The sequence below is a fragment of the Streptomyces daliensis genome, assembly GCF_054782395.1.
On record NZ_BAAGSO010000034.1, the window covers coordinates 34774 to 87374 of the forward strand.

The 52601-nt window shown below is 72.9% G+C and carries 45 protein-coding genes and 3 pseudogenes; 28 read left to right on the top strand and 20 right to left on the bottom strand.

Annotated elements, in window-relative coordinates:
* Positions 1 to 18: 18 nt before the first annotated feature.
* The 6 genes from ACYVOO_RS08200 (at position 19) to ACYVOO_RS08225 (ending at position 8416) form a co-directional block, all read left to right on the top strand.
* Positions 19 to 1245, top strand: a complete 1227-nt coding sequence (locus ACYVOO_RS08200; RefSeq protein ID WP_461014966.1) for an isochorismate synthase — start codon at positions 19 to 21, stop codon at positions 1243 to 1245.
* Positions 1242 to 3005, top strand: a complete 1764-nt coding sequence (locus tag ACYVOO_RS08205) for a (2,3-dihydroxybenzoyl)adenylate synthase (protein ID WP_461014967.1) — start codon at positions 1242 to 1244, stop codon at positions 3003 to 3005. Before ACYVOO_RS08200 ends, ACYVOO_RS08205 begins: the two co-directional genes overlap by 4 nt.
* 84 nt (positions 3006 to 3089) lie before the next feature.
* Positions 3090 to 3758, top strand: a complete 669-nt coding sequence (locus ACYVOO_RS08210) for an isochorismatase family protein (RefSeq protein ID WP_461014968.1) — start codon at positions 3090 to 3092, stop codon at positions 3756 to 3758.
* A gap of 7 nt (positions 3759 to 3765) precedes the next feature.
* On the top strand, positions 3766 to 3999 hold the full coding sequence (locus ACYVOO_RS08215) for a phosphopantetheine-binding protein (RefSeq protein WP_461014969.1): 234 nt from the start codon (positions 3766 to 3768) through the stop codon (positions 3997 to 3999).
* Positions 3996 to 8201, top strand: coding sequence for an amino acid adenylation domain-containing protein (locus ACYVOO_RS08220; protein WP_461014970.1), 4206 nt, complete (start codon positions 3996 to 3998; stop codon positions 8199 to 8201). The genes ACYVOO_RS08215 and ACYVOO_RS08220 overlap by 4 nt, the downstream gene beginning before the upstream one ends.
* Positions 8198 to 8416 (top strand): MbtH family NRPS accessory protein, encoded by a 219-nt coding sequence (locus ACYVOO_RS08225; protein WP_461014971.1) that lies wholly within the window; start codon positions 8198 to 8200, stop codon positions 8414 to 8416. The genes ACYVOO_RS08220 and ACYVOO_RS08225 overlap by 4 nt, the downstream gene beginning before the upstream one ends.
* A 72-nt stretch (positions 8417 to 8488) precedes the next feature.
* Here ACYVOO_RS08225 and fes read toward each other — a convergent pair whose 3' ends face one another.
* Together fes and ACYVOO_RS08235 are read right to left on the bottom strand one after the other, a co-directional pair.
* Complete coding sequence (fes, locus tag ACYVOO_RS08230) at positions 8489 to 9898, bottom strand: enterochelin esterase (RefSeq protein ID WP_461014972.1); 1410 nt, start codon at positions 9896 to 9898, stop codon at positions 8489 to 8491.
* 121 nt (positions 9899 to 10019) lie between these two features.
* Positions 10020 to 10269: pseudogene (locus ACYVOO_RS08235) on the bottom strand (acyltransferase family protein); the annotation flags it as partial.
* Here ACYVOO_RS08235 and ACYVOO_RS08240 point away from each other — a divergent pair.
* Positions 10246 to 10593: a hypothetical protein gene (locus ACYVOO_RS08240; RefSeq protein ID WP_461015007.1), complete on the top strand. Its 348-nt coding sequence runs from the start codon at positions 10246 to 10248 to the stop codon at positions 10591 to 10593. The pseudogene ACYVOO_RS08235 and the gene ACYVOO_RS08240 sit on opposite strands and share 24 nt — an antisense overlap.
* A gap of 282 nt (positions 10594 to 10875) precedes the next feature.
* On the opposite strand, the gene ACYVOO_RS08245 is transcribed toward ACYVOO_RS08240, so the two are convergent.
* A complete protein-coding gene (locus ACYVOO_RS08245) occupies positions 10876 to 11871 on the bottom strand; it encodes an intradiol ring-cleavage dioxygenase (protein ID WP_461014973.1) in 996 nt (331 codons plus the stop codon).
* 257 nt (positions 11872 to 12128) lie between these two features.
* On the opposite strand from ACYVOO_RS08245, the gene ACYVOO_RS08250 reads away from it, so the two are divergent.
* The 5 genes and pseudogenes from ACYVOO_RS08250 (at position 12129) to ACYVOO_RS08270 (ending at position 16443) form a co-directional block, all read left to right on the top strand.
* A complete protein-coding gene (locus tag ACYVOO_RS08250) occupies positions 12129 to 13724 on the top strand; it encodes a sensor histidine kinase (protein ID WP_461014974.1) in 1596 nt (531 codons plus the stop codon).
* 55 nt (positions 13725 to 13779) lie between these two features.
* Positions 13780 to 14163 (top strand): annotated as a pseudogene (locus tag ACYVOO_RS08255) (glycosyltransferase); the annotation flags it as partial.
* Between the two features lie 132 nt (positions 14164 to 14295).
* Positions 14296 to 14694 carry a hypothetical protein gene (locus tag ACYVOO_RS08260; protein ID WP_461014975.1) on the top strand — a complete coding sequence of 133 codons (399 nt, stop codon included), beginning with the start codon at positions 14296 to 14298 and terminating at the stop codon, positions 14692 to 14694.
* Positions 14695 to 14828: 134 nt separating this feature from the next.
* On the top strand, positions 14829 to 15359 hold the full coding sequence (locus ACYVOO_RS08265) for a TerD family protein (protein ID WP_461014976.1): 531 nt from the start codon (positions 14829 to 14831) through the stop codon (positions 15357 to 15359).
* 190 nt (positions 15360 to 15549) lie between these two features.
* A complete protein-coding gene (locus ACYVOO_RS08270; protein ID WP_461014977.1) occupies positions 15550 to 16443 on the top strand; it encodes a phosphotransferase enzyme family protein in 894 nt (297 codons plus the stop codon).
* Here ACYVOO_RS08270 and ACYVOO_RS08275 read toward each other — a convergent pair.
* Together ACYVOO_RS08275 and ACYVOO_RS08280 are read right to left on the bottom strand one after the other, a co-directional pair.
* Entirely contained in the window at positions 16403 to 16741 is a 339-nt protein-coding gene (locus ACYVOO_RS08275) for a nuclear transport factor 2 family protein (RefSeq protein ID WP_461014978.1), read from the bottom strand. The two genes, ACYVOO_RS08270 and ACYVOO_RS08275, sit on opposite strands and share 41 nt — an antisense overlap.
* A gap of 128 nt (positions 16742 to 16869) precedes the next feature.
* Positions 16870 to 17100: a hypothetical protein gene (locus tag ACYVOO_RS08280; RefSeq protein ID WP_461014979.1), complete on the bottom strand. Its 231-nt coding sequence runs from the start codon at positions 17098 to 17100 to the stop codon at positions 16870 to 16872.
* Between the two features lie 278 nt (positions 17101 to 17378).
* Between ACYVOO_RS08280 and ACYVOO_RS08285 the strand changes: the two genes are divergently transcribed.
* From ACYVOO_RS08285 to ACYVOO_RS08295, 3 genes are read left to right on the top strand one after another with little or no spacing between them, the layout of a single operon-like run.
* On the top strand, positions 17379 to 18422 hold the full coding sequence (locus ACYVOO_RS08285) for an FAD binding domain-containing protein (RefSeq protein WP_461014980.1): 1044 nt from the start codon (positions 17379 to 17381) through the stop codon (positions 18420 to 18422).
* The gene (locus tag ACYVOO_RS08290; protein ID WP_461014981.1) at positions 18419 to 19048 is read left to right on the top strand and encodes a (2Fe-2S)-binding protein; all 630 of its coding nucleotides are present in this window, start codon (positions 18419 to 18421) and stop codon (positions 19046 to 19048) included. Before ACYVOO_RS08285 ends, ACYVOO_RS08290 begins: the two co-directional genes overlap by 4 nt.
* Positions 19045 to 21462 carry a xanthine dehydrogenase family protein molybdopterin-binding subunit gene (locus ACYVOO_RS08295; protein WP_461014982.1) on the top strand — a complete coding sequence of 806 codons (2418 nt, stop codon included), beginning with the start codon at positions 19045 to 19047 and terminating at the stop codon, positions 21460 to 21462. The genes ACYVOO_RS08290 and ACYVOO_RS08295 overlap by 4 nt, the downstream gene beginning before the upstream one ends.
* Positions 21463 to 21497: 35 nt before the next feature.
* On the opposite strand, the gene ACYVOO_RS08300 is transcribed toward ACYVOO_RS08295, so the two are convergent.
* Both ACYVOO_RS08300 and ACYVOO_RS08305 read right to left on the bottom strand, forming a co-directional pair.
* Positions 21498 to 22403 (bottom strand): NmrA family NAD(P)-binding protein, encoded by a 906-nt coding sequence (locus ACYVOO_RS08300; protein WP_461014983.1) that lies wholly within the window; start codon positions 22401 to 22403, stop codon positions 21498 to 21500.
* The gene (locus tag ACYVOO_RS08305; protein WP_461014984.1) at positions 22400 to 22849 is read right to left on the bottom strand and encodes a nuclear transport factor 2 family protein; all 450 of its coding nucleotides are present in this window, start codon (positions 22847 to 22849) and stop codon (positions 22400 to 22402) included. The genes ACYVOO_RS08300 and ACYVOO_RS08305 overlap by 4 nt, the downstream gene beginning before the upstream one ends.
* 164 nt (positions 22850 to 23013) lie before the next feature.
* On the opposite strand from ACYVOO_RS08305, the gene ACYVOO_RS08310 reads away from it, so the two are divergent.
* Positions 23014 to 23622 carry a TetR/AcrR family transcriptional regulator gene (locus tag ACYVOO_RS08310; protein ID WP_461014985.1) on the top strand — a complete coding sequence of 203 codons (609 nt, stop codon included), beginning with the start codon at positions 23014 to 23016 and terminating at the stop codon, positions 23620 to 23622.
* Positions 23623 to 23696: 74 nt separating this feature from the next.
* Here ACYVOO_RS08310 and ACYVOO_RS08315 read toward each other — a convergent pair whose 3' ends face one another.
* Both ACYVOO_RS08315 and ACYVOO_RS08320 read right to left on the bottom strand, forming a co-directional pair.
* Positions 23697 to 24497 carry an ArsR/SmtB family transcription factor gene (locus tag ACYVOO_RS08315; RefSeq protein WP_461014986.1) on the bottom strand — a complete coding sequence of 267 codons (801 nt, stop codon included), beginning with the start codon at positions 24495 to 24497 and terminating at the stop codon, positions 23697 to 23699.
* Positions 24498 to 24592: 95 nt separating this feature from the next.
* A complete protein-coding gene (locus tag ACYVOO_RS08320; protein WP_461014987.1) occupies positions 24593 to 27157 on the bottom strand; it encodes a beta-glucosidase family protein in 2565 nt (854 codons plus the stop codon).
* A 163-nt stretch (positions 27158 to 27320) separates the two neighbouring features.
* Here ACYVOO_RS08320 and ACYVOO_RS08325 point away from each other — a divergent pair, with 163 nt between their 5' ends.
* Positions 27321 to 27926 carry a TetR/AcrR family transcriptional regulator gene (locus tag ACYVOO_RS08325; RefSeq protein ID WP_461014988.1) on the top strand — a complete coding sequence of 202 codons (606 nt, stop codon included), beginning with the start codon at positions 27321 to 27323 and terminating at the stop codon, positions 27924 to 27926.
* Positions 27927 to 27995: 69 nt separating this feature from the next.
* Here the strand turns inward: ACYVOO_RS08325 and ACYVOO_RS08330 are convergent, their stop codons facing one another.
* From ACYVOO_RS08330 to ACYVOO_RS08340, 3 genes are all read right to left on the bottom strand, one after another.
* Complete coding sequence (locus tag ACYVOO_RS08330; RefSeq protein ID WP_453345780.1) at positions 27996 to 28430, bottom strand: STAS domain-containing protein; 435 nt, start codon at positions 28428 to 28430, stop codon at positions 27996 to 27998.
* Positions 28431 to 28688: 258 nt separating this feature from the next.
* On the bottom strand, positions 28689 to 29855 hold the full coding sequence (locus ACYVOO_RS08335) for an NAD(P)/FAD-dependent oxidoreductase (protein ID WP_461014989.1): 1167 nt from the start codon (positions 29853 to 29855) through the stop codon (positions 28689 to 28691).
* Positions 29852 to 30187, bottom strand: a complete 336-nt coding sequence (locus ACYVOO_RS08340) for a bifunctional 3-phenylpropionate/cinnamic acid dioxygenase ferredoxin subunit (RefSeq protein WP_461014990.1) — start codon at positions 30185 to 30187, stop codon at positions 29852 to 29854. Before ACYVOO_RS08340 ends, ACYVOO_RS08335 begins: the two co-directional genes overlap by 4 nt.
* Before the next feature lie 152 nt (positions 30188 to 30339).
* Between ACYVOO_RS08340 and ACYVOO_RS08345 the strand changes: the two genes are divergently transcribed.
* The 5 genes from ACYVOO_RS08345 to ACYVOO_RS08365 all read left to right on the top strand — a co-directional run bounded on the left by ACYVOO_RS08345 (position 30340) and on the right by ACYVOO_RS08365 (position 37546).
* Positions 30340 to 31143, top strand: a complete 804-nt coding sequence (locus tag ACYVOO_RS08345; protein WP_453345783.1) for an IclR family transcriptional regulator — start codon at positions 30340 to 30342, stop codon at positions 31141 to 31143.
* Between the two features lie 181 nt (positions 31144 to 31324).
* Positions 31325 to 32410 (top strand): S-(hydroxymethyl)mycothiol dehydrogenase, encoded by a 1086-nt coding sequence (locus tag ACYVOO_RS08350; RefSeq protein ID WP_461014991.1) that lies wholly within the window; start codon positions 31325 to 31327, stop codon positions 32408 to 32410.
* 244 nt (positions 32411 to 32654) lie between these two features.
* On the top strand, positions 32655 to 35138 hold the full coding sequence (locus ACYVOO_RS08355; protein WP_461014992.1) for a GcvT family protein: 2484 nt from the start codon (positions 32655 to 32657) through the stop codon (positions 35136 to 35138).
* A gap of 43 nt (positions 35139 to 35181) precedes the next feature.
* Positions 35182 to 36342 (top strand): N-methyl-L-tryptophan oxidase, encoded by a 1161-nt coding sequence (solA, locus tag ACYVOO_RS08360; protein ID WP_461014993.1) that lies wholly within the window; start codon positions 35182 to 35184, stop codon positions 36340 to 36342.
* A 16-nt stretch (positions 36343 to 36358) separates the two neighbouring features.
* Complete coding sequence (locus tag ACYVOO_RS08365; protein ID WP_461014994.1) at positions 36359 to 37546, top strand: aromatic ring-hydroxylating oxygenase subunit alpha; 1188 nt, start codon at positions 36359 to 36361, stop codon at positions 37544 to 37546.
* A gap of 16 nt (positions 37547 to 37562) precedes the next feature.
* Here the strand turns inward: ACYVOO_RS08365 and ACYVOO_RS08370 are convergent, their stop codons facing one another.
* Both ACYVOO_RS08370 and ACYVOO_RS08375 read right to left on the bottom strand, forming a co-directional pair.
* Complete coding sequence (locus ACYVOO_RS08370) at positions 37563 to 38534, bottom strand: acyl-ACP desaturase (RefSeq protein WP_453345788.1); 972 nt, start codon at positions 38532 to 38534, stop codon at positions 37563 to 37565.
* A gap of 189 nt (positions 38535 to 38723) precedes the next feature.
* The gene (locus ACYVOO_RS08375; protein ID WP_453345789.1) at positions 38724 to 39746 is read right to left on the bottom strand and encodes a rod shape-determining protein; all 1023 of its coding nucleotides are present in this window, start codon (positions 39744 to 39746) and stop codon (positions 38724 to 38726) included.
* Positions 39747 to 40004: 258 nt separating this feature from the next.
* On the opposite strand from ACYVOO_RS08375, the gene ACYVOO_RS08380 reads away from it, so the two are divergent.
* Complete coding sequence (locus tag ACYVOO_RS08380; RefSeq protein ID WP_461014995.1) at positions 40005 to 40388, top strand: PPOX class F420-dependent oxidoreductase; 384 nt, start codon at positions 40005 to 40007, stop codon at positions 40386 to 40388.
* Positions 40389 to 40634: 246 nt separating this feature from the next.
* Positions 40635 to 41672: a baeRF2 domain-containing protein gene (locus ACYVOO_RS08385; RefSeq protein WP_461014996.1), complete on the top strand. Its 1038-nt coding sequence runs from the start codon at positions 40635 to 40637 to the stop codon at positions 41670 to 41672.
* Between the two features lie 126 nt (positions 41673 to 41798).
* On the opposite strand, the gene ACYVOO_RS08390 is transcribed toward ACYVOO_RS08385, so the two are convergent.
* The 6 genes from ACYVOO_RS08390 to ACYVOO_RS08415 all read right to left on the bottom strand — a co-directional run bounded on the left by ACYVOO_RS08390 (position 41799) and on the right by ACYVOO_RS08415 (position 48535).
* The gene (locus tag ACYVOO_RS08390) at positions 41799 to 42386 is read right to left on the bottom strand and encodes a DsbA family protein (protein WP_461014997.1); all 588 of its coding nucleotides are present in this window, start codon (positions 42384 to 42386) and stop codon (positions 41799 to 41801) included.
* 97 nt (positions 42387 to 42483) lie between these two features.
* A complete protein-coding gene (locus tag ACYVOO_RS08395) occupies positions 42484 to 43797 on the bottom strand; it encodes a hypothetical protein (protein ID WP_461014998.1) in 1314 nt (437 codons plus the stop codon).
* Between the two features lie 8 nt (positions 43798 to 43805).
* Positions 43806 to 44774 (bottom strand): NAD-dependent epimerase/dehydratase family protein, encoded by a 969-nt coding sequence (locus tag ACYVOO_RS08400; protein ID WP_461014999.1) that lies wholly within the window; start codon positions 44772 to 44774, stop codon positions 43806 to 43808.
* Positions 44771 to 45907: a GNAT family N-acetyltransferase gene (locus ACYVOO_RS08405; RefSeq protein WP_453345796.1), complete on the bottom strand. Its 1137-nt coding sequence runs from the start codon at positions 45905 to 45907 to the stop codon at positions 44771 to 44773. The genes ACYVOO_RS08400 and ACYVOO_RS08405 overlap by 4 nt, the downstream gene beginning before the upstream one ends.
* Positions 45904 to 47220 (bottom strand): aminotransferase class I/II-fold pyridoxal phosphate-dependent enzyme, encoded by a 1317-nt coding sequence (locus ACYVOO_RS08410; protein WP_461015000.1) that lies wholly within the window; start codon positions 47218 to 47220, stop codon positions 45904 to 45906. The genes ACYVOO_RS08405 and ACYVOO_RS08410 overlap by 4 nt, the downstream gene beginning before the upstream one ends.
* A 25-nt stretch (positions 47221 to 47245) precedes the next feature.
* Positions 47246 to 48535, bottom strand: a complete 1290-nt coding sequence (locus ACYVOO_RS08415) for a cytochrome P450 (RefSeq protein WP_461015001.1) — start codon at positions 48533 to 48535, stop codon at positions 47246 to 47248.
* Positions 48536 to 49073: 538 nt separating this feature from the next.
* On the opposite strand from ACYVOO_RS08415, the gene ACYVOO_RS08420 reads away from it, so the two are divergent.
* From ACYVOO_RS08420 to ACYVOO_RS08435, 4 genes and pseudogenes are all read left to right on the top strand, one after another.
* Complete coding sequence (locus ACYVOO_RS08420; protein WP_461015002.1) at positions 49074 to 49769, top strand: type 1 glutamine amidotransferase domain-containing protein; 696 nt, start codon at positions 49074 to 49076, stop codon at positions 49767 to 49769.
* A 4-nt stretch (positions 49770 to 49773) separates the two neighbouring features.
* Positions 49774 to 49911: pseudogene (locus tag ACYVOO_RS08425) on the top strand (TetR/AcrR family transcriptional regulator); the annotation flags it as partial.
* Between the two features lie 319 nt (positions 49912 to 50230).
* Entirely contained in the window at positions 50231 to 51790 is a 1560-nt protein-coding gene (locus ACYVOO_RS08430) for an aldehyde dehydrogenase family protein (protein WP_461015006.1), read from the top strand.
* Positions 51791 to 51853: 63 nt separating this feature from the next.
* Positions 51854 to 52246, top strand: a complete 393-nt coding sequence (locus tag ACYVOO_RS08435; protein WP_461015003.1) for a RidA family protein — start codon at positions 51854 to 51856, stop codon at positions 52244 to 52246.
* The last annotated feature ends 355 nt before the right edge of the window (positions 52247 to 52601 follow it).

A 52601-nucleotide genomic window follows, 5' to 3' on the forward strand; every position in this document is an offset into this window, starting at 1 on the left:
GACCGAACGGAGCACCACGTGACCACCGCCCACGCCCTTCCCCCCTCCTCCCGCTCCTCCTCCGCATCGACGGACGCCGCGCGGAGCGTCGGCTCCGCCACGGACCTGCTGGCCGCGTACGAACCAGGCGACGACACACGGTTCTTCGCGAGCCCCACCCGCACCCTGCTCGCGAGAGGCACCGCCGCTCGCGTGCCGCACGACGGCCGTCCGCTGCACGAGCGGGTCGCGGCCACACTGCGCGAGCGGCGGCACGCCGGACAGGCGTCGCCCCTCGTCGTCGGGGCCGTGCCCTTCGACACCGGGGCGCCCGCCAGGCTCGCCGTGCCCGAGACCGTGCGCGGCGCGCCCGCGCTGCGCGAGGACCCGCTGACGGTGCTGCCCGCACCCGTCCCCGCGCCCGCCGACTGGGAGATACGCCGGGTGCCGGAGGCCAGGGTCTACCGCGACGCGGTGACCGCCGCCGTGCAGCGGATGCGCGCGGGCGGACTGAGCAAGGCCGTCCTGGCCCGCACCCTCGAACTCACCTCGTCGCAGCCGCTGGAGCTGCCCGCGATCCTTCAGCGCCTGGCCCGCCGCGACCCGGAGGGCTATACGTTCGCTGTCCCGGCCGGACCGGGCCGCACCCTGCTCGGCGCCAGCCCCGAACTGCTGGTCTCCCGGCGCGGGACGCAACTGACCGCCAACCCCCTCGCGGGCTCCGTGCCGCGCAGCGACAACCTCGCCGAGGACGTACGCCGCGCGGCCGGACTGCTGGAGTCGGCGAAGGACCTGCACGAGCACGCGCTCGTCGTCGACGCCGTACGCGTCGCGCTCCAGCCGCACTGCCGCGTCCTCGACGTGCCCGAACGGCCCACCCTCGTACGGACGGCCGCGATGTGGCACCTGTCCACCACCGTCACGGGCGAGCTGGCGGAGCCCGGCACCTCGGCACTGGAACTCGCCATGGCGCTCCACCCGACGCCCGCCGTGTGCGGCGCGCCGACGGACGCCGCACGTGCGCTGATCCGCGAGCTGGAGCCCTTCGACCGGGGGCTGTTCACCGGCGTCGTCGGCTGGGGCGACGCGGAAGGCGACGGCGAGTGGGCGGTCACCATCCGCTGCGCCGAGGCCGGGCCGGAGGAGCGGCGGCTGCGGCTGTACGCGGGCGCCGGTGTCGTCGCCGCTTCCTCACCGTGGGCCGAGGCGGACGAGACGGGCGCGAAGTTCGGCACGTTCCTGGAGGCGGCGGGGGCCGAGCTGTGAGCATCACCCAGGACCGCACCGGAGGACCCGGCGCGGAGCCGTACCCCGATCACCCCTTCTGGCCCGACGAGTTCGTCGCGCGCTACCGCGCCGCCGGATGGTGGCGAGGCGAGACCTTCGGCGGGATGCTGCGCGAGCGCGCCGCCGCGCACCCCGAGAGACCCGCGCTCGTGGACCCCTCACCCGCCGCCGGGGCCGGCACGGGCGAGGCGCGTCGCCGGGTGTGGACGTACGGCGAACTCGACGAGCGCGCCGACCGCATGGCCGCCGGACTCTTGGCGCGGGGCGTCGGCAAGGGCGACCGGGTCGTGGTCCAACTGCCCAACATCGCCGAGTTCTTCGAGGTGGTGTTCGCGCTCTTCCGGATCGGCGCCGTCCCGGTCTACGCGCTGCCCGCGCACCGTGAACTGGAGATCACCTACTTCTGCGAGTTCACCGAGGCCGTCGCCTACGTCGTCCCCGCGACGCACGCCGGCTTCGACTACCGCGCGCTGGCCGACGTCGTACGCGAGCGGGTGCCCACGCTGCGCCATGTGTTCGTGGCCGACGGGGACCCCGGACGGCACGAGCCGCTCGGCGCCCTCTCCATCGACCCGCCGGGGGCGGGGCCGGGGCCGGGGCGGCTCGTCGTGCCGGACCCGCCCGCGCCGCACGAGCTGGCCTTCCTCCAGTTGTCCGGCGGCACCACGGGCGTGCCCAAACTCATCCCGCGCACGCACGACGACTACATCTACTCGCTGCGCGGCTCCAACGAGCTGTGCGACGTCACCGAGGACACCGTCTTCCTCTGTGTGCTGCCCGCGGCGCACAACTTCCCCATGTCCTCGCCTGGCCACCTCGGTGTGCTCTACGCGGGAGGCCGCGTCGTCCTCGCCCCCGGGACCAGCCCCGATGTGGCGTTCCCGCTGATCGAGCGCGAGGGTGTCACCCTCACCGCGCTCGTGCCGCCGCTCGCGCATGTGTGGCTGGACACGGCTGAGGCTGAGGGCAACGGGCCGCTGCGCGGCCTGGAGCTGCTGCTCGTCGGCGGCGCGAAGTTCAGCGAGACCACGGCACGCAGGGTGCGGCCCGTGCTGGGCTGCGCGCTCCAGCAGGTCTTCGGCATGGCCGAGGGGCTCGTCAACTACACGCGCCTGGACGACGACGAGGAGACCGTCGTCACCACCCAGGGGCGTCCCATCTCGCCCGACGACGAGATCCGCGTCGTGGACGACGAGGACAACGACGTGCCCGTGGGGGATAGCGGCCACCTGCTCACGCGCGGCCCGTACACCATCCGCGGCTACTGGCGCGCGCCCGCGCACAACGCCGACGCCTTCACGGCCGACGGCTTCTACCGCACGGGCGACATCGTCAGGCTCACCCCCACGGGGCATCTGATCGTCGAGGGCCGCGCGAAGGACCAGATCAACAGGGGCGGCGAGAAGGTCGCGGCCGACGAGGTGGAGAACGTCCTCCTCGGCCACCCCGCCGTGCACGACGTCGCCCTCGTCGCACTGCCCGACCCGTATCTGGGCGAGCGCACATGTGCCTACGTCGTCCTGCGCGAGGGCGCGGAGCGGCCCGGGCCCGTCGAGCTGAAGCGGTATGTGCGCGAACAGGGTCTTGCCGAGTTCAAGGTGCCCGACCGGGTGCGGTTCACCGACGCCTTCCCGCGCACCGGGGTCGGCAAGACGTCCAAGAGGGACCTGCGCGCCGCCGTCGCCGCGCTGCTGACCACCGGCACCCAGGAGCCACCCGAGGACGGCCCGGCCTCCTGACCCCCGGCCGTCCCCGGCGCACCCCGCGCACTCCGCCGCCCCGCACCCCGCCACCCCCGACACACACCGGAAGGCAGCACCCCCATGGCCCTGCCCGCCATCACCCCGTACCCCATGCCCGACAAGGGCGCACTGCCGCGCAACAAGGCCGACTGGAGCCCCCACCCCGACCGGGCCGTGCTGCTCGTGCACGACCTCCAGAACTACTTCCTCGGCGCCTTCCCGCCCGGCACATCGCCGCGCACCGAACTGCTCGACAACACCGCGCACGTGCTCGGCCGCTGCCGCGAACTGGGCGTCCCCGTCGTCTACTCGGCGCAGGTCGGCGGCCAGACCCCCGAGGAACGCGGACTCCAGCAGGACTTCTGGGGCCCCGGACTGCCCGACGACGAACGCTCCGCGCAGATCCCCGCGCCGGTGGCACCGCGGCAGCGCGACACCGTGCTCACCAAGTGGAAGTACAGCGCCTTCGCCCGTACCGACCTCGCCGAGCGCATGGCCGAGGCGGGCCGCGACCAGCTCATCGTCGTCGGCGTGTACGCGCACATCGGCGTGCTGCTCACGGCCGCCGACGCGTGGATGCGGGACATCCAGGCGTTCCTCGTCGCCGACGCCGTCGCCGACTTCTCCGAGGAGGACCACCACATGGCGCTGCGCTACGCCGCAGCCAAGTGCGCCGTCGTCACCACGGCACACACCGTGCTGGCGGGGCCCTTCACCGGTCAGACGCCCCGCACGGCAGAGGGGAAGTGAGCACGGCATGCCGCACCTCACCACCGACCGTATCCGCGCCGACGTCGCCGACGTGCTCGGCGAGGATCCCGAGGACATCCCCGTCGACGAGAACCTCGTCGACTACGGCCTCGACTCCATCCGCGTCATGACCCTCCTCAAGCGCTGGCGCGAGGACCACGGCACCCAGGTGACCTTCGTGGAACTCGCCGACCAGCCCGCCATCGAGCGCTGGGCCGAGCTGATGGGGGCCGACCGATGAGCGCGGCCGCCACGGCCCACGCGCGGGCGGCACACGCGGAGCCGGAGCCCGCACCCTCCGGGCCGCCCCCGTCCGGCCCGGCGGACCCGGACCCCGGTGCGCCCCGTGCCGGACTGCCGCTCACCGCCGCGCAGTCGGGCATGTGGTACGCGCAGGCCCTGGACCCCGCCAGCCCGGCGCAGAACACCGCCGAGTACCTGGAGATACGCGGCACCCTCGATCCCGTCCTCTTCGCGGAGGCACTGCACCGCACCACGGGCGAGGCCGACGCGCTGCGCGTCCGCATCACCACCGACGCGGATGGTGTGCCACGGCAACTGCCCCTGGAGATCGAACCCCCGGGCCACGGCTTCCCGCTGTACGCCACCGACCTGCGCGAGCACACCGACCCCGACGCCGTCGCACACACCTGGATGCGCGACGACCTCACCGAGCCCTTCGACCTGGCGACGGGCCCGCTCTTCAAGCACGCACTCTTCCAGGTCGGCGACGCACGCTGGCTGTGGTACCAGCGGGTGCACCACGTGGTCATGGACGGCTTCGGCTACTCGCTGCTCGTCCAGCGCGTCGCCGACCTCTACACCGCGCTCGCCGACGGCAGGACCCCGGCGGAGAGCCCCTTCGGCCGCCTCGCCGACCTCGTCGCCGAGGACGCCGCCTACCGCTCCTCCGCCGCGCTCGCCGTCGACCGCGCCCACTGGAGCGGCCAGTTCGCCGACAGGCCCGAGGTGCCCACCCTCGCCGGGAGCGGCGCCCTCGCGGGCCGCACCTTCCACCGCCGCACGGAACACCTCGGCCCCGAGGCCACCGAGCGCCTGCGCGCGCTGGCCACCTCAGTCCGTGCCACCTGGCCCGACGTGCTGCTCGCCGCGCAGGCGCTGTACGTGTCACGGGCCACGGGCAGCGAGGACGTGGTGCTCGGCCTGCCGATGATGGGCCGCATGGGCTCGGTGGCGCTGCGCGTGCCCGGCATGGTCATGAACGTGCTGCCGCTGCGGCTCACGGTCACACCCGGTGCCACCTTCGCCGAGCTGACCCGCGCCACCGTGCTCGCCGTCCGCGCGGCACGCGGGCACCAGCGTTACCGGTACGAGGACATCCGGCGCGACCTCGGCCTCCTCGGCGAGGGCCGCGCCCTCACCGGGCCGCTGGTCAACGTCATGCCCTTCGACTACGGCGTCACCTTCGCGGGCGCCGAGTGCACCGCGCACAACCTCTCAGCGGGGCCCGTGGACGACCTCACCGTCAACATCTACGACCGCACCGACGGCGCAGGACTCCGCTTCGACCACGACGGCAACCCAGGGCTGTACGGCGAGGACGACCTCGCCCGCCACCAGGACCGCTATCTGCGGCTGCTGGAGCGGCTGGCCGAGGCCGACCCGCACGCGCCGCTCGCCACCCACGGCATCTGCACCCCCGACGAACGCGCCCGCGTGCTCGGCGCGTTCAACGACACCGCGCGGGACCTGCCCGTCACCACCCTCGTCGGACCCATCGAGGACCAGGCCGCACGCACACCGCACGCCACCGCGCTCGTCAGCGGCGGCCAGGCGCTCAGCTACGAACAGCTCGACGCACGCGCCAACCAGCTCGCCCACCGGCTGACCGCGCTCGGCGCGGGCCCCGGCGGCCGGGTCGGCGTCGCACTGCCGCGCTCGCCCGAGCTGGTCGTCGCGCTGCTCGCCGTCCTCAAGGCGGGCGCCGCCTATCTGCCGCTCGACCCGGACTACCCGGCGGCACGGCTCGCGTACATGCTCGACGACGCGGCCCCCGCCTGCGTCCTCACCGACTCGGCCACGGCCCCCACCCTTCCCGCCGAAGGCCCGACGCGGCTCGTCCTCGACGACCCGCACACCGTCGCGCAACTCGCCGACGAACCGCGTACCAGCGCCGGGCCGGGGCCCGAGCCGCGCGATCCCGCGTACGTCATCTACACCTCGGGCTCGACGGGCCGACCCAAGGGCGTCGTCGTCCCGCACTCGGCCATCGACAACCGGCTGCGCTGGATGCAGGGCGAGTACGGGCTGCGCCCCGACGACCGCGTCCTCCAGAAGACCCCGTCGGGCTTCGACGTGTCGGTGTGGGAGTTCTTCTGGCCGCTGCGCGAGGGCGCCACACTCGTCGTCGCCGCGCCCGGCGAGCACAAGGACCCGGCGGCGCTGGCCCGCACCATCCGCGAGTGCGGCGTCACCACCCTCCACTTCGTGCCGTCCATGCTGAGCGTCTTCCTCGCCGAACCGGACGCCGTGCGCTGCGGCGCGGTGCTCCGACGCGTCTTCTGTAGCGGCGAGGCACTGCCCCGCGAGACGGCCGAGGAAGCGGTACGGGTGCTGCCGGGGGTGCCGCTGCACAACCTGTACGGGCCGACCGAGGCGGCCGTGGACGTCACGTACCACGAGTGCAGGCCAGGGGGCGCGGGCCCCGTGCCCATCGGCAGGCCCGTGTGGAACACCCGCACCTATGTGCTCGACGCGGCACTCCAGCCGTGCCCGCCCGGTGTGCCCGGCGAGCTGTACCTCGCCGGGGCCCAGCTCGCCGACGGCTACCTCGGACGCCCCGCGCTCACCGCCTCCCGCTTCACCGCCGACCCCTACGCGCCGAAGGGCCCCGACGGGTCCGAGGCGCCCGGACGCATGTACCGGACGGGGGACCTGGCGCGCTGGAGCGAGCGCGGCGAGATCGAGTACCTGGGACGCACCGACCACCAGGTCAAACTGCGCGGCCAGCGCCTGGAGCCCGGCGAGATCGAGGCGGCGCTGACCGCCGACGAGGGGGTGCGCGCCGCCGCCGTCCTCGTCCGCGAGGACCGGCCTGGCGACCAGCGGCTGGTCGGCTACGTCACGCCGGCGGAGAGCGGGGAGGGAGGTGTCTGCGACACCGAGGCGCTGCGGGCGCGGCTCGCCGCGCAGTTGCCCGACTACATGGTGCCCGGCGCGCTGGTCGTGCTGGACGCGCTGCCGCTGAGCCCCAACGGCAAGCTGGACCGCTCGGCACTGCCCGCACCCGAACTGCCCGCGACCGAGGGCTACCGGCCGCCGCGCAGCCACCAGGAGGAGACCCTCACCCGGCTGTTCGCGCAGGTGCTGGACGTGGAACGGGTCGGTGTCGACGACGGGTTCTTCGACCTGGGCGGCAACTCGCTGCTCGCGGCCCGCCTTGCCGCGCGCATCCGCGAGACGCTCGGCGACGAGTCCGCAGAGCGTGTCACCATCGGCACCCTCTTCCAGGCCCCCACCCCGGCCGCGCTCGCGCGCCGCCTCCGGCGACGGGACGAGGCGGAGGGCGAAGTGGAGGACCCCCCGGACGACGACGCGCTGGGGGTACTGCTGCCGCTGCGCGCGGGAGGCGGGCGTCGGCCCCTGTTCGTCTTCCACCCCGCAGGCGGCATCAGTTGGTGCTACTCGGGCCTCCTGGCCCCGCTGGGCCCCGACCTCCCCGTACACGGCCTCCAGGCACGCGGCCTGCACGGGCACAAGGGCCCGGCGGAGCACGCGGAGGGGAACGGGGAGGGCACACATCTGCCCGGCTCCATGGAGGAGATGGCCGCCGACTACGTCGAGGAACTGCGCCGGGTGCAGCCGCACGGCCCGTACCGGCTGCTGGGCTGGTCCGTCGGCGGCGTCGTCGCGCACACCGTCGCGGTGCTGCTCCAGGAGGCCGGCGAACGGGTCGAGCTGCTGGCCCTGATGGACGCCTACCCCTCCGACCAGTGGCGGCAGCTCAAGGCCCCCACCGAGGCCGACGCGCTGCGCGCGCTGCTGCGCATGGCGGGGTTCGACACCGACGCGGCCACCGAGGACGGCGCCCTGCTCTCCCGCGACGACGTCCTCGCCGTGCTGCGCCGCGAGGGCAGCGCGCTGGCCGCGCTGCCGGAGCAGACGCTCACCGCGGTGGTCGGCATCGTCACGAACAACGCCCGCCTGATGCGCCGTCACCAACACCGGCGCTACGAGGGAGACCTGCTCTTCTTCACGGCAGCGGCGCCGCGCGAGGAGGACTGGCTGACGAGGGAGGCGTGGCGCCCGTACGTCAGCGGCGAGGTCACCAACCACGACCTGGACTGTCTGCACCCCCAACTCACCCTGCCCCGGCACCTTTCGCACATCGGCACGGTGCTCGCCGCGTGCCTGGCCGAGCTGGACGGGGCGCCCGTACCGCGCGAGAACGCGGCCCGAGAAGAGAAGGAGTCCGTGAAGTGACCGCTGCCTACACCGCGTTCGCCGCGTCCTCGGCGCCCGCACCGTTCGAGGCGCCCGAGGGCGACCCGGACAGGGAGAGCCACCTCGTCCTGCGCGCGCCTCGGGGAGAGCGTGCGCTGTGGCCCGTGTTCGCACCCGTACCGGGCGGCTGGGGGACGGAGTTCGGCCCGGCAGCGCACGCCGCCTGCGTGACGCACATCGAGACGTCCGGCTGACAGGCGCCCCTCCGCCCTCCGCACGCGTCCGTACGTCTCAGGTGCGAGCCCTACGGCCCACGGACCACGGCCTCACGCGCCGCCCAGCAGCTCCACCAGGCCTGCCGCCATCTCGTCGCGCCAGCACAGGTAGTCGTGCCCGCCGTTGAACTCGTGGTACGTGGCGTGCCAGCCCTTCTCGGCCAGCGTGTCCCGCAGCCGCCGGTTGGCGGGCAGCAGCACCCACTCCTGCTCGCCCGCCGACAGCCGCAGCCGCACGGGCGGAACGGGGGAAGGCGTCTCGGCCACCATCCGCGTCACCCGCTCTGTTTCCTCGGCGTCCGCGCCGTTCGGCCACCAGAAGGAGCCCGACTGCGCCAGCGCGGCACCGAAGCGGTGCGGGGCACGCAGCACCCCGTAGACGGACATCAGCCCGCCCAGGCTCTGGCCCGCCAGCACGGTACGCGCCGGATCCGCGGTGACGGGCCAGCGGCCGGCGGCCCAGGGCAGCAGTTCCCCTTCGAGGAACTCCAGGAAGGTGTCGTTGCCCGCCAGTTCGTCGGCGCGCTGGTCCTGGCCCAGCGCGTGCGGGAGCACCGCGAGGACGGGCGGGATGCGGCCCTCGGCGATGAGGTTGTCGAGCAGCGCGGAGAAGTCCAGGCGGGGTTCCCACATCTCGCCGTCGAAGAGCACGACGACGGGCAGCTCGCGGGGTGCGCCCCCCTGATCGCCGCCCTGCGCGGGGCCTTGCGGCGGCTCGTACACCCACACCTCGCGCTCGTTGCCGAGGACGCCGCTGCGCACCCGGTGCACACCTACGTGCCCGCGCGCCACATCGGCCCTCCGCTCCCACGCGCGGGGCGAGGGCGCGTGCGGCAGGCGTACCACCGACAGCGGCTCGCCGCCCCAACGCCGGGGGAAGGCGGCCGGGTTGTGGGGGTCGCGGCGCGGGACACCGTCGACACGTATCTCGTAGGTAGCACGCCAGTCGCGACGCATCCGTACGCTCCAGTGCCACACGTCGGTGCCGGGCACCCGGTGCATGGTGTTGCGCTCCATGGCCGCCGGGTCGGCGACCTTGTTCGGCAGGACGGCCACCTCGCCGGTCTCCTCGTCGCCGCGCCAGAGGAAGGTGACGGCGGCGTGGTCCGGGTCGCCGGAGGGGGCGGGCTCGATCAGCGGGGTGCCCTCGTGTGCGACGTACCGCCACAGCCGCGCCGCGGCCTCCTCAGCCCCGGTTCCGGCCTGGGCAGCCTCCGCCAGTTCGGCCTCCAGGGCGCGGACGCGCGGACTGCCGGTCAGTTCGACGGGCGCGGGGCGGGCCAGCCGGGGCGGGCGCGCCGTGCTGGACCTGGTCGTGGTCGCGGTGGTCGCGGTGGTCGCGGCGGTCGCGGTGGTCGTGGTGGGGCCGGGCTGCGGCGGGGACTGCTGCGCCATGGGCGTGGCCTCCAGGGGCGTGCGGACGTACGCGCGGACGTGACGTACGAGGTGGTCGGCGGGCACGACGGAGAGCGGCGGCGCTCCCGAAGTAAGGCTTACCTTACCCAGAGCCGCGCCGCCGCCCGCCCGCCACCCGCCTCCGTGTCCCGCCACCCGCTGACGGGGCCGCCGACGTGCCGCGTCAGGGCAGCAGCCACACGGTCGCGAAGACCACGGCGGGCAGCGGCGAGCACAGCAGCACCGGCACGGGTGCGGCGCGGAGCAGCCGCAGCAGTACGGGGGACAGCAGCACGAACCACAGGTAGGTGCGCAGGTACCACAGCACATCCGTGCCCTGCTCGCCCCAGGCGTTGCCCGGCGGGCCCCAGTGGCAGCACCCACAGCAGCGCGTCGGCGCCGGGCCTCCAGCCGTGCAGCACCATCGCCGTGACGAGGCCCTGACGGACGACGCCTCCGTCGCCTGCCGCGACGCGGCACCCGCACGGCTCCAGAAGCGGCGCGATCTGGACGTCAGCTGCACACTGCCCGCGATGCCCTCCGGCCTGGAGAAGACCGGGGTGGCGATCCTCGGCGACGCGCGGGAACACCGCGTCGAGCTGTCGGCCGTGAACATCATGGCCATGAACTACGGCATCACGGCACCTCGTACACCGGCGACATGGGCGGCTATGCGAAGCGGGCGGCCGAAGCCGCACACGACCAGCTCGCCGACACGCTCGGCCTCGGCGAGAAGGCGGCCTGGAAGACCCTCGCCGTGACCGCGATGGCGGGCGTCAACGACGTCGAGGGCGAGACGTTCACCCTCGCGGACGGGCCGAGCTGCGGACGTTCGCCGACGAGCGGGACCTCGGCGGGCTGTCCCTGTGGGCGTCCTTCCGTGATCAGGAGTGCGAGGGCGACGCCACCCCGGCGAAGGCGCAGGACACGTGCAGTGGTGTCGAACAGCGCTCCGGCGCCTTCGCCGCCGCGCCGTCGGGCTGACCCGGCTTACGCGGACGAGATGGGTGACGTGGTGGGCGGGGGTGGCGGGACGGGGAGCGTCAGGAGGAGGACGAGGGGCTGCCGGTGGGCTGGGGTCCGCCCGCGTCCGAGCCGTCGTGCGTCGCGTCGGGGTCGACGGCGACGGTGAGCGAGGCGGCCACCCCGTCGGCGATGCGGCCCCGCTTGTAGCGCAGTTTCAGCAGCCCGCCCTGCGCGCCACCGCCCGGGTAGATGAAGTCCTCGTCGAGGGTGGTCCTGGTGGTGGTGTTGGTGCGGTACGGGTCGGCCTCGGCCGAGGCCAGTACCGCCTTCTCCTCGAAGTAGAGCTGCCCCGTGTGGCACTGGTGGCCGCCCTCGTACCCGTCCTCCGTCAGCTTTCCGTCCACGTGCACCTTGGTGTGGATGTGCACGGCACGTCCCTGGTACCAGCCGGGGAAGACCGTTCTGAACTCGACGACGCCGTGCCGGTCCGTCATCTGCGAGCCGCGCAGGAAGGTCGTGTCGTCGGTCGGCTCCTGGTGTCCGCCGCCACCGCCGCCACCGCCGCCGGGTCCGCCCGTCGGTGTCCCGGTGGGTGTTCCCGTCGGTGTGCCGGAGGGCGGGGGCTCCGAGCCGCCGCCACCACCGCCCGAGCCCATGTCGGTGTAGCCGGAGTAGACGCCGACGGCATCGCAGTGCCAGATGTCGACGGCCGCGTTCCTGAGAGGCTTGCAACTGGTCCCGTCGATCACCTTCAGCCGCAGCGTCATGGGGATGCCGGGACGGTCCTCGGTGATGTCCCGGCGGAAGAGGTCGTAGTCGAGGTAGTACGGGCCCTCGATGGACTCGGCCGTCAGGCGGTAGCACTCCTCGGCCGTGCCGTCGGCGCCGTCCGCCGCCGCCGTCGCGGTGGCTGTGGCGTCACCCGCGAGGGCGTTGGCGGCGCCCAGGGCACCGATGCCCACGGCCACGGCACCCGCGCCGCCGAGGGTGAGGGCACGGCGCCGGGACAGGTCGCGGTCGCCGCGCGGGGAGGGGTCCCGGTCGCTCTGCTGGGAGATGGCTTCATCGCTCATGCGCCGAGATGCTAGGGACGCGGCGGCGGAAGGTCGCTGTGAAGGAGCTGTGGGTTCCTGTGAATCACGGCATCTGAGGGGCGTGGGGGCTGGCCACCGAGCCGTTCCGACAGTTTTCGGGTTGAATGAGCCGGTATGAGCGAACGTCGCGCAGGGGGACACGGCATGGGAGCGGCGCCGGGGCCCGTACGGTGGCTCCCACCTTGTTCACGGCCGGTTCACAGGGCGTTCTCAGAGGAACCGCACAGCCTGTTCTCATGAGCGAGACATCGGCACACCCGCCTTCCGGCACGGACACACCTGCACCGGAGCGCGAGGGCGGGGGCGAGGGTGCCCGGGGGCACCGACGCGGGGGCCGACGGGGACGGCTGAGGTCGCCGCGCCGCCCGCGTTCGCTGCGGACGCGGCTGGTGGTCTCGTCGGTGGCGCTGATCGCGGTTGCGGCTGCGGTGATCGGTGCGGTGACGACGATCGCGCTGCGCTCCTACCTCTACGACCAGCTCGACGGGCAGCTCCGCGAGGTCGCCCGGAGGGCGGCGGGCCCGCCGGGCGGGCGCGGCCTCCCCTCGGGCAACAGCGACGGTCCGTTCGTCGCCGGAGGCGGCCAGCCCGTGGGCACGGTCGGCGCGGTCGTCACCGGCGGCGAGGTCACCGACGCGGTGGTCAGCGAGCAGCGCGGCGCCGACTCGGAGCGCGAGCCGCGCGTCGTCGCCGAGGATCTGACGTCGGCGCAGGCGTCGGCGCTGGGCCGGGTGCCGGCCGACGGCGGGGCCCACAGCGTGGACCTGCCGGGGCTCGGCGAGTACCGCACACAGTCCGTGAAGACCGACGGCGGCACCTACCTCGTGGGCATTCCCACGGAGGCGGCCGAGGCCACCATCCGGACGCTCATCCTGGTGGAGGTGTGTGTGGCGGGTGCGGGGTTGGTGGCTGCGGGGATTGCGGGGACGGTGTTGGTGGGGGTGGCGTTGCGGCCGTTGCGGCGGATGGTGCAGACGGCGTCGCGGGTGTCGGAGTTGCCGTTGGCTCGGGGTGAGGTGCGGTTGCGGGAGCGGGTGCCGGAGGGGGATACGGATCCGGGTACGGAGGTGGGGCAGGTGGGTGCGGCGTTGAACCGGATGCTGGGGCATGTGGGGTCGGCGTTGGTGGCGCGGCAGGAGAGTGAGATGCGGGTGCGGCGGTTTGTGGCGGACGCGTCGCATGAGTTGCGGACGCCGTTGGCGTCGATTCGGGGGTATGCGGAGTTGACGCGGCGGGGTGGGGAGCGGGTGGGTCCGGATACGGGGCATGCGTTGTCGCGTATTGAGGCGGAGTCGGCGCGGATGTCGGGTCTGGTGGAGGACTTGTTGTTGTTGGCGCGGTTGGATGCGGGGGTTGGGGGGCGTGGGGTGTCGTGTGAGGTGGTGGATGTGTCGCGTGGGGTGGTGGATGCGGTGAGTGATGCGCGGGTTGCGGGTGGGGGGCATGTGTGGCGGTTGGATGTGCCGCCGGAGCCGGTGTGGGTGGTGGGTGAGGCGGGGCGGTTGCAGCAGGTGTGGGTGAATCTGCTGGCGAATGCGCGGACGCATACGCCGGTGGGGACGGTGGTGTGGGCGCGGGTGCGTCGGGTGGGGGGTGAGGTGGTGGTGGAGGTGGAGGACGGGGGGCCGGGGATTGCGGTGGAGGTGTTGCCGCGGGTGTTCGAGCGGTTCGCGCGGGGTGATGTGTCGCGTTCGCGGGCGCATGGGTCGACGGGGTTGGGGCTGGCGATCGTGCGGGCTGTGGTGGGTGCGCACGGGGGGCGGGTGGAGGTCGAGAGCGTCCCGGGCCGCACCGTGTTCAGGGTCCTGCTGCCTGCGGCTCCGCATTCATAGGCGCGGTACAGCATCATGACAAGGGCCTGACAGGGCGCTTCGCGAGTGTCGGAGCATGCACACGAACATCGACACAGACATCGCGAACGCGACGAGCGAACAGACCTCCGGGAGCCCCGCTCCCGCCGACGGCCCCGGCCGCTCGGACCGCCACCGTGCCCCCTCGCGGGACACACTGCCGGTCCGCCGCCATCTGCCGGCGCCCACCGGCGAGGACGGCCGTCATCTCGGCGTCGTCCTGGATGTCGTCGTCCCCGTCTACAACGAGGAGGCGGGGTTGGAGGGGTGTGTGCGGCGGCTGCACGCGTTCTTGTCGGGGAACTTTCCGTACGGGTTCCGGATCACGGTGGCGGACAACGCGAGTGTGGACGGGACGCCGGTGGTGGCGCGGTTCGCCGAGGTGGAGTCGGTGCGGCTGGAGGAGAAGGGGCCAGGACGACGACGCGGCCGGTGACCGTACCGGCACCATCGCGTACCAGCGGACCACCCACGAGCCGACCATGACGCCGCGCCCCGCCCCCGGTGCCGAACCGGTGACGTCCGAGGCCAGGACGCATACGGGGAGCATCCGATGACGACCACTCACCACACGGGCCACGTGGAGCACACGGGCGGCACGAGCCGCGACGGTGCGGCGACCGGCACGGCCCACGCGCCCGGCACCGGCACCGTCACGGGCATGAGCACGGGTGCCCGCACAGACACGGGTACGAGTCCTGGAGGCGGCGGCGCCCCCGGCGGTGCGCCGGGCGGTGGCCAGGGTGGCGGCAAGGGCGGCTCCGGCGGCCAGGGCGGTAAGGGCCAGCCCCCGCAGCAGGGCGGCACGTCGCAGGGCACGCCCGGCAAGGCCGGTAAGGGTGGCACGTCCGGCGGCTCAGGAGGCTCCAGCGGCAGTTCGGGGACGTCGAGTCCTGGGTCGCGGATCACTTCACCAAGGTCACGGTCGGAAGCAGCACGTTCTACGACCTGACCCGGCCGACGTCCACGGACTGACCCCGTCGGCCCGCACGGCGGACGGGCGGAGGAATCTCAACGAGCCGCCCAGACGATACAGTTGGGCGCGGACGCAGCTCGCATAAGCCCAGTTCGGAGGAAGGGAATTCTGTGAGTAGTCTCAACAAGGGGCTCAGGAAAGTCGAAGTGACACTCAAGTGGGATCCCAGCCCCTCTGGTGCGCCGGTCAACGATCTCGACATCGTCGCCGCGACGTATACCGCTGACGATCCGCACGGAAAGCCCGCCTATCTCGTCCATTTCGACAGCCGTTCACCCGACGGCACCATCACCCTCAACCGGGACAGCAGGACGGGCCAGGGATTCGGCGCGGACGAGGCCATGACCCTCGAACTCGACCGGCTGGCTTCCTCGTATGTGCGGGTTGTCGTGGGTGTGGCCATACAGCAGGGCGGCGGGCGCAAGACGTTCGCCGAGGTGCCGAACAGCAGCGCGAAGATCTGCGAGGGCGTCAACGAGCTGGTCCAGGAGGACTTCTCGCGCGTCGGCGAATCCACGGCGGCCACCATCGCCGAGTTCGTCCGGGGCGAGTCGGGCGAGTGGGAAATCCGCCCGGTGCTCCGTGGTTTCGACACGGACCCCGCCGCCTTCGCCGACCTCATGGGACGCGAATACTCCTGAACGGCGTTCCCTTTCCGGCCCAGTGACCGTTCTGGCCCGGTGACCGTTCCGGGCCGGGGGAATTCCCCGGCGAATTCACCTCGTACGGACACGACGTACCCCCGGCAGCCCCTTCTGGCTGCCGGGGGAGTCATGACGGCAGCGCCCGGCACCACCCGGCAGCGCACAAACGGAGAGGGGCCAGGCGACGGTGCAGGCGTCAGAGGTCCGGCGTGCGGTGGCCGCGGCCACGGCGATCGCCTCGTCGTGCGGTCTCGCGGCCGACGACGCGAGCGTTCTCCACGACTCGAACAAGCTCACCCTGCGTCTGCTGCCCTGCGACGTCCTGGCCCGGGTGGCACCTGTGGCGCATCAGGTCGCACAGTTCGAGATCGACCTCGCTCAGCGGCTCGCCGCGTCCGGGTGCCCCGTCGCCGCTCTTGAGCCCCGGGTGGAGCCACGCGTCTACGAGCGTGACGGCTTCGCGGTCACGCTGTGGACCTACTACGAACCCGCCGCAGTAGCCGCACCAGAGATCCCGTCGGCCGACTACGCCCACGCGCTCGCGCAACTGCACCTCGGTATGCGCGGGCTCGACGTCCCCGACGTCCCGACGCCGCACTTCACGGAGCGGGCCGAGCGGGCCCAGCGCCTCGTGGCCAACCGCGACCGCACCCCGGCGCTCCCCGACGCGGACCGGGAACTGCTCGCCGACACGCTGCGGAGCCTGAGCCGATCGCTCGGCGAACGTGGCGGCGGCCCGGAACAGCTTCTGCACGGCGAGCCGCACCCGGGCAACCTGCTCGCCACAGAGAACGGGCCGCTGTTCATCGACCTTGAGACGTGCTGCCGCGGCCCCATCGAATTCGACCTCGCCCATGCGCCCGAAGACGTCAGCGCGCACTATCCGGGTATCGATCAGGACGTGCTGCGCGACTGCCGGATCCTCGTACTGGCGATGATCACCACCTGGCGCTGGGACCGGGACGACCAGTTCCCCAACGGACGTCGGCTGGGCACGGAGTGGCTCACCCAGATCCGGGCCGCACTCGATCGAGACCGGCTCACACCTTGCCGCCGAAGAAGACCTGCACCTCCCGGATGAGCCCGTCCCGCACGGTGATCGCCTCGACATTGCGGTACCGGTCACCCGTCGTGAGCTGGTACTCGTAGTAGACGAAGACGAGTTCCTGGTCGGCGGGCGTGACGTGCAGCAACCGCTGCTCCCTGAACCGGTCGGCGGTGGGAAAGCACCGCTCGAAGAACGCCGCCTTGTCGATGTGATCGTCCTGAGGACTGGTGAACGTGAAGTCGTCGCCGTAAAGGGGGAGGGCCCCCGTGAGATCCTGCGACCGGTAACAGCGAAACGCCGCCTCAACGACGCTTGTCGGGTCCTCGTTCATTCGGTCTCCGTGGGTCGGATGACGTGTCCTGCCCGGCCAGAGTAAAGCGCGAGTCCCGGTACGCCAGGTACGCCAGCGGGCGAGACCGGGCCGGAGAGCCCGTCGGGCGTTCGTGTTCGCGGCACCGGCTAGCGGCGCGTGCTCTCGCCGCCGCGGAGCCGTACGGGAGCGGGCTGGACGGCGTTCTGCTGGTGGCCGAGTGCCGAGTACGGGCGGTGCCTCGGGGAGGCGTTGGCCTGGTCGAGGGCCGAGGCGGTCGTCACGGCCGGGCCCAGCACGACCGCGACCGTCACACAGGCCGCCGTCCACGGGGTGCGCACCAGCCGAAGCCAGCGAGAGGATGTCTGTCCGTCCCTCATGCCGCGTCTCCTGTCTGTGTCTGTGTCTGTGTCTGTTGACAGGCAGTGTGCGGCGCCCCGTTGTGCCCCGGCCCGGTGGACGCTGTGCGTCCGCTGTGACGTACGGGTGTGGCGTGGCGCGGGACTCTTGCCTCCGTCGCCGACAGCGCCGACTCTGGTCGTGGCACCCGGCCCGCGAAACGTGCCGCCCGTGACACGCGGCGTGCCACGGCGGGACCGTACGGGGCGGGGCATGGCGCGGACCTGTCGGACCTGTCGGAGCAGCCGGAAGAGGGCGCATGAAACCTCCCGCGTTCGAGTACGTGGAGCCGCGCACTGTCGAGGAGACGGTGGAGACTCTGGCCGAAGCAGGGGAAGGGGCGTCGCTGCTGGCCGGAGGCCAGAGCCTGCTGCCGCTGCTCAACCGGCGCCGGGTGCGCCCGGCCGTCGTCGTGGACATCAACCGGGTGCGGGACATGAGCGCCGTGGAGATCCGCGCGGACCGCGTACGGATCGGCGCGATGGGCCGGCTGCGTGAGCTGGAGCGCCACGAAGCGCTGCGCGGCGCGCTGCCCGTACTGCCCGCGACGGTGCGACTCGTCGCACACCCGCAGATCCGCAGCCGCAGCACGGTCGGCGGCTCGCTGAGCCACGCCGACCCGGCGGCCGAGCTGCCCGCGCTGGCCGTGGCGCTCGGGGCGCGGATGGTCCTGCGGTCGGCCGAGGGCGAGCGCACGGTGTCCGCCGACGACTTCTTCCGTTCCGACGCGACCGACGCGACCGACGCGACCGACGCGACCGACGTGGCCGGTGCGACGAACACACCCGGCGCGCCCGCTCCCCGTACAGCCCGGCGCCCTGGCGAGGTGCTCACCGCGGTCGAGTTCCCACGGCGCGACGGTTTCCGGTTCTGCTTCGTGGAGATCCCCCGGCACGGCCAGGGCGGGTTCCCGCTGGTCGGGGTCTGCCTCGGACTCGACCTCGCCCGTACGAACGGCGCCCGCGCGACGACGGTGACCGCCGCACGCCTGGCGGGCGCCGGTGTGGCGGACCGGCCCGTGCGGCTGGCCCGCGCTGAGGAGGCGCTGCGGGGCCGGCCCCTGGACGCACTCGTCGCCGGACTCACCGGCGGGGAGCCCGACGACGCGCTCGACGGCGTGCTCGACGCGGCGGCGTCCGAGGCCGCACCGCCCAGCGATCTGCACGGCAGCGCCGCGTTCCGTACCGCGCTGCTGCGCACGGCGGTGCGACGCGCCCTCGCCCGCCTGGCGGCCGAAGCACGCACGGAACCGGAGACGGCGGAAGCGGCACGCGCCGACGTAGAGGGAAGGGGCGGGGCATGAGCGGGACCACGACACGCGAGGTGACCGTGACCGTGAACGGCGCGGTGCGCTCGGGCCGTACGGAGGCGCGGACCCTGCTGAGCGACTTCCTGCGCCACGGCCTGGGGCTCACGGGCACACACGTCGGCTGCGAGGAGGGCGTGTGCGGAGCCTGCACGGTCCTGCTCGACGGGACACCCGTGCGGTCCTGTCTGATGCTGGCGGTCCAGGCGGACGGGCACCGCCTGGAGACGGTCGAGGGGCTGGCGCGAAACGGTGAACTCTCGCCGCTGCAAGAGGCGTTGATGGTGGAGCACGGACTCCAGTGCGGCTTCTGCACCCCGGGCATCCTGATGAGCCTCACCGCCGCCGAGCGGGAGGGACTGGGCACGGAGGCCACCGTCGACGAGGTGCTGGCGGGACACCGCTGCCGCTGCACCGGCTACGCGGGCATCCGCGCCGCGATCGAACGCCGCGGCCGGGAGACGAACCCCGCGCGACACCTCCCGGACACCCCGGGCGAGCCCGCGTATGCCGCGGACACCCCTCGTGAGGCCACGCACCCCGAGGTCACACTGCCCTCCGACATGGCGTTCCCCTCGGGCTCCACGGGCTCCTCGGACAAGGGCGGGGAGGCCACCCGATGACCGGCGACGGCACGGCACCCACCCCAGCCACCTCCACCCCACCCACCTCTGCCGAACCCACGGCACCCACCCCCGGCGAGGGCCTGATCGGACGCCCGCTGCCCCGCGTCCACGACCCGCGCATGCTGCGCGGCCAGGGGCGCTACGTGGACGACATCGACGACGCCTCAGCCCTGCACGCGGCCCTCGTCCGCAGCACCGTCGCACACGGCCGCGTCACCCGCTTCGACGCCTCGGCCGCACTCCGCGACGCCGGGGCCCACCTGGCGCTCGGGCCCGAGGAGATCGCGCGGCACACCGAACCCCTGCCCACCGTCTGGAACATCCCCGGCCAGCGCCTCAAGCACATCGAGCTGGCGGCGCCCACGGTCCGCTACGTCGGCCAGCCCATCGGCATCGTCGTGGCGGACAGCAGGGCGGCGGCCGAGGACGCGGCCGAACGTGTCGAGGTCACCGTCGAGCCGCTGCCCGCCGTGGTGGGTGTGGACGCCGCGCTCGCCGACGGCGCGCCGCTGCTCTACCCGGAGGACGGCAGCAACATCGCGGGCGAGGTGCGCTTCGGCGACCCGGCCTCCGACGTCGAGGAGATCATGGCGGGCGCCCCGCACGTCGTCGAGCGCGAACTCGGCGTCCAGCGGGTCAGCTTCTGCTCCATGGAACCGCGCGGCATCCTCGCCGAATGGCTCGACGCCACCGAGCAGTTGACGGTGTGGAGCAGCACCCAGGTGCCGCACGCCCTCCGCTACGGGCTGGCCACCGCGCTGCGGCTGCGCGTCGACCAGATCCGCGCGCTCGTGCCCGACGTGGGCGGCGCGTTCGGCGGCAAGGCGGCGGTGTACGTGGACGAGGTGCTGGTGTGCCTGGCCGCCAGGCTCCTCGGCCGCCGCGTCAAGTGGACCGAGGACCGCGCCGAAGCGCTCACCGCCAGCTACCAGGGCCGTGGCCAGCGCGCTCACGCGCGGCTCGCGCTCGACGCCGACGGCCGCTTCCTCGCGGTGGAGGCCCACGTCAAGGGCGACCTCGGCGCCTTCCCGACGCAGGGCGGCTCGGGCCCGTTCCAGGTCGCGGGACAGTCGATCGAGGGGCCCTACCGCTTCGACCGTGCGGGGGCGACCGTCACCGCCGTGCACACCAACGCGGTGCCCACCGGCGCCTACCGCGGCTACGGCATGCAGGAGGCGGCCTGGATCAGGGAACGTCTCATCGAGGAGGCGGCACGCGAACTCGGCGTGGAGGCAGGCCACTTGAGGCGGCTCAACCTCGTGCGCGCCGACGAGATGCCGTACACCACCCGCACGCTGATGACCTATGACAACGGCGACTACCCGGCAGCCCTGCGCCGCGCCGCCGAACTGGCCGAGGGGTTCAGGCGCGAGCGTACGGGGCGGGTGCGGCGGGGCGTGGCCGTCACACCGTGCGTGGAGATCACCGGCTTCGCGCCGACCGCGCTGCTGGAGCTGGCGGGCGCGGAGATGAGCGGCTGGGAGGGCGGCCGGATCCGCGTCAACGAGGACGGCACCGTCACGGTGTTCGCCGGGGCGATCTCGATGGGGCAGGGCATCGAGACGACGCTGGCCCAGATCGTCGCGGAGCAACTGGGCCTGCCGCTCCAGCAGATCGCGGTGCGCCTCGGGGACACCGACACCACCCCGCACTCCGAACTGTCCTCGCAGGCCAGCCGCTCCGTCGCGCTCTCCGGCGGTGCACTGATGCTGGCCGGTGCGCGGATGCGGGAGCGGATGCGGGGGCTGGCGGCCCGGTATCTGGGCACCGCGACGGAGGACGTCAGGCTCGAAGGGCAGGTCTTCCGGGCCGGGAAGACGGGGGAGACGGCGACGTGGCGCGAGGTCGCTCACCGCGGCTGGCTCGGCTGGGGCCGCGCGGAACACGACCGCATCCAGTTGGAGGAGACCGTCGACTTCGACCCGCCCGCGATCACCTTCGCCTACTCGGCGCACGCGGCCGAGGTCGCCGTCGACCTGGACACCGGCACGGTGACGGTCGAGAAGTACCACACCGTCAACGACAGCGGTGTCCTGGTCAACCCGCTCATCGCCAAGGGCCAGGTCGTCGGTGCCGTCGCGCAGGGGCTGGGGCTCGCGCTGATGGAGGAGTCGGCGTACGACCCGGTGACCGCGCAGCCGCTCACCACCTCGCTGTGGGACTACGAGCTGCCGGGGCCTGGCGACGTGCCCGACGTGGGCGTCGAGCACACCGTCACACCCAGCACCCTCATCCCCGGCGGCTTCAAGGGGCTGGGGGAGGGCGGCACGCTGCCGCCGCCCGTCACGGTGGCCAACGCCGTGGCGGACGCGGTGCCCGAGATCGCCCACGCCCTCACCGAGACACCGCTGACCCCCGCGCGGGTCTGGGAGCTCCTCGCCGCCGAGGGCCTGGACCGCGCACGGGGGTGAACCACGGGGCGCCGCCGGGCGCGGCACGCGCGCCGCTAACCGCGCGCCAAGTCGCCCGCGTGCGCCGCCGCGTGCTCGGCGAAGGAGCGCGGCGGCCTGCCGGTGACGCGTTCCACCGTGGGGCTGACCCGGTCCTCGGAGCCTCCGGCGACCGACCGGTCCATCCCCGCGAGGAGCGCCGCGAAGGCGGGCGGCATCCCGGTCGCCGCCAGCCTGTCGCGCATGGCCTCGTACGGGACGGGACGGTGCGCGATCCGCCTGCCGGTGACGCGGGAGACGACGGCGGCGACGTCCGCGTAACTCAGCGCCTCGGGCCCCGTGATGAGGTGCGCGGTGTTGTGCGCCCGCGCGTCGCTCAGCGCCCGTACGCCGACCTCCGCGATGTCCCGCACGTCGACGAACCCGACCCGCCCCTCGCCCGTCGCGGTCACGATCTCGTCCGCCGCGCGGATGCTGTGGGCGTGCGGGTGGTCGCCGGTGAAGTTGTCCATGAACCACGAGGGACGGAGCACGGCCCACTCGGGGAACGTGTCGCGGACGGCGCGGTGCACGGTGCTCAGCCCGTCGCCGGTCTCCGTGATGGCGGAGGAACTGAGCAGCACGGCCCGGCGCACACCGCTCTCCCGCGCCCGCCGCAGGAACGGCAGCATCACGGCCGCCGGGTCCGGGTCGGCGAGGGGCGCGACGAGATAGAGCAGGCGTGTCCCGTCGAGCGCGGGGCCGTGTGTCGCGGGGTCGGCCCAGTCGAAGCGCACGGGCCGTACGGGATGGTCCGTCGAGCGGTCCACAGGTGCGTCCACGGGCGCGTCTACGGGTTGGCCCGGCGACGGCCGTCTGCTGCCCGCGCGCACGGGGTGCCCCAGTGCGGCGAGCCCGGCGGCGACGCGGCTGCCGGTCTTGCCGGTGCCCCCGGTCACGAGAACGGGGTCAGACGCGGTCATCGGGCACCGCCTCCGAAGGGCGCGTTGCCGCCGTCCGTGACCTCCTGGACGACGAGCGGGTTCCAGTAGTCGCGGTAGTGGGTGAACAGGCCGTCCCTGACGGTGAGGACGACGATGTACGTCATGTCGTACGGCTCACCCGTCGCGACCACCCGCCCCACCCCGCGCCACTCGGCCACGGCCACCTCGGGGTCCCCGGTCGTGTGGATCTCCACCCAGGGGATGTCCGCGAGGTCGATGTGGTCCGGGTAGTCGGCCATATAGGCGCGGACGGCTTCCTTGCCGTCCAGCCGCCGGGGCGCGCCGGGCGGCGCGAAGGGGAACTCGACGACACCGTCCTCGGCCCAGAGTCCGAGCCAGCCGGAGATGTCCTTGGCGAGCAGCAACTCCAGGCTTCGCCGGAAGACCTGCTCGGGGGTGGTGGGGGCAGCGGTGGACGCGGGCATGGCTGTGCCTTTCGGGGGAGGGACGGGGCATGGATGCGGACCGCCGGTCCGCTTCACCGAATATACGGACTGCCGGTCCGTTTCGCCAGCCCACCCCTGCGCTGGGCCTGGGTCTCGCCTAGAATGCGGACCAGTAGTCCGTTTGCGCGCCCCAGGAGGAACCCTTGCCCCCCGTACCCCCCGAGCCCCCCGTACGCAAAGAGCGCGCCGACGCCGTGCGGAACCGTGAGGCGGTGCTCGCCGCGGCGGCCCGGCTGTTCGAGGAGCGGGGCGATCCAGGGCGGGTCTCCATGGACGACATCGCCGCCGAGGCGGGCGTCGGCAAGGGCACGCTCTTCCGCCGGTTCGGTGACCGCGTCGGACTGGTCAAGGCGCTGGTCGAGCAGCGTACGGAGGCACTCAGGGGCGCCGTGGCGGAGGGGCCGCCCCCGCTCGGGCCCGGCGCCCCGGCCGAGGAGCGCGTGCTCGCGCTGCTCGACGCGCTGCTGCGGCTCAAGCTGGAGAGCCGCCCGCTGATGCTGGCCCTGGAGAACGCGGGCAGCGGCAGCCCGTACCGGAACGAGGGCTACGCGCTGTGGCACGGCCAGCTCGCCGCGCTGCTGGCCGAGGTGCGCGGCGAACGGGACGCCGAGTTCCTGGCCCACGCCCTCCTGGCCGCCGTACGGAGCGACCTCATCGAGCACGTCAGCGCGGGCGGCGCCGCGCCGGAGCGGATGCGCGACGGGGTCGCGGCGCTCGCCCGCGCCGTGCTGGCGTCGGGGGAGGCGCCGTGACCCCGGCCGGGGCACCCTGACGGCACTCTGACGGGGTGCCGTGACGGGGCGCGCGGCCCCCGGTCAGCCCCCGGTCAGCCGTCCTGCGCGGGCAGCGGTTCGCCCGTCTCCAGCAGCGTCTTGAGGCTGGACAGGATCTCCGGCCACCCCTCGCTCACGCCTTCCAGCATCTCGCTGCCGGGCTCGAAGTCGTCGTGGACCACGGTGAGCCGGACCGACTCGCCCAGCGGCTCGATCTCGAAGGAGACCTTCGAGATCTTCTCCTTGCGCAGCTCGGCCAGCTTCTGCTCGCTCCAGCCGAACATCTCGGCCATCTCGGGCTGGTAGTTGTGCCAGGTGTACGCCAGCTTCCGGTACGGCTCGGACTCCAGGACCACCTGGCCCCAGTCGTGGGACTCGCCGTCGGGGCTCATCTTCCACTTCACCGGTGAGCCGACCTTCCAGTCGGACTCGGGGCCCGTCCCCTCGTAGTACTGACGGATGAACGCCGGGTCGGTGAGCGCCTGCCAGAGCCGCTCGGGGGTGGTTCTGATGACGGTCACGTAGACGAACTCGGGCTTGCTCATGGGTTCCTTCTCCAGCACGTGCTTGAGGTCGGCGAGGGTGCGCAGCCGTTCGCGGCTGTACCGGCCGATCCAGCGGTCGGCGATGTCGTTGATGGGTACCGGGTTGAGGTAGTGCAGCTTCTCCCGGCCGTGGCGTACGACGGTGACCAGACACGCCGTCTCCAGTACGGCGAGGTGCTTGCTCACCGCCTGCCGGGTCATCTCCAGACCCTCGCCCAGCTCGCGCAGGCTCTGCCCGTCACGCTCATGGAGCCTGTCGAGGAGCTGCCTGCGGTGCGCGTCGGCGAGCGCCTTGAATACCTCGTCCATGGTGCCTCCCCGCTCCACAATAGGCAACCTTTTGGTTGCGCGTCCAGCGGAAGGTGCCTCCCCGACGGCTCCACGGCTCCACGGCCCGCCCCGGCTCAGACCTCCCCCGTCACCTCCACCGCCGTGCGCAGCCGCACGTCCTCGACGCTGTGCGCCGCCTCCGCCGTGTACGGGCCGGGCACCAGCCGCCAGCCACCCGCCGACTCGTCCCAGACCTCGGCGGCGCGGCGGGGGAGCGGCACCACGGCCTCGGCGCTCTCGCCCGGCGCGGCCTCCACGGAGGCGAAGCCCGCGAGCCAGCGCGCGGGCCGGTCCGCGCCGCCGTCCTGCCGCTCCGGTGCCAGATAGAGCTGGACGACCTCGCGGCCGTGGCGGTCCCCGGTGTTGCGCAGCCGCACCGTGAGGGTGCCGAGGCGGTCGTCGGCCTGGCCGTCGGCGGGGGTGAAGCGGGCGCTCTCGTACGTCCACTTCGTGTAGCCCGCACCGTGCCCGAACGGGTAGGCGGGCGCGCGGCCGTCGCGCTGCCAGGCGCGGTAGCCGATGAAGACGCCCTCGGCGTACGGGAGTTCACCGTCCTCCGGGACGGTCCCGCTGACGGGCGCGTCCTCAAGTGCCGCGGGCCAGGTGGTGGGGAGGCGCCCGCCGGGCTCGTGGGCGCCCAGCAGCACGTCGGCGAGCGCGGCGCCCGCCTGCTGCCCCGGGAACCAGGTGAGCAGCAGCGCCGCCGTCTCGTCGCGCCAGGGAAGCTGGACGGGCGAACCGGAGTTGACCAGCACCACCGTGCGGGGGTTGGCGGCGGCGACGGCGCGGACGAGGTCGTCCTGCCGGCCCGGAAGGGCGAGGGTGGTGCGGTCGAAGCCCTCGGACTCGACGCGCTCGGTGGTGCCGACCACCACGAGCGCGGTGTCCGCCTCGCGGGCCGCGGCCACGGCCTCCGCGATCAGCTGGTCCGGGTCGCGCCGCGGCCCCAGGTGGGCCAGCGCGAACACGATGGCGCGCAGCGGACCCGTGGCCTCCTTGTCGACGGTGTGGCGCAGGGAGACCTCCACGGGCCGCCCCTCCGTCAGCGTGACGTGGCCGTGCTCGACGGGCGCGTCGAAGATCGCGCCGAACGGGTCGTCAGAGGAGCGTCGGCCGTCGAAGAGCACCGTGCCGTCGACGGTCAGCGTGAAGCCGCCCGTGCCCCGGGTGCCGAAGGAGTGTTCGCCGCTCTCGCGAGGGGTGAAGGTGCCGGTGATCTCGACGGAGTGCAGCGCCTCGTACGTCACGCCAGGAGGCAGGTCGTTCCCGAGCCACTGGACCATGCCGTTCGGCACGGACGCGCTGCCCAGGACCTCCCCCGCCTCGTCGTGGCAGACGGCACGCAGCGTGAAACCGGCGTCGGCGACGGCCAGTTCGTCGCTCGGGTCGGCGCCGACGGCGTAGGTGAGCGCGCCCTCGGGCAGCGCCTCGCGCAGGCCCTCCAGCGGGGAGACGACGTGCTCGGGGAAGACCGTGGCCGAGCCCCCGCCCAGCACGCGCGGCTCGCGGGCCAGGGCGCCGACGAGGGCGATACGGGGTGTGCGCGCGGGGTCCAGCGGGAGCGTGGGGCGTCCGCCGCGCTCCTCGTTGCGCACCAGGACGAAGGAGCGGCGGGCGATCTCGCGGGCCAGCGCGGGCCCGTCGATCCCGGCGGGCGGCGCGGTGACCACGGGCGGGGCGCCGTCGAGGAGGCCGACACGCGCCGCGAGCCGCAGAACGTTGCGCACGGCCGCGTCCACGTGCGCCACCTCGACCTCCCCCGCGCGCACGGCGGCGGCCAGTGCCTCCCCGTACACCGTGCGCGGCCCTGGCATGGCCACGTCCAGGCCGCCCTCGATCGCGCCCTTGGTCGAGCGCGCCGCCATCCAGTCCGAGACGTTGTACCCGTCGAAGCCCCACTCCCCGCGCAGCACACCGTTCACCAGGGGGCCGTGCTCGGTCATGGTGGTGCCGTTGACCGAGTTGTAGGCCGTCATGATCCCCCAGGGGCGCGCCCCCTTGACGATCATCTCGAAGGGCCGCAGATACAGCTCGCGCAGCGCACGGGCGCCGACCACGTTGTCGACGGTGAAGCGGTCGGTCTCCGCGTCGTTGGCGACGAAGTGCTTGACCGTCGTCCCCACGCCGCCTTCCTGCACGCCCTGTACGTAGCCGGTGCCGACGGCGCCGGTGAGGTACGGGTCCTCGCTGTACGCCTCGAAGTGCCGTCCGCCCAGCGGGGAGCGGTGCAGGTTGACCGTCGGGGCCAGCAGCACGTGCACGCCTTTGCGGCGGGCCTCCTGCGCGAGCAGATGCCCCGCGCGGCGCGCCAGTCCGGGGTCCCAGGCCGCCGCGAGGGCTGTCGGCGAGGGCAGCGCCACGGACGGGTCGTCCGCCGTCCAGCGCACACCCCGCACCCCGACGGGCCCGTCCGACATCACCAGCGACGGCAGCCCGATCGCGGGCACGGCGGGCAGCGACCACATGTCCTGGCCCGAGAGCAGCCGCGCCTTCGTGTCCAGGTCGAGCTTGTCCAGCGCGGCCTCGACGACGGCCTCGCGCGCCCACTCGCCCTCGGGCGCGGAACCGCCGTCCCGCGGTGCCGGGCCGCCCTCCGGTGTCCGTCCGCTTCCGCTGCTCCGGGGAACCCCGCCGCCCATGTCCGTACCTCCTCGTCGACTGTCCGCTGCCGCTCCCATGGTGGACCCTGTATCTGTAGAGCAGTAGGTTTTGTTATGTTTTCGTGATGTCGCGGCGTGGCGTACGGTCCTGCCGACGGGGAACCGAGCGGGCCGGGCGGCCACGGAAGGAGCGGGCGGGCAGATGACCAGGGCGAGGAGCCAGGAGCGCAGGGCGGAGATCGTCGGTGCGGCCCTGGAGGTGATCGCCGAGCGGGGCTACCGGGGCGCGTCGCTCGGGGCCGTCGCCGAGCGGGTGGGACTCACCCAGCAGGGGCTGCTGCACTACTTCCCCACCAAGGAGGAGCTTCTCGTGGCCGTGCTGGAGGAGCGCGACCGCTGGGACACCGGCGGCAGCCGCACCGCCGGGGCGCGGCGGCTCGATCTCCTGGGCTCGCTGGTGGAGTACAACGCGATGCGCCCCGCCATCGTGCGGACCTTCTCGGCGCTGCTCGGCGAGAGCGTCACCGAGGACCACCCCGCGCGCGACTTCTTCACCCGCCGCTACACCCAGGTGCGGGGCGACATGGCGGCGCTGCTGCGGGCCGAACTCGGCGGGACACTGCCCGGCGGACTCACCCCGGCCCAGGCCGCGCCCCTGCTGGTGGCCGTCATGGACGGGTTGCAGTACCAGTGGCTGCTGGACCCGGAGGCAGTGGACATGCCTGCCGTCTTCCGCGCCTTCCTCGCGCTGCTGGGGTACGGCGCCCCGGTGGACGACGGGGGCGGCGCGACGCGTTCCTCCCGCTGACGTTCCTCCTGCTGACGTTCTTCTCGCTGACGGGCAACCGGACGCCCGGCGCGGGGTTCTGACACATCGTCAACTACCGCTGTCCTGCTCGCCGGACGGCGCGGCGGTGGCGTCCGCCGTCGGCGGCCACACGGGGCGCGAGGACTCGGGGACGGTCTCCAGCGCGTGCCGCACCGTCAGGAAGGAGGGGAACAGATCGGTGCTGCCGGTCTGCGCCAGCAGCGCGGTCAGCCGCCGCCCCACATGGACGAGGAGCAGCGCACCGGGCCGCCGGTGCAGCAACCACCGCAGCGCGAGCAGGCAGTTGAGCCCACGCGAGTCGCAGAAGACCAGTGCCGTCACATCCAGGACGAGATAGCGGTAGCCCGCGTCCACGGCATCACCGAGAGCGGCCATGAACGACAGCTCCGAGGCGTAGTCGAGATCCCCGCTGACCCGCAGGACAGCACAACTGTCACTGTGCGCGAGGGTGGTGATGACCAAGTGGCCCGTGCCCGGGGGCATGACATCTCCGTCCGGCCCGAACGTGGATTCCGTCCTGTCCCCGGCGACGGCACATGTCGCAGACGGGAACAGATAACCGCGTTCCCCTTTCCCGCGCGGGTGAATCCACCGTGCGACAAGGAGGGACGTGCGGATACGGAAGTGTGTGATGAGCCGGGACGGAGGATGTCCGAGGTCCGTACCTTGCGGGTGCTCAAGGGTGTTCAGCGGGCGCTTACGGGGGTCCATGGGCGCACCTCACGGGGCGCCGGTGCGGGCTCAGAGTGCCACCGGCTGCGACGCGCGGGACATTTCGCGGCGCATACGGGCGAAGGGCCGGGGGCGGTTGAAGGCGAGGACGGCGGTGGTACGGCCCTCGTTCTCGTAGACGGCGAGGAAGCTGCGGTCGTCGGACGAGCCCTCCGCGACCCTGACCGTGTCCCCCTCCCCCCGGCGCCCCGCGAACTGGACGCGCACGCCGTACTGGTCGGACCAGAAGTACGGCAGCGCGCGGTGCTCCGCCACGGTCTCCCCGGCGAGGAGGTTGCGGACGGCGGTCGCGGGCTGCTGGGTGGCGCTCGTCCAGTGCTCGGAGCGGTGGTCGCCGCAGCGGGCCACGTCCCCGACGGCCACGACCCCCGGCATCCCGGTGGCACCGCCCGCGTCGCACACCACACCGTCCCGCAGCGCGAGCCCCGAACCCTCCAGCCAGCCGGTGTTCGGCCGGACGCCGATGCCCGCGACGACCACGTCGGCGGGGCGCACGCGGCCGTCCTGGAGCTCCACGCCGCCCACGCGCCCGTCGGCGCCCCCGCGCAGCGCGGCGACCCCCGTGCCGCACAGCAGGGTGACGCCATGGTCCTTGTGCAGCGTCGCGCAGGCGCGGGCCATCTCCTCGCCGAGCTGCGGCACGAGGGGGAGCGGGGCCGCCTCGATGACGGTGACCTCGTGGCCCATCGTGGCGCAGGACGAGGCGACCTCGGCGCCGATGAAGCCGCCGCCGATCACCACCACACGGGCCCGGCCCCGGCGCAGGTCCGCGCGCAGCGCCTGCGCGTCGTCGACGGTGCGCAGAGTGTGCACGCCCGGCATGTCGCCGCCGGGCATCCGGCGCGCCGCGGCGCCCGTCGCGATCACCAGGCCCTCCGTCGACAGGCTGCGGCCGTCCTCAAGACGGACGGCCCGCTCCCACGGATCGAGCCCCGAGGCGCGCGCCCCGAGCAGCCACTCGGCCTCCAGATCCGTCTCGTCGCCGTCATCGGTCAGCGTCAACTGTTCCCGGGTGACGGCTCCGGTGAGGAACTGCTTGGAGAGTGGAGGGCGGTCGTAGGGCCTGTGGCGTTCCTCGCCGACGATCACCAGCCTTCCGTCGAAGCCCTGGGCGCGCAGTTCCCGCGCGGCGTAGAGACCGGCGAGCGACGCTCCGACAACCGTGATGGTCTTCATGCCGCGCTTCCTTCCTGGGGGCTGATCGCCTCAGCCGCTTCGTGGACGTAGACCGTGCCGTTCTCGACGGTCACGGGGTGCGTGCGGACGGCCTTGCGGGCCGGGAGACAGGTCGGGGTGCCCGTACGGAGGTCGAATGAAGCCTCATGGAGCGGGCATTCGATCAGACAGCCCTCCAGCCATCCCTCGGAGAGGGAGGCGTCCTGGTGGGTGCAGGTGTCATCGATGGCGTACAGCCGCCCCTCGGAATGGAAGACGGCTATCGGCGGCTGGGTGGCGACACGGATGGACTCGCCCTCGGGCAGGTCTTCGAGGCGACAGACGGGAATCACTGGGTCCCCCTCGTACTCTTCGGTATCATCGCGTTTCGTATCGTGCACTGCGAAGCGCGATGCGCAACAGAATCCAAGCCGTGGGCGCACACGTCAAGGGATTCCTGGCAAAGTGCGTGCCAACCGGCGCTACAGGCGGTGGAGTTGAGCAGATGACGGACAAGTCGGAGGACAGGAACGAGGAGAAGTCGACGAAGGGATCCACCGGAGGAGTGCAGTCCGTTGACCGGGCGGTGAGCGTGCTGGAGATCCTCGCGCAGCACGGCGAGGCCGGGGTCACAGAGATCGCCGAAGAGCTGAACGTCCACAAGTCGACCGCCTTCCGGCTCCTCGGAGTGCTGGAGAACCGGGGGCTGGTCGCCCAGGAGCAGGAGCGCGGAAAGTACTACCTCGGTGCGGGGGTGCTGCGCCTGGCGGGCGCCGCCGCCGCACGTCTCGACATCTCCCAGGAGGGCGCCCCGGTCTGCCGGGACCTCGCGGGTGAGGTGGGCGAGACGGCGAACATCGCGGTGCTCGACGACGACGCCGCGGTCAACATCATGCAGGCGCGCGGCTCCTCGTCGGTCACCGCGCAGAACTGGCTCGGGCGGCGCACCCCGCTGCACGCCACCTCCAGCGGCAAGACCCTGCTGGCGCACCAGCCCAAGTCGGTGCGGGAGAGCGTGCTGTCGCGGAAGCTGCCCCGCATCACCGAGCGCACGGTGACCGTCGCGGGCGAACTGCGCTCGCAGCTCGAAGCGGTGAAGGAGAACGGGTTCGCCGTCGCCATCGACGAGCTGGAGATCGGGCTGCACGCGGTCGCAGCGCCGGTGCGCGCGCACGACGGGGACGTGATCGGCGCGATCAGCGTCTCGGGGCCCTCGTACAGACTGGCCGACGAGAATCTCCAGGAGGTGGTCAAGTGCACCATGGCTGCCGCCCAGGAGCTCTCGCGCCGCATGGGTTACCGGTACTGACGAGCACTGACGAAGCGTCACCAACGGATGAACGGGGCCGGGTCACCGGCCCCGTTCCGCTGTGTGCAGGCCATTTACTGACGCTCACCGACGGGGGGTTGACGCTGCCCTCCCGCCGTTCCCAAGATGTCGCTCATAGCGCAACTGGTCGTGCAGTACGCAACAGCTTGAGGGAGCGGTCATGCCGCACGAGGTACGTGCTGTCGTCGCGAGGAAGCGGGGCGCGCCGGTTGAGGTGCAGCCCGTCAACGTGCCCGACCCCGGCCGGGGAGAGGCGCTGATTTCCGTCCAGGCATGCGGTGTTTGCCATACTGACCTGCACTATCGCGAAGGAGCGATCAACGACGAGTTTCCCTTCCTGCTCGGACACGAGGCGGCGGGCGTCGTCGAGGAGGTCGGTGACGGAGTCACCGACCTGCTGCCAGGCGACTATGTGGTGATCGCCTGGCGTGCGCCATGCGGATCCTGCCGTTCCTGCCGCCGCGGACGCCCGTGGTACTGCTTCGCATCCCGTAACGCGGCGCAGCCCATGACGCTGCTGGACGGCACCCCGCTGAGCCCGGCCCTGGGCATCGGCGCCTTCGCCGAGAAGACGCTCGTGGCGGCGGCGCAGGCCGTCAAGGTCGATCCCGCCGCGCGCCCGGAGGTGGCCGGACTGGTCGGCTGCGGGGTGATGGCCGGATACGGCGCCGCCGTCAACACGGGCGGGGTCACCAGCGGCGACACCGTCGCCGTCATCGGCTGCGGCGGGGTCGGCAACGCCGCCGTCGCCGGAGCCTCGCTGGCCGGGGCGCGCCGGGTGATCGCCGTGGACATCGACTCGGCCAAGCTCGACGGCGCCACCCGGTTCGGCGCCACCCACGTCGTCAACTCCCGCTGGGCCGACCCCGTCGAGACCGTGCGGCAGCTCACCGGGGGACACGGCGCCGACGTCGTCATCGACGCCGTCGGGCGCCCCGAGACCTACCAGCAGGCTTTCGCCATGCGCGACCTGGCCGGAACGCTCGTCCTGGTCGGCGTCCCCGACCCCGAGACGACCATCGACCTGCCGCTGATCGACGTGTTCTCGCACGGCGGCGCGCTCAAGTCGTCCTGGTACGGCGACTGCCTCCCCAGCCGTGACTTCCCCATCCTCATCGACCTGCATCTGAGCGGAAAGCTCGACCTCAAGGGCTTCGTCACCGAGAAGATCGGCCTGGACGAGGTGGAGGAGGCGTTCGACCGGATGCGCCGTAGCGAGGTGCTCCGCTCGGTGGTCGTCATCTGACACCCCGGGCCCGAAGGCCCCCGCAACCCCCCACCGGCACCACCCCGCACGTCAACGGGCCCGCGCACCGGCGCCTCCCGGTCACGGGCCCCCGCCTCCGCCGTCCCCAGCCTCCGCTGCCCCCTGCCCGGTTGCCCCGGTCCCCGGCGCGCCCGGCCCGCACCTCGCGCACCGCACCTCGCGCACCGCGCCCCCTCACATCGCACCCCACACCGTCCAGCCCCCAGCTCGCAGGAGGAGGGACATGTCCCGCATGTCCGAGCACAACGCACGGGTGGTCATCATCGGCGCCGGAATCGTCGGCTGTTCGCTGGCCGACGAACTCACGGCACGCGGCTGGAGCGACGTCACGGTCCTCGAACAGGGCCCGCTGCCCGCGCCAGGCGGATCCACCTCGCACGCACCCGGCCTCGTCTACCGGACGGGCCCATCCAAGACCATGACCGAGTTCGCCTCCTACACCGTGCGCAAGTTCGGCTCCCTCACCGTCGACGGCACACCCTGCTTCAACCCCGTCGGCGGCCTCGAACTGGCCACCACCGAGGAACGCTGGGCTGATCTGCACCGCAAGGCCGGGCTCGCCGCGTCCTGGGGCGTACGGGGTGAGCTGATCACCCCTCAGGAGTGCGCCAAGCTGTGGCCGATGCTGGACGTGGACCAGGTGCTCGGCGGCTTCCACACCCCCGGGGACGGGCAGGCCCGCGCCGTGCTCGCCTGCCGTGCCCAGATCGCGCGCGCCGAGCGGCGCGGCGCCCGCTTCCTGGAGCGGCACACCGTGACCGGTGTCGAGCGCGAGGGCGGCCGGGTCACCGGAGTCGTCACCGACCGCGGCACCTTCTCCGCGGACCACGTCGTCTCGGCGGCCGGTTTCTGGGGCCCCGTCATCGGGGCCATGGCCGGGGTGGACGTCCCGCTGCTGCCCCTCGCCCACCAGTACGCGACCACCGCGCCGATGCCCCAGCTCGCGGGCGACGGACTCGGCGGCGACGGAGTGGCACGCGCCGAGGCCGTACGCCCCATCCTGCGCTTCCAGGACCGCGACCTGTACTTCCGCGAGCACCTGGCGGACGGGGCGGGCCGCATCGGCATCGGCTCGTACGCACACCGGCCGCTCCCCGTGGACCCGTACGAGGTGCCCGCCTACGACGAGGCACCCGTCATGCCCTCCTCGCTGCCCTTCACCGAGGAGGACTTCGCGCCCAGCTGGCAGGACGCCGTCGGCCTGCTGCCCGCACTGGCCGAGAGCGAGGTGGAGGACGGTTTCAACGGCGTCTTCTCCTTCACCCCCGACGGCATGCCCGTGCTCGGCGAGTCCCGCACCGTGCGCGGCTTCTGGCTCGCCGAGGCGGTCTGGGTCACCCACTCGGCCGGGGTCGCCAAAGCCGTGGCCGAGTGGATGACGGACGGGCGCCCCTCGGCCGACGTCCACGAGTGCGACATGCACCGCTTCGAGGACGCGCAGCGCTCACCCGCGTACGTCGCGGAACGCGGCGCGCGCAGCTTCGTCGAGGTCTACGACGTCATCCACCCGCTCCAGCCCCCGGAGCAGCCGCGCCCCCTGCGCACCAGCCCCTTCTACCAGCGGCAACAGGAGCTGGGCGCCTACTTCCTGGAGGCTTCGGGCTGGGAGCGCCCGCACTGGTACGAGGCCAACGCACCCCTCGCTGAAGGGCTCGCCCTGCCGCCGCGCGACGCGTGGTCGGCGCGCCACTGGTCGCCGATCGCGGCGGCCGAGGCACTGGCCACCCGCGAGCGGGTCGCGCTCTACGACATGACCGCGCTGCGCCGGCTGGAGGTCACAGGCCCTGGCGCGCTCGCCTTCCTCCAGCGGATGACCACCAACCAGCTCGCCAAGAAACCGGGAGCCGTCACCTACACGCTGCTGCTGGACGAGGACGGCGGCATCCGCAGCGACCTCACCGTCGCCAGGCTCGCCCCCGACCGCTTCCAGATCGGCGCCAACACCCCCGCCGACACGGACTGGCTGCTGCGGCACGCGCCGCCCGACGTACAGGTCCGCGACATCACCCCGGGCACCTGCTGCGTCGGCGTCTGGGGGCCGCTCGCGCGGGACCTGGTGCAGCCGCTGACCCGCACCGACTTCTCCCACCAGGGCTTCGGCTTCTTCAGGGCCAAGCACGCCTACATCGGCCATGTCCCGGTCACCGCCATGCGGCTGTCCTACGTCGGCGAACTGGGCTGGGAGCTGTACACCACCGCCGACCTCGGGCTGCGGCTGTGGGACACGCTGTGGGAGGCGGGGCAGGAGCACGGCGTCGTCGCCGCAGGGCGCAGCGCCTTCAACAGCCTCCGCCTGGAGAAGGGCTACCGCTCCTGGGGCCACGACATGACCGCCGAACACCACCCGTACGAGGCGGGCGTCGGCTTCGCCGTGCGGCAGGGGAAGGGCGAGTTCACCGGGCGCGCCGCGCTGGAGGGGCTGAGCGAGGAGACCTGCGCGCGCAGGCTGACCTGCCTCACGCTCGACGACCCGGCGGCGGTGGTCATGGGCAAGGAACCGGTCTACGCCGATGGCGTGGCGGCGGGCTACGTCACCAGTGCGGCGTACGGCTACACCGTCGGCCGCTGCGTCGCCTACGCGTGGCTGCCCGCCGCCGCCTCCGTGCCCGGCACCCCCGTGCACATCAACTACTTCGGCGAGAAGGTGCCCGCCACCGTCGCCCAAGAGCCCCTCTACGACCCGGAGATGGCCCGGATCCGCCGCTGAGACACCCCGCCTCACCCCGCGAAACCCCCTCTGGAGGCACCCGATGGCTCCCACCTACGACGTGATCGTCCTCGGCCTCGGCGGTATGGGTTCGGCCGCCGCCTACCACCTCTCCCTCCGCGGCTCCCGCGTCCTGGGCCTGGAGAAGTTCGGGCCCGCGCACAACCGGGGCTCTAGCCACGGCGGTTCGCGCATCACCCGCCAGTCCTACTTCGAGGACCCCGCCTACGTACCGCTGCTGCTGCGCTCCTACGAGCTGTACGACAAGCTCGCGCACGACTCGGGCCGCCGCATCACCGAGCTGTGCGGCGGCGTCATGATCGGCCGCCCCGAGTCCCGCACCGTCTCCGGCTCCCTGCGCTCGGCGCGGCAGTGGGACCTGCCCCACGAGATGCTCGACGCGCGCGAGATCCGCCGCCGCTTCCCCACCCTGACGCCCGAGGACGACGAGGTGGCGCTGTACGAGGAGCGCGCGGGCTTCGTACGCCCCGAGTTCACCGTCGCGGCCCACATCCAGTTGGCCCAGCAGGCGGGCGCTGAGCTGCGCTTCGAGGAACCCGTCGTGCGCTGGGAGGAGCTGCCCGGCGGCCGGGGCGTGCGCGTCCACACGGCCGAGGACACCTACACCGCGGGCCACCTCGTGGTCTGCCCCGGCGCGTGGGCGCCCCGGCTGCTCACGGACATGGGCGTCCCGTTCACCGTCGAGCGGCAGATCATGTACTGGTTCCGGCCCCGAGAAGGGACCCGTCCCTTCGAGAGCGCGCGGCACCCCGTCTACATCTGGGAGGACGCCGAAGGCACCCAGATCTACGGCTTCCCCGCCATCGACGGGCCCGATGGGGGCGCGAAGGTCGCCTTCTTCCGCAGGGGCACCGTCTGCACCCCCGAGACCATCGACCGCACGGTCCACGACCACGAGACCGAGGCCATGCGACGGCACCTCGCCGACCGCATCCCCGACCTCCCCGGCACCTGCCTGAAGGCCGTGACCTGCATGTATACGACCACGGCCGACGAGCACTTCGTCATGGCACGCCACCCCGCGCACCCCGGCACCGTCACCGTCGCCTGCGGCTTCTCAGGGCACGGCTTCAAGTTCGTGCCCGTCGTCGGCGAGATCGTGGCCGACCTGGCGCTCGACGGTGAGACCGCGCACCCCATCGACCTGTTCGACCCCCGCCGCCTGAGCGCGGCGGCCGTCTGAGGAGACCGAGGCCCCCATGACCACCGTTCCACTGGCCGGCACCGGCACCGGCACCGGCACCGGCACCGGCGGCCCGGAGCAGGACGAGGACGCCGCGCCCAGCCTGCTCCCCACCCTCCCCGGCCGCGCCTACACCGACCCTGAGATCTTCCGCGCCGAACAGGAGCGGATCTTCGAGTCCCTGTGGTTCTGCGCCGTACGCGCCGGTGACCTCGACCGCCCCGGCGCCTTCCGCACCGTCCAGATCGGCCGCGAGAACGTCCTGGTGACCCGCAACAGGCGCGGCGGGATCCGGGCCTTCCTCAACGTGTGCAGGCACCGCGGCGCCCGCCTGTGCACCCAGGAGTCGGGGGAGGTGCGGCGCAACCTCCAATGCCCCTACCACGCCTGGACCTACGACCTGGACGGCAAACTCATCGCCGCGCCCAACCTCACCAGCATGCCCGACGTCGACCGCGGCGCGTACGGACTGCGCGGCCTCCACGTGCGCGAATGGCTCGGCTACGTGTGGGTGTGCGTGGCCGAGGAGCCGCCCTCCTTCGAGGAGACGGTGCTGCGCGACGTCGCCGAACGGCTCGGCGACGCCGGGGTGATCGGCCACTACCGGCCGGAGCAACTGGCCCTGGGCAGGCGCGTCACCTACGACGTGCGGGCCAACTGGAAACTCATCATCGAGAACTTCATGGAGTGCTACCACTGCGCCACCATCCACCCCGAACTCACCGAGGTGCTGCCGGAGTTCGCAGACGGGTTCGCGGCGCAGTTCTACGTGGGCCACGGGCCTGAGTTCGCCGAGAGCGCCGAGGGCTTCACGGTGGACGGCGGCGCGGGCTTCGGGCGCCTCCCCGAGGTGCCCGAAGCGCACGACCGCCGCTACTACGCGATCACCGTGCGGCCCCAGGTCTTCGTCAACCTCGTCCCCGACCATGTGATCCTGCACCGGATGTTCCCGCTCTCGCACGAGCGGACGGTGGTGGAGTGCGACTGGCTCTACGCGCCCGAGGTCGTCGCCTCCGGCGCCGACCTCTCCCGCTCCGTCGAACTCTTCCACCGCGTCAACACGCAGGACTTCGAGGCGTGCGAGCGCACCCAGCCCGCCATGGACTCGCGTGTCTACGGCGACGGCGGGGTGCTCGTCCCCAGCGAGCACCACATCGGCGAGTTCCACGCGTGGGTCACCGGCAGGCTGGACACACCGCCCTGACCGCCCTCTGACCGGCTCACGCCTCCGCGCGCGCCGCCTTCCTGGCGTTGCGCGCGGCGAGCCGCTCGTCGAACTTGCGGGCCTCGCCGTCCAGTCCGGACATGTACAGCCCCAGCTCCTCCTGGGCCTTCAGACCCTCGGGGCCCAGCCCGTCGATCTGGAGGACCTTGAGGAAGCGGAGGACGGGCTGGATGACGTCGTCGTGGTGGATGCGCAGGTTGTAGATGCCGCCTATGGCCATGCGGGCCGCCGCGCGCTCGAAGCCGGGCATGCCGTGTCCCGGCATCCGGAAGTTGACGACCACATCGCGCACCGCCTGCATCGTCAGATCGGGCGCGATCTCGAAGGCCGCGCCCAGCAGGTTGCGGTAGAAGATCATGTGCAGGTTCTCGTCCGTGGCGATGCGGGCGAGCATGCGGTCGCAGACCGGGTCACCCGACTGGTGGCCCGTGTTGCGGTGCGAGATGCGGGTGGCCAGTTCCTGGAAGGCGACGTAGGCGACCGAGTGCAGCATGCTGTGCCGGTTGTCGGACTCGAAGCCCTCCGACATGTGCGCCATGCGGAAGTTCTCCAGCTCGACGGGGTCCACGGCGCGCGAGGCCAGCAGATAGTCGCGCATCACGATGCCGTGCCGCCCCTCCTCGGCCGTCCAGCGGTGCACCCAGGTGCCCCAGGCGCCGTCGCGGCCGAAGAGGGTGGCGATCTCGTGGTGGTAGGAGGGGAGGTTGTCCTCGGTGAGCAGGTTGACGACCAGCGCGATACGCCCGACATCGGTGACCTTGGACTGGTCCGGCGCCCACGGCTCCCCGTCGAGCGGGCCGTCGAAGTTGCGGCCGTCGCTCCAGGGAACGTAGGTGTGCGGCATCCAGTCCTTGGCGACCGAAAGGTGCCGGTTCAGCTCCTTCTCCACCACCTCTTCCAGGGCGTACAGCAGGCGGGTGTCCGTCCACTCGTGCGTACCTGCGTGCTGGGTGCTGGAAAGGGTCACGGCGGCTCCTGACGATGGGGGACGGCGGGTTTTCCCGGTGCTTTCCGGGATGCCAATCCTACGGGTCCGTAGGTTACGAGACCGTAAGTTATCCGCGAGGGAAATGGCAAGGCCGACCTTGTCGGGAGCGCTCGATTCAGGGCACCGGGGCCCGGGCGCCCGGTCCGGATACCGAAGTGCGGAGGCCGCTCAGCGGATCGTCACGTCGTCCAGCTCCTCCAGGAGCCAGGGATTCCGCAGCAGGTGCGCGGCGCCGTTGATCGCGGCGACGTCCGGGTTCTCGGCGATGTGCACGGGCAGGCCGACCGCCTTGCGGAACGCCTCTTCGAGGCCGTGCAGCAGCGCGGCGTGCCCCGTCATGACGAGCCCGGAGTCGCAGATGTCGTCGATGATCTCGATCGGCGCCCGCTCCAGGGTCGCCGAGACCGTCTTGGCGAGGGTCCCCAGGTGGTGTTCCACGATCTCCTGGAGTTCCGCAGGGGGGACGACGAGGCTGCGCGGCACGCCCGTCGCGACGTCGAGCCCCCGGATCTCCAGCCGGCAGCCGGGCGCACCGGCCTCCGCGAGCGCGGTCTTGATCTTCTCGGCCCCGCGGGTGGCCAGCGCGAGGTTGTACTGCTCGCGCAGATGCCGGGCGATCACCCCGTCCAGGCTCTGCCCGCACACGGTGGAGCGGCCCGTGAGCACGACGCCGCCCATGGAGACGATCGTGATGTCCGTACCGCCCGCGCCGATGTCGACGATGAGCGCCCCGCGCGGCTGGTACACGTCGATGCCCAGGCCGATCGCCGCCGCCAGCGGGCGCGGCAGCAGCCTGACCTTCCCCATGCCGACCGCGTGGCAGACCTTGGACAGCGAGCGCACCGCGATCTCGGACGTCTGCGCGGGGGCGCAGACCACCGCCCACTTGCGGTTCCGCGACGGGCCGAACCCGCTCTCGCGCAGCAGCATGCGCAGCAGGCGCGTGGCGTTCTGGTCGTCGGCCACGAGCCCGGCCTGCACCGGGTACAGCACCTTGAGCCGTTCGGGCGTACGGCCCTCCATCCAGCGGGCCTTGTCGCCGACCGCCAGGACCCTGTCGTCCTTCGTGTCCACCGCGAGGGCCGTCGACTGGGTGAACCGCTGCTCGCCGGAGTCGATACGGGTGGTGGCCGTGCCCAGGTCCAGCGCGTAGCCCTGGCCCAGCGACTTCACGTTCACGCGCGTGCTCACGCCGCACTCCTCCCCGTCGTCCACGGCACGGCGGGCCGCCCGGAGCGGGTGCTCCCGGCGGTCGCGGCACACCACGACACCTCGGTCCTCACGGCGCCTCCTCGTATGGGCGGGAGTGGGCGGGCGCCACCGGAACCCGGACCGGTTCCGCACGGCGCCCGTAAGCCGACCATGCGGGCGCCGCGACGGGCCCGCAACCGCACGGAGGGCGGTACGGGGCACCTCCGCACGCCCGGCCGGGGACCGTAGGGTCGGAGCATGACTCCCCGTGACATCGCCGACAGCCGCTACGTCAGCCTCGTGACCCACCGCCGTGACGGCACTCCGGTGGCCACCCCCGTGTGGGCGGTGGAGGACGGCGCCGAACTCCTCGTCTGGACGCGTGCCGACAGCGGCAAGGTCAAGCGCCTGCGCAGGGACGGCCACGTCACCGTGACCCCGTGCGACGCGCGTGGCGGGACGGCCGAGGGTGCGGTGCCGGTGACGGGGCGGGCCCGGCTCATGGACGGGGAAGGGGAGCTGAAGCGGGTGCGGAGGGCGATGGCCCGTAAGTACGGGTGGCAGTTCCGCCTCGTCGACTCGGGCGGCGCGTTGCTGCGCCTCGGGAAGCGCCCGCACATCGGTGTCGCGGTCAGCTTCTGAGGCGTGCCGGCGCGTTCTGACGCGGTTCCGACGTGTTCCGACGTGCGGCCCGGCCGCCGTCCACAGGGCCCGTGGGTGTTACGCGGCGCGCTCGTGAGGTACCCGTGCGCCGTGACCGGGGCAGCCGCCGGACGGGACGGTGGACGCCGTGCCGGAACTGTGGAGTTCCCGGGCGGTACGTACCATCGACCAAGAAAGCGGCAATAACGGTCATTGCGTAATGTTCCGCGTCAATTGAGGTAGGTCATGGAGCTGAACCGACTGAAGTCCGTGTACGCCCACGAAGGGCCTTTCGTGACGGTCTACCTGGAGGGTCGCTCCCCGGGGGAGGACGCCGCGAAGCAGGTACGGCTCCGCTGGCAGGCCCTGCGCTCACGGCTGGAGAACGAGGACGCGGACCCGAAGGCGCTCGACGCGGTGGAGACAGCGCTCGCCGCGAGCGAAGCCGGTGAGGAGCAGGCCAACGGCCGTGTCATCGTCACCTCGGCCGCTGACGGCGTCGTCCTCGACGAGCCCTGGGACGCGGCACTCGGCCGGGGCGACGCGGCCCACTCCGGCGTCCTGCCCGAGCTGGGCCCGTACATCAGGGAGGGCGCCAACGCGGTCAGGGCGCTGCTCGTCATCGCCGGGCAGGAGCACGCCGAGCTGCGCCGTCTGGTGGTCGCCGAGCAGCACGTCCCCGAGGAGCTGTCCCGCGAAGAGGCGCGCGGCAGCGCCGTCGAGGAGCCGAACCACACCCGCGAGGGCGCGCTCTCGCACCGCCGCATCCAGCGCCGCGCCGACGAGGCCGTCAGCCAGAACGCGAAGGACATCGCGGCCAAGGTGGAGCGCGCGGCCTCGGCCTTCCACCCCCGGGTGCTGATCCTCGCCGGTGAGGTGCAGGGCCGCACGGCCGTGCGCGAGGAACTGCCGGGCGAGCTGACGGACATCCTGGCCGAGACCGACCGCGGCGGCAGCGGCGACCGGGGCGCCGAGGAGGCGCTGGCCGACGAGGTGCTGCGGATCGTCGGCGAGAAGAGCGAGGAGTCGGCCCGCCACTGGGTCTCCCAGCTGGAGGAGGGCCTGGCGCACGGCCGGGCCGCCAAGGGTGACCCCGACGTGGTCAAGGCCGCCGAGATGGGCGCGCTGGACACGCTCCTGTTCGAGGACGGCGCCAAGGCCAAGCGGGAGGCGCTCCTGCTCAAGGTCGCGGCCGAGACCAGCGCCTCCTTCGCACTGGTCCCCGAGGGCACGGGGCTCGCCGACGGCGTCGGCGGCCTGCTCCGCTTCCCGCCGGAGGGCTGAGCCACCAGCACAGGCCAGTGCAGGCCAGCGCGGGCCAGCACAGGCCAGCGCGGGCCGGCACAGGTCACCACAGGGCGTCCGCCGGAAATCACCCCCAGGCGGGCGCCCTGCGGCGTGCCGGGGCCCTCAGCGCCCGAGCCCGAGCTGCCACAGGAACTCCTCCGGCGCCACCGCGTGCCCCGTGCTCCCCAGCACCGTCACCGGCGCGCCGTCCAGCAGCACCGTGGGCGTGGCCGTCACCCCGCTGGCCTCGAAGGCGGCGGCGACCCGGTCAGCCCACTCCCGGTAGCGCAACTGGAGCACCGCCTCGTCGAACTCGGCCGAGCGCAGCCCCGCCACCTCCCCGGCCAGCATGAGCAGCGTCTCCGGGGAGGCGAAGCCGTCGAAGTCCTCGGGCGGCTGGTGGGCGAACAGCGTCCGCAGATACGCCAGAAAGGGGACCTGGCCCACGTCGGCTGCGGCCCCGAGCGCGTTGAGCGCGCGGTGCGAGCCGCTGCCGCCGAGCGCGTCGTCGAGGAAGGCCGCGAAGTGGTGGTAGAGCGTGAGGTGCCCGTCGTCGGCCAGCCGCCGCATGGTGTCGCCGAGGGCGACGTCCATCCGCTTGCAGTAGGGGCAGCGCGGATCGGCGTAGACGTGCAGGACGCGCTGTGCCGAGGGCGAGCCGTAGACGACGGTCGTACCGCCCTCGCCGAGGGTGTTCGCGGGACGCATCATGAGCCCACCCTCGGCACCCCCACCCGGCCCGGCAACACCGCCGGACCCATCGGAGCGTCGCCGGCCTCCTCCGGCCCGTCCTTCCGTCCCCGCCCTCTCAGCGCCCGCCGCTCGGCGAGGGCCACAGTGCGGCCGTGACCGCCTGACGCAGGTGGGACATGGCGTGGGCGCACAGCTCGGCCGTGCGCTGGCCGTCCGTCGAGACGGCGCCGAAGAAGAGGCGGCCGTCCTTGCGGATCGCGGTGATCAGCGGGGCCCCCGAGAGGCTGGTGTGGGCGAGGCAGTGCACGGCTTCCAGGCACAGCGGCCCGTAGCGGGAGGGGATGCCGGGGCGCATGGTGCTCAGGGAGAGGTCGAAGCGGGCCTGCTCGGACTCGCTGCGCCACAGCGCCTTGCTCACGGTCGCGCGGGGCAGGAAGGGCAGCAGACGGTAGACCCGGACGAACGGGAGCAGCTCCTCGAGGCGCAGCCGCCGCCGGATGTCGGCGTACGCGTCGCGTGCCGTCTCCCAGTACGTGGACAGGGCGGCACCGTCGACGGTGTTCAGCAGGGTCGTCGCGTACAGGCCCAGGGCCTCGCCAGGGGACGGGCTCAGGGTGCGCCGCAGATCGGCGGGGACGGCGATGGTGGCCGGTGCGGCGCTGCCGAGGTCGGCGAGGGCGCGTGCGAAGGCCGTGTTGAGGGCCGCCTGGAGCGTCGTCCCCTCCGCGCGGCAGCGGGTCACGAGCGCGGATGTCTCCCAGGCCGCCAGCGACCAGGTGCGCGCGGCCAGCTGTCCGCCCGTGCGCGAGGGCCTGCCGCCCTCGCGCATCTGGCGCGCCACCGTACGCAGGTCGGAGAGGCGGGCGCGGGGCCCGGGGAGCAGGTCGTCGGCGGGCGGGGCGACGAGGGGGCGCACCACGGGCAGGGGCTCGGGGGCCGTGAGGTAGCGCAGGATGTCGCGCAGGACGAAGCAGGCGGACAGGCCGTCGGCGACGAGGTGGTGGTAGATCGCGACGAGGTCGAACGCGTCGCCGTGGTCCACCATCACGAACCGCGCCAGCGGGCCCGCCTCGGTGTCGAAACGGCGCTGAAGCTCCTCCTCCAGCACCCGCGTCCAGCCCTCCGCACCTCCCGCGCCCTGCGCGCCCTCGTCGCCGTCCGCGCTCGCACCCCGCGACCCGGCCGTCGCACGGACGACGCGCAGTTGGGGCTCCGGCGTGCCCCGCGTGGTCAGCCACGCCTGCCAGCGGCCCGGATCCCCGATCCGGGCCCCCAGCAGCGGATGCCGCCGGCGGGCGGCGGACAGAGCCTCGCACAGCAGATTGGGCGTCGTGCGCCCCCGGATCCGCGCGACCAGCGCGAAGTTGACGGGAAGCGCCTCGCCCGCCGCCCACACGAACCGCTCGGTCGGCGAGAGCCGTCGGCGCATGGCGGCGCTCACCCCTTCCGCGCGTCGGCGTACGGGGCGAGCACGGATGCCAGACCCTCGTCCAGCGTCACGGACGGGCTGAACCCCCAGCTCCGCTCGGGGTGTTCGGTCGCGCACGTCCACGCGGGGTGCACGGCCTCGGCGACCTTGTCCCGGTTGACCACGGACGTGCCCGTGAGCTGCGCGAGCCGGGCCACGGGCGCGGCCAGCGGGCGTGGAATGTGCCGCACCCGCGGCGGCTGCCGCCCCAGCGTCCGCGCGACGGCGGCGCCGATGTCCTCCCAGCGGTGCTCGACGCCGTCGCTGACGTGGTACGTCGTACCCGGCACGCCGCTCTCTGCGGCCCTGAGCAGCCCCCGGCACAGGTCGTCCACGTGCACCAGGGAGTAGTGCCGGGGCCCGGGGCCGCCGACGGCGGGCAGCCAGCCCGCGCGCACGGCCTTCACCAGCCGGGGCACGAACTCGCGGTCGCCCGGACCGTAGACGATGGGCGGACGCACGACGACCCCCGGCACCCGGTCGGCCACCGCGCGCACCGCCCGCTCGCCGCCCAGCTTGCTGCGCCCGTAGGCGGAGACCGGCGCGGGACGTGCGCTTTCCCGTAGCAGCCGCCCTGGCCCGAGCGCCGCCAGCGAGGAGCAGTGCACCAGCCGGGGCGGGCGCGGCAGCACGGCCAGTGCGGCACACAGCCGCCTGGTCCCGTCCACGTTGACCGTCGCGTAGCCGCGCGAGGTGGCCGCCGCGGTCGCCCCGGCCAGATGGATCACGCACTCCGCTTCCTCGACGGCCGTCGTGAGCCCGGCCCCCGTGACCAGGTCGCCCTGGGCCGTACGCGCCCCGGGGACACGTCGCGCGGCTGCGGGCACGCGCCGCCCGGCGTCGCGCACCAGCGCCGTGACCTCGTGTCCGCCGCCGGTGAGGTGGCCGATGAGCCGCTGTCCGATGAAACCGGTCGCGCCGGTGACGAGGTACCTCATCCGTCGACGCGCTCGTAGAGCCGGTGCGTGCGGAAGTGGATGCCGCCGGTGGCCTTGGCGTACCGGTTCGCGTGGTGGTTGTCCTCCAGGATCCAGGACAGCTCGCTCTCCGTGTAGCCGAGCCGGAAGGCCGCGCGCTGGGCCTGCGTGAACAGGGCCGCCGCGAGGCTGCGGTTGCGGTGCTCCTTCTTGATGCCCGAGGTGACGCCGCGGGTGCGGGTGATGCGGCGGGAGGCACGGTTGATGCGGAGGAGCCCCACGGGCAGGCCCAGGGTCGTCAGCCGCCCGCGCGCCGCGCGCAGCGCCTGGTTCGCGTCGGGCAGCCAGAGGGTGAATCCGGCGGGCTCGCCGTGCACCTCGACCAGTTGCAGCAGCTCGGGACGGAGTACGGGCTTCAGCTTGCGCACCGTGTGGGCGAACTCCCTGTCGGTCATGGGGACGGCGGCGTAGTTCTCGGCCCAGGCGTCGTTGTAGATGTCCTTGACGGCCGCCATGTCCGCCTCGAACCGCTTGGGGTCCAGCGGTCTGACCCGTACGCCCGGCGCGCTCAGCGCGCGGTCGGCCACCCTGCGGATGGCGGCGGGCGGCTCCCCGTCGGGCGGCATCGGGATGCGCCACGACAGCAGGTCCTTGGCCTTGGTGAAGCCGCAGTCGGTCAGCAGGTGCGCGTAGTACGGGGGGTTGTGCGGCATCAGCATCGTGGGCGGCGAGTCGAAGCCGTCGACCAGGACCCCGCACTCGTCGTTCGTGGTCAGACTGAGCGGCCCCAGGATCCTGGTCATCCCGCGCTCGCTCAGCCACTCGGCCGCCGCGCCGAAGAGTGCTGCGGCCACCGTGCTGTCCTCCACGCACTCGAAGAGCCCGAAATGGCCGCACTTGGGGTCGTGCCGCTCGTTGTAGCGCGGGTCCACGACGGCCGCGATCCGGCCGACGACGGTTCTGCCGCGCCGCGCCAGGAAGAGCCGGACACTGCCGAAGTCGTGGAACGGGTTGCGGCGCGGGTCGAGGAAGGCCCGGCGTTCACGCTCCAGCGGCGCCACCCAGAGCGGGTCCTCGTGGTAGAGGTCGTAGGGGAACCGGATGAACGCGGTGATGTCGGGACGGCCGTCCGCCTGGGTGATGGTGAGGGTCATCGGACACTCACCTCCTGTTTGCCAAGGGCGCCTCGCTGTGCGCCGATCGAGGGCCGGGGCGCGACGGCCCCGGCCTGTGTGCCGGTCCGCGTGCGCCCGGACGACGCTCCCGCGCCGCCGGGGGCGTGGGCCGGGCCGGGGATCATGCCGAGGCGGCGGCCGGCGGCGGCGAACGCGTCGAGGATGCGGTCCAGGTGCTCCTCGGTGTGGGTGGCCTGGAGGGAGAGCCGGATCAGGGCCTGCCCGTGGGGCACGGCCGGAGCCACCACCGCGTGCGTGAACACGCCCTCGTCCAGCACCTCCTGCCACATGCGCCCGCACAGCCCCGCGTCACCGATGTGCACGGGCACGATCGGGGTCGCCGACTCGCCGGTGTCGAAGCCGAGTTCGCGCAGCCCCTCGTTGAGCAGCGCGGCCAGCTCGAAGGCGCGGGTGCGCCGCTCGGGCTCCGCCTGGATGATCTCCAGCGCGGCGAGGGCAGCCGCCAGCGCGGCGGGCGGCATGGAGGCGGAGAAGATCACCGGACGCGCCGTGTAGCGCAGATACCCGATGACGTCGGCGGGCCCCGCGAGCACGCCGCCGATCGAGCCGAAGCACTTGGAGAGGGTGCCGGTGCGCAGGTCCACCGCTTCCGGCAGCCCGAAGTGCTCGGCCACGCCCCGGCCGCCCGCGCCCAGCAGCCCGATGTCGTGCGCGCCGTCCACGATCAGCCGGGCGCCGTGGCGGCGTGCGAGCGCGTGCAGTTCGGGCAGGCGGCACAGGTCGCCCTCCATGGAGAACAGCCCGTCGGTGACGATCGCCTTGCCCGCGCCGGGGTCGGCCTGCGACAGCTCGGCGGCGAGATGTTCCATGTCCGAGTGCCGGTAGAGGCGCTTGCCCGCGGCACCGAGGCGGATGGCGTCCACGAGCGATGCGTGGTTGGCCATGTCGCTGAAGACGAGGTCGGCCGCGCCGAACAGCGGGGTCAGCGCCAGGTTCGCCTGGAATCCCGTGGTGGTGACGATCGCCTCGTCGCAGCCCAGGAAGGCGGCCAGCCGCGACTCCAGCTCCTCGTGCTCGGGCAGCGTCCCGCATACCAGCCTGCTGCCCGAGCACGACGCCCCGTACAGGTCCAGGGCCTTGGCCGCCGCCGCCGTCACGCGCGGGTCGCCGGAGAGTCCGAGGTAGTCGTTGCACGCCGTCATGACCACGCGCACGCCCTCGACCAGGGCTTCGCCGTCCCCGGATGCCATGGCCCGGTAGAACGGCCGGGGGCCCTCGCCGGTCATGTCCCGGGCGAGGGACGGCAGGTGCTTGTCGAAGATGTCGGGCATAGGTGATCTCCTGTGGTCCCGTCCGCTAGGCGGTCGACGTGCTTGACGTACGTGACGTGCTCGACGTGTCCGACGTGGTCGGCGGCGCCAGCGTGACGGGGAGTCGGGTGATGTCGGTCATGCTCGGTCCGGCGTGCCGCTCCGGGGTTCCGGCAGCGCGTGCGCCCGGCAGCTCGGCGGCGAAACCCCGCGCGAACGCGACGGCCTGGGCGCGGGCGAGATGGGTGCCGGGGCAGTAGTGCAGCCCCGAGCCGAAGGCGAGGAGTCGCTGCGGCTGCGGCGCCTGCCGGGGGAGGAAGGTGTGCGGATCGTGGAACTCCGCCGGGTCACGGTGCGCCGCGCCGATGAGCGCGTGGACCACCTGGCCCTCGGGCAGCACCCGCCCGCCCAGCTCGGTCTCGGCCCCGGCGACCCGGGTCACGAGCCGGCCCGGAGGGTCCCAGCGCAGCACCTCGTCCACGACCCGGTCCGAGAAGTCCGGTTCCTGCCGGATCCTTTCAGCAAGGGCGGGGCGGGTGATCAGCGCGTGCGCGAGGCTGGCCAGCAGTGCCGCCGTCGTGGGCACCCCGGCGGAGAACAGGGTCAGCAGCAGATAGCGGCTGCCCGAGGGATCGCCCTTCGCCCAGTGGAAGAGCAGATCGTCGCCCTCCGGCTGCCGCAGCCGCTCGGCCAGAAGCTGGTCGTAGCGCTCCAGGAGCGCGGTGGCGGCCTCGTCGGCCCGCCGTACGACGCTCGGCGGACTGGCCAGCTCCTCGATCCGCACCATGGCCAGGCTCTCGGTGGCCAGCCACTCCAGGTCGACGTCCTTGGGCAGCCCAAGGAACCCCGCCAGCACGGCGGTCGGCAGCGGCCGGCAGATGGAGCCGACGACATCGGCGACCCCCTCGGCCCGGACCTCGTCGGCGAAGGCCCGCACGTGTTCGAGGGCCAGCGGAGCGGCGAAGGAGTCGGCCATGTCGCCCAGGGCGCGCGGGCTCAGGGCCTTCGCGAGGGGGCGGCGGCGCGCGGTGTGCTCGGGCGGATCCTGCTGGAGGGGGGTCTGGCAGAGGCCGACCGTGCTCGCGCTCTCGCGCCAGCCCGGTCGGAAACGCTCGCGCCAGGAGGCGGTCAGGGTGCCCCAGGTGCGGTCCAGGAGGACCTGACGGCAGTCCTGGTACCCCGGCACGAGGAGCGCTCCCCACGGGGTGGGTACCAGGGGCCCCGCGGAGCGCAGTTCGTCGTAGACACGGGCGAGTTCCCGCGGCTCCGACGCCTGGCGCCACCGTCGTACGAGACCGGCCGCGCTGCGGGATTCCAGTGGCGAGGTGCTCAGCAAAACTCTTAACTCATCTGTCGTTCGGAGCGGACGTGCGGCCAGGGGCGGACGGCCAGAGATCACGAAGCTTGCTCCGTCCAGCGCGTCGGGGGCCAGCGGGATGCGCTCATTTCACCTGTACGGGGTGACGATTCGTCTTCTGCGGCCCGAGCCTGTACGGTCGGCGGCCGGTCCGCCGCCGGAGCCGCGCCCGAGCCGCCCGAAAGCGCCTCTTTCGGGCGCCGCCAGGCCCCCTCCGTACCCCCTCCCGCGGCCCCCGCCCTCCCTCTCCGCCGATACCTCAGCGGCACATGCCTGAGCAGGGAGGTTGCTTCCTTCCCGCGTGCCCCCTCTTTCGGCTCCTCCGGCCGCGCGTGCCCATGGATGGGTGCGCCGTGCGGGGGGACCCGTGGTCTCGGGTGTGGGGGCGTTGGACTCCGGGGGAGAGGAGTCGTACCGTCGAACGTGTGGCGGTCTGACGTTCTGCGTGCAGAACGTCAGGGTGTCACCCCCCCCCGCACCCCCACATCCCCGAACTGCAAGCTGAGGAGCCCTCACCATGGCGAAGATCCTGTTCGTGATCACCGGCGCCGAGCACTGGACGCTCGCCGACGGAACCCGGCATCCCACCGGCTTCTGGGCAGAGGAGGCCGTCGCGCCCTACCAGGCGTTCCGCGAGGCCGGGCACGAGATCGTGGTGGCCACCCCGGGCGGCGTCACCCCGACCGTCGACCAGGGGAGCCTCGCCCCGGAGGCCAACGGCGGCAAGGAGGCGGCGGACGCGGTCGCCGAGGGGCTGGCCGCGTTCACGGAGCTGCGCTCGCCCGTCAAGCTCGAAGAGGTCGTACCCGCCGACTACGACGCCGTCTTCTACCCGGGCGGCCACGGCCCCATGGAGGACCTGGCCGTCGACGGCGACTCCGGGCGGCTCCTGACGGCCACGCTGCACGCGGGCAAGCCCCTGGGCATCGTCTGCCACGCGCCCGCCGCGCTCCTCGCGACCGAGGGCACCGACGACGTCTCGCCCTTCACCGGCTACCGCCTCACCGGCTTCACCAACGCCGAGGAGGCCCAGGCGGGCTTCGCCGACAAGGCGAAGTGGCTGCTCCAGGACCGGCTCGTCGCGCTCGGCGCCGACTTCCAGGAGGGCGAGCCCTGGGCGCCGAAGGTGGTCGTCGACCGCAACCTCTACACGGGCCAGAACCCCGCCTCCTCCGCGCCGCTCGCCGCCGAGATGCTCAAGGCGCTGGACTGACGCGATGGGCAGCGACCGCCTGACCGAGGTGCTGGACGCCACGTACGACTGCCTGGCCAGGTACGGGGTGCGGCGGACGACGATGGACGACATCGCCACGGCCATGGGGATCTCCCGCTCGGCGCTGTACCAGTACGTGCGGTCCAAGGACGACGCCGTCACCCGGCTCGCCGAGCGCCTGCACGCGCGGGCGCTCGAACGGGCACGGCGGGCGGCGACGTCGGGGGACCCGCTCGTCGAGCGGATCCACGGGGTCCTGCGCGCCAAGCTGGACCTCGTCCTGGAACTCGCGGGGGACTCGCCCCACACGGTGGAGCTGCTGGACGCCAAGGGCCGTCTGTTCGGCGACATCTGCCACCGGTTCGGCGCCGATCTGCGGCGGCTGCTGACGGAGCTGTTCGCGGAGGCCGCGCGGGCGGGCGAGACGGACGAGACGGGCGGGGCGAGGGGGATGCGGGTCGATCCGGCCGAGGCCGCGGACATCTGCGTCGCGCTCGTCGTCGGCCTGGAGGCGACACCCGACGGCTCGCGCCTTCTGCGCCCCGCCGCCGACGCGCTGCTCACCGGCCTGCTGGAAGCGCCGGAGGAGGGCGCCCGGACCTGACCCGACCTCACCTGTCCGACCGCCTGGACCCGTACGGCAGCCTCGTCCCCCCACCTCACCCCCACACAGGAACACCGAGGAGCACCACATGAGCGTCAGCGCTCCCGAGCAGGCCGCGGACCTCGTCGCGCGGCTGCGCGGCACCTTCCGCACCGGCCGCACCAAGTCCCTGGAGTGGCGCGTCCGCCAGCTCCGGCAACTGCGCGCCCTGCTCACCGAGCACGACAAGGACCTCGCCGAGGCCCTGTACCAGGACCTGCACAAGGGCGCGGCCGAGGCGCACGCGGCCGAGATCGACTTCCCCGTACGGGAGATCGACCACACCCTGGACAACCTGGAGGACTGGCTGTACCCCGAGAGCCTGTCCCCGGAAGCACTCACCGGCTTCCCCGAGGGCTCCACGGCGGGCACCCGCTACGACCCGCTCGGCGTCGTCCTCGTCATCGCGCCCTGGAACTACCCCGCGCAGCTCTTCCTCGTCCCCCTCCTCGGGGCGCTCGCGGCGGGCAACGCGGTCGTGGCCAAGCCCAGCGAACTGGCACCCGCCACCTCGTGCGTGCTGGCCCGGCTGCTCCCCGAGTACCTCGACACCGACGCCGTCGCCGTCGTCGAGGGCGGCATCCCCGAGACGACCGCGCTGCTGGAACAGCGCTTCGACCACATCTTCTACACGGGCAACGGCACGGTCGGCCGCATCGTCATGCGCGCGGCGGCCGAGCATCTGACGCCGGTCACGCTGGAGCTGGGCGGCAAGTCGCCCGCGTTCGTCGACCGCGACGCCGACCTCGGGCAGACGGCGCGACGGCTGGTGAAGGCCAAGTTCCAGAACGCCGGGCAGACGTGCGTCGCGCCCGACTACGTGCTCGCCGACCCCGCCACGGCCCGCGCGCTGGAAGGGGAGCTCGCCAAGGCCGTCGAGGAGGTCTACGGGTCAGAGCCGGCCGCCTCACCCGGCTACGGCCGCCTCGTCAACGAGCGGCACTTCGACCGGGTCTCCGCGCTGCTCGACTCCGGACGCACCGTCACCGGCGGCCAGTGCGACCGCGCCACGAAGTACATCGCGCCGACCGTCCTCGCGGAGGTGTCGCCCGACGCACCCGTCATGCGCGAGGAGATCTTCGGGCCCGTGCTGCCCCTCGTCGAGGTCGCGGACCTGAACGAGGCGATCGCCTTCATCAACGACCGGGACAAGCCGCTGGCGCTCTACGCGTTCACCGGGTCGTGGGAGACCCGGCGCAGGCTGGCCCAGGAGACGTCCTCGGGCGGGCTCGGTTTCGGGCTGCCGATGGCCCATCTGCGGGTGCCCGAGCTGCCGTTCGGCGGCGTGGGGGCGAGCGGCATGGGCGCGTATCACGGCCCGTACTCCCTCGCGACGTTCAGCCACCGCAAGGCCGTCCTGGACGTTCCGCTGAGCTGACCGGCTCATGCGGGAGGGGAGCCTGCCGAAGCCGTGCCGTGCCGGGCGTTTAGTGTTCGGCGCATGACAGAGCGACATGCGATCCTCAGCGGTTCGACGTTCGAGGAACAGATCGGGTACGCCCGTGCCGTGGTCGACGGCGACTGGGTGCACGTGTCAGGGACGACCGGCTTTGACTACGACACCATGACGATCTCCGACGACGTCGTGGAACAGGCGGAGCAGTGCCTGCGCAACATCGGTGCCGCGCTGGCCGAGGCGAAGTGCACCTTCGCTGACGTGGTGCGCGTGCGGTATCTGCTGCCCGACCGTGAGGACTTCGAGCCCTGCTGGCCGGTCCTGCGCCGCGCCTTCGGCGAGGTGCGGCCGGCGGCCACCATGCTGATGTGCGGCCTCGCCGACCCCCGTATGAAGATCGAGATCGAGGTGTACGCGCGGCGGACCGCCACCACGTGACGGGACACGGCCCCCGCACCCGGAGGGTTCCGGGTGCGGGGCGGGCGCTAGGGGGTGTCTTCAACGTAGCGTCGTCCGGCCGCCAGGCCGGGGGCTGCCGGGGGCACCTCCCAGCGGTAGCTGGGGGAGTCTGGTGCGTGCAGTCGCAAGGCGGAGGGAGGAGAGCGCCGGGGGCACCTCCCAGCCCGCAGGGCCTGGGGGAGGGCTGCGCTGACGACCGACAACGTCGCGAGTGTGCGTGCCAGGCGTCGCAGCCCAGGCGGGACTTTGAGGACACCCCCTAGTCTTCTGAGTCGGGAATTCTGTTCAGATATGAGCTGAGGCGTTCGAGGATCTCGTCGGCGGTCTTGGTCCA

Excerpts from the sequence above, each read along its gene's own strand:
- ACYVOO_RS08210 (WP_461014968.1), top strand. The coding sequence starts at position 3,090 with ATGGCCCTGCCCGCCATCACCCCGTACCCCATGCCCGACAAGGGCGCA.
- ACYVOO_RS08215 (WP_461014969.1), top strand. The coding sequence starts at position 3,766 with ATGCCGCACCTCACCACCGACCGTATCCGCGCCGACGTCGCCGACGTG.
- ACYVOO_RS08220 (WP_461014970.1), top strand. The coding sequence starts at position 3,996 with ATGAGCGCGGCCGCCACGGCCCACGCGCGGGCGGCACACGCGGAGCCG.
- ACYVOO_RS08245 (WP_461014973.1), bottom strand. The coding sequence starts at position 11,871 with ATGAGCGATGAAGCCATCTCCCAGCAGAGCGACCGGGACCCCTCCCCG.
- ACYVOO_RS08250 (WP_461014974.1), top strand. The coding sequence starts at position 12,129 with ATGAGCGAGACATCGGCACACCCGCCTTCCGGCACGGACACACCTGCA.
- ACYVOO_RS08260 (WP_461014975.1), top strand. The coding sequence starts at position 14,296 with ATGACGACCACTCACCACACGGGCCACGTGGAGCACACGGGCGGCACG.
- ACYVOO_RS08275 (WP_461014978.1), bottom strand. The coding sequence starts at position 16,741 with ATGAACGAGGACCCGACAAGCGTCGTTGAGGCGGCGTTTCGCTGTTAC.
- ACYVOO_RS08280 (WP_461014979.1), bottom strand. The coding sequence starts at position 17,100 with ATGAGGGACGGACAGACATCCTCTCGCTGGCTTCGGCTGGTGCGCACC.
- ACYVOO_RS08285 (WP_461014980.1), top strand. The coding sequence starts at position 17,379 with ATGAAACCTCCCGCGTTCGAGTACGTGGAGCCGCGCACTGTCGAGGAG.
- ACYVOO_RS08290 (WP_461014981.1), top strand. The coding sequence starts at position 18,419 with ATGAGCGGGACCACGACACGCGAGGTGACCGTGACCGTGAACGGCGCG.
- ACYVOO_RS08295 (WP_461014982.1), top strand. The coding sequence starts at position 19,045 with ATGACCGGCGACGGCACGGCACCCACCCCAGCCACCTCCACCCCACCC.
- ACYVOO_RS08300 (WP_461014983.1), bottom strand. The coding sequence starts at position 22,403 with ATGACCGCGTCTGACCCCGTTCTCGTGACCGGGGGCACCGGCAAGACC.
- ACYVOO_RS08305 (WP_461014984.1), bottom strand. The coding sequence starts at position 22,849 with ATGCCCGCGTCCACCGCTGCCCCCACCACCCCCGAGCAGGTCTTCCGG.
- ACYVOO_RS08315 (WP_461014986.1), bottom strand. The coding sequence starts at position 24,497 with ATGGACGAGGTATTCAAGGCGCTCGCCGACGCGCACCGCAGGCAGCTC.
- ACYVOO_RS08320 (WP_461014987.1), bottom strand. The coding sequence starts at position 27,157 with ATGGGCGGCGGGGTTCCCCGGAGCAGCGGAAGCGGACGGACACCGGAG.
- ACYVOO_RS08325 (WP_461014988.1), top strand. The coding sequence starts at position 27,321 with ATGACCAGGGCGAGGAGCCAGGAGCGCAGGGCGGAGATCGTCGGTGCG.
- ACYVOO_RS08330 (WP_453345780.1), bottom strand. The coding sequence starts at position 28,430 with ATGCCCCCGGGCACGGGCCACTTGGTCATCACCACCCTCGCGCACAGT.
- ACYVOO_RS08335 (WP_461014989.1), bottom strand. The coding sequence starts at position 29,855 with ATGAAGACCATCACGGTTGTCGGAGCGTCGCTCGCCGGTCTCTACGCC.
- ACYVOO_RS08345 (WP_453345783.1), top strand. The coding sequence starts at position 30,340 with ATGACGGACAAGTCGGAGGACAGGAACGAGGAGAAGTCGACGAAGGGA.
- ACYVOO_RS08350 (WP_461014991.1), top strand. The coding sequence starts at position 31,325 with ATGCCGCACGAGGTACGTGCTGTCGTCGCGAGGAAGCGGGGCGCGCCG.
- ACYVOO_RS08355 (WP_461014992.1), top strand. The coding sequence starts at position 32,655 with ATGTCCCGCATGTCCGAGCACAACGCACGGGTGGTCATCATCGGCGCC.
- solA (WP_461014993.1), top strand. The coding sequence starts at position 35,182 with ATGGCTCCCACCTACGACGTGATCGTCCTCGGCCTCGGCGGTATGGGT.
- ACYVOO_RS08365 (WP_461014994.1), top strand. The coding sequence starts at position 36,359 with ATGACCACCGTTCCACTGGCCGGCACCGGCACCGGCACCGGCACCGGC.
- ACYVOO_RS08380 (WP_461014995.1), top strand. The coding sequence starts at position 40,005 with ATGACTCCCCGTGACATCGCCGACAGCCGCTACGTCAGCCTCGTGACC.
- ACYVOO_RS08385 (WP_461014996.1), top strand. The coding sequence starts at position 40,635 with ATGGAGCTGAACCGACTGAAGTCCGTGTACGCCCACGAAGGGCCTTTC.
- ACYVOO_RS08390 (WP_461014997.1), bottom strand. The coding sequence starts at position 42,386 with ATGATGCGTCCCGCGAACACCCTCGGCGAGGGCGGTACGACCGTCGTC.
- ACYVOO_RS08395 (WP_461014998.1), bottom strand. The coding sequence starts at position 43,797 with ATGCGCCGACGGCTCTCGCCGACCGAGCGGTTCGTGTGGGCGGCGGGC.
- ACYVOO_RS08400 (WP_461014999.1), bottom strand. The coding sequence starts at position 44,774 with ATGAGGTACCTCGTCACCGGCGCGACCGGTTTCATCGGACAGCGGCTC.
- ACYVOO_RS08405 (WP_453345796.1), bottom strand. The coding sequence starts at position 45,907 with ATGACCCTCACCATCACCCAGGCGGACGGCCGTCCCGACATCACCGCG.
- ACYVOO_RS08410 (WP_461015000.1), bottom strand. The coding sequence starts at position 47,220 with ATGCCCGACATCTTCGACAAGCACCTGCCGTCCCTCGCCCGGGACATG.
- ACYVOO_RS08420 (WP_461015002.1), top strand. The coding sequence starts at position 49,074 with ATGGCGAAGATCCTGTTCGTGATCACCGGCGCCGAGCACTGGACGCTC.
- ACYVOO_RS08435 (WP_461015003.1), top strand. The coding sequence starts at position 51,854 with ATGACAGAGCGACATGCGATCCTCAGCGGTTCGACGTTCGAGGAACAG.